Below are 54,695 nucleotides of genomic sequence, written 5' to 3'. Positions count from 1 at the left end.
CGCCGTGCTGATGCTGAAGCGGTCACGGACCCTCATACGTCCGGCTGGACCTCCTCGGGAACGCGGCTGGTTCCGGCCTGCCGGCGGACGTAGTACGCGAAAACCACGCCGGCACCGATACCGGCGATGGTCGATGCGACGAACTCCCACATCACCGCTTCCTCGATGACGTGCTCTGACACCGTCGGATCGAGAATGAAGGTGGTGCCGAGCAACTGGTCAGCCGCCCAGCGAACGACCGCCCAGACGCCGGCAGTGGCCATCGTGGTAATGGCGACGAAGACGACGGCGAATCGGGGCGTCATCCGGACGGGGGTAAAGAGCTGCAGTTCGACGGCGAGAATGAGCGCGATGGCGGCGACCGAGAGGTAGGTCGCGAGATTTCCGGTCATCGAGAGCGTCGCAAACAGGCGGCCAACGACGGGCGACGCCGCAAGCAAGAGGATTTCCCAGGGGAGCATGGCGTCCCGGTTGCGCAATAGCACCGGTGGAAACAGCGCCAGCGCCGCGACAGCGGCTGCAAATCCGGCCCACAACAGGTCGGCCTGAACAGCACTTGTCACCGACACAGCCGCGAGCATAGCGACGATGCACCACGCCGCGAGGGCGTTGACGCGCTTGTCCCGGAGCAACTGCGCTACGTCTCGGCTCATATTATCTGGTGAATCCCGACTCGAAAAACCCTATCGACCGATACCGGCGGCGTGGGCTGTTTAGATAGCCCCGTACGCCATGGCATACGCGAGCGCAGCGATGGTCACTGCCGCCAGCCCCGTCACGACTGTCTCCAGCCAGTCGACGCCGTCACTGAACGGCCGGGTCGGCGCGCCGACGACACCCAGTGCGAGGACGCTGAACACGAAGTGCGCCGACTGTTCGAGCGTCGGTGCAGGCATGAACAGAACGGCTGCTGCATACCCCAGTCCCAGCGCTGCTCGGGGGCGGACGAGCCCCGTTAGCGTGTACCCGCGGAGGTGGACGTAGGTCCACACCGCGAGCCAGACCGTCGCGAGCTCGATGGCGAACGCCGCCAGAAGGTGCGTGGTCGGGTCAGGGTGGAGAAGCACCCGCTCGGCGACGAGCGTCACGTCGAAGGGATAGAAGAACGGTGGCGGACCGCCGGTGAAGAGGTCGCCGAATGGGTGGCTAAGCAGTCCCAGTAGCGCCAGCCCGGTCACCGTCCGGGGGCTGATATCGCGGGACTGTGCGACTGTGGCGACACCAAGCACGGCCAGGACGAACACGACCGTCACGAGTCCTGCGATGGGACCGCTGACTACTCCCGTAAGCACGGTCAGTGCGACGCCGATGGACAGCGCGCCGATTCGGGCAGTCCGCGAGTTACTTGCCCAGAGGCCGGCCGCGATGGCGAGTGCGGCCCCCAACAGGAGTGAGTGTGTCGGTCCGCGGTGAACGACGTCCGCAACTTCCCAGAACCCATCTGCGGTCAGGCTCCCGGCAGCCCCGACGAGTAGCCCGAAGGGGGCATAGACGATGTCAACGTCAGGAGCTGCGGCGAACAAGCCGGCCACGACACCTAGCTGAACCGCTCGCTCGCGGGAGAGCCCGAACCACCACGCGGCGAGGGCTCCGAGGGCGAACGCGAGCAGCGCGTGCCCGACGAACATACCTCGAATATGATGCCGATAGGCTTAAACACCACGTGTGAACGGGTAGCGCGGTGCTTGGCCCGCTCAGGACTCGGATCCGACCTTCGTCCAGCGTTCTTCGATGGCCGCGTTGGCCCTGACGACGGTGTCATCGTCGACACGGAACCGCGTCTTCCGGAGTTCGATTGCGACTACCTCACCGGTGGTGTCGCCGGCTTTGACAGTATCGCCGGGATTGAAGTCGGGGTCACGGAGGAGGTAGACACCGGCAACGGCGTCCTTGATCATCTCCGAGAGCGCGTAGGAGACGCCGAGCGCGAGGAATCCAGTCGCCGTGCCCAGCGACGCGGCGATGGCGGTCAGGCCGACGATAGAGAGGAACGACAGCGCCACGCCGAACCACAGGAACACGAGTACGATCACCGACAGAAACTGCCGGTACACGGGCGATTCGCCGGGCAGCGATCGCTTCAGGACGGCCCGGGCGACGATCATGATCGCTTTGATGCCTACTGCAGCGATTGCGAGAAAGACGAACGCGGTTATGAGGCGTGGGAGTGCGTCGACGACGTTCGTAACTAGCTGTTCGAGCGTTCGGTTGATGACACCGACTTGCACGCCGGATGGTGAACGGAGAGGCCCCTAAGTGTTGGCGTCAGCCGACACGGCTGTGTCGCCGGGGTGACGGACCACTTCGTACTCGCCGTCCTCAGTAATCCCGATGACAGCCCAGTCATAGGATACGTCCTGCCGATTGAGGCGGCGGCTGAGGTGCGTCGCATCGTCGGTGCGTGTGACGAAACAACGCAAGTCGCCGCCCTCGGGTATCGGGTCCTGCGAGTCAAGCACTGAGACAGTGACGACGCGCCAGTCGCGTTCCGCTCGCAGTTCGGTGCCAGTGCGCGACACGGTGTATCCGAGGTCGTCGAATATCGACCGGGCCTGCTCGTCGAGTGATGTGGTAACGGCCCCCATCTGGGAGTCAGTACCACCGGCTCTCTGATAAACGTTCCCACTAACTACTTAGCTGATAGTTCTCGCGTGGACGAACGGATGAGAACGACACCGCTGGGCCGTCTAAACAGAGCGTTACTCGTGAGCGGCGTCCCACTCCTCGGCCTTGCGGAGGTTCGAGCAGTCGTTACAGCGGATGCGCCCCATCGAGTCCATCGCGTTGTTGAACGTCTCGCAGTTGCTACAGAAGTAGCCCCAGCGACGTTCGCGGTCGGCGTCGCGGTAGACGACGTAAAACGCGCCTTTCGTGCCGATGTCGCCGTCGCTCCGGTCGACGTACAGCGTCTCGCCGTCGGGTCCCTCAAGTGCGTCCATACGTAGTCATGACGGGCCAGTGGCTAAATCACTGCGGAAACCATTAGTCGCTGGTCCCCCTCCACTGTTGGTGTGAGTCCGCGGCTAATCCAGTACTCCGACGTGGAGAAAGCGTACGATACACCCGAGCGAATCGGGCGGTTTGCGGGGACAGTGGCCGCCGCTGACGGCCCGGATGCACTGGTGGTCGGCACCGGGGACAACACCGGGCCGGGGGTGCTGTCGCTAGTCACCGACGGCGAGCAGTCGCTGGACCTCTTCACTGCGGTGACGCCCGCGTTCGAGACGCTGGGCAACCACGATTTCGACCACGGACTCGACGCGACGCGGGACATCATCGCCAGGTCCCCACAGACGTGGCTGACCGCGAACGTCGAACAGGACGGCGAGCGGTTCGCCCGACGGCAGACCCGACCGTGGGCGAGTCGGACCGTCGACGGGACCCAGGTCGGCTTCGTCGGCGTCACTAGCCCGGATACGGCCTCGGCCAATCCGCAGGCGACCACGCTGACGTTCACCGACCCTGTCGAAGCCGTCAGCGAGGCGGCCACAGCGCTTCGGGACGACGGGGCAGAGGTTGTTGTCGTGCTCTCACATCTGGGTCGGACTGACGAGAAACTGGCCCGCGCCTGCGACGTGGACGTAATCCTCGGCGGGCACGTCCACGAGCGCCGTATCGACCGCGTCGCCGGGACGCTGCTCACCAGACCCGGAGCCAACGGCCGGGCCGTCGTCGAGGTCGACCTCACCGGGCCGGAACCGACTGCGCAGTTCCGTGAGACAGCCGACGGCCCTGTCGACGACCGGGTCAGGGCGGCCATCGAGGACCGACTCTCCGCGGCGGGACTGGACGAAGTCGTCGGTCGTGTCGACGACCCTCTCGACCGGCAGCAGGCGACGACCTATGGTGGCGAGTGCCGGCTCGGCAACCTCGTCGCTGACGCGTACCGGTGGGCGACGGGCGCAGACGTTGCCCTGCAGAACAGCGGCGGTCTCCGGAACGACACGGTACCGCTCGATGGGGAGCTGACGGTCGCCGATATGATTTCTGTCGTTCCGTTCGAGGAGCCACTGACCGTCGCCGAACTGACGGGTGCGGAACTCCGGACGGTGTGCCGACAGGGAAGCGGGCAGCAGGTCGCGTTCGGCGACCCGGACTGGTGGCACGCCCACTTCAGCGGCGTCGAACTGGTCTGGAACAACGACACACAGACCATCGAGCAGTTACGGGTCGATGGGCGACCGGTACGCGACACCGAGACGTACACGCTCGCGACGAGCAACTACCTCTACTACACCGAACTGGAGTTTCCGGTCCTCACCGAGTCTCACCGGGTCTGCGTCGCCGACGTACAGTACGAGGCGTTGGCCGACTACGTCCGCGAGACCGATATCGCCCCGACCGTGGACGGGCGACTCACCCGTCGCTAGCGATTTAAACCTCGGCACGGTACATCTCGCCGATGCCACAGGTCGTCGTCCCGGTCAGATACCCGCTTTCGGAAAACTCCCGAGCCACGCTCGCTGAGGCCATTCAGATCGCCGACGCGGAAGACGCGGACCTCACCGTCCTCCACGTAAATCTGTACCAAAACAGCCACCACGTCGACCGGACAGAGCTCAAACGTGCCGTCGAGCAGTCGTTCGGCCACGTCCCGCGGACGCGGTACGTCGTCCGGTCGGGGATGCTCGTCGAAGAGACGATTCTCGACGAGGTCGCCGCACAGGACGCTGATATCGTCGTCATCGGGAGCAAACAGGCGAGTCGCTGGCGACAGATGATTCGGCGACTGGTCGACGACCCTGATGTCGAACAGTTCCTCCGCGAGGAACTCGACTGCGAAATCGTCACCGTCGAACCGGATGCGCAGTCTAACCGTCACTCGTCGGCGAGGTCATCGGGATCCTGACGTGGCGGGACGGGTGAGTCGCCGGAGGCCGCGTGGGTCCGGCCAACGCCGTTCAGTCCGCTCAGTCCGTCATTGAGTGAGACGTTCATCTCCCCGCTGGTGTCGTCGAAGTACAGGTGTGAGTGGGGGTACGCAATCTCGACGTCTGCGTCCTCGAGCCGTCGCCAAACGTTCGTCTGGACTCTCGAGCGGGCAGCGAGCAGTTTGTACGGTTCGGTCACCCAGTACCGGAGTGTCAGCAACACGCCGTGATCGGCGAACTCGTTGATATACACCGTCGGCGAAGCGGGATACCGGGCTGCGCCGACGCGGATGTCCGGCCCGCCGGAGATGACGTTGTCCACTTCCCGGGCCGCCGCTTCGATGAGGGTCCGCGCGGCGGCGATGTCACTCTCGTACGTGACCAGTACGTCGAGCGACAGCCGGGTCCGTGAGTCCTCCGCCGAGTAGTTGACGACATCTCGCTGGCGAATCTCCCCGTTGGGGATGACGAGAAACGTATTGTCGAGGGTGAATATCTTTGTGTGTCTGAGCGTGATGTCCTCGACGAACCCCCGCTGGCCGGTGTCGACGAGTTCAATCATATCTCCGATCTCGAAGGGCTGGTCAGCCAGCAAGAAGACGCCGGAGATCAGGCCCCCGAGAATCGGGGCCAGTACGACACCAACCACGGCTGTGAACACAGTAACGGAAAGCGCGATGTCGCCCAGTTGCAAGCCGTAAATATTCAGGATAGTCAGCAACGCAAAGATGTACACACCGGCACGGATGCCGCGCAGCGCCGTTCGAGTGAGGCTCGGTCGTCGGAACTGCCGAGCGACGCGTCGGCCGAGAAGGCGGACGAGAATCCGGGAGACGATGATTGCTAGCGCAACGACAATCAGGGATTCCCCGATGTTCACCACCCACATCGGGATATCGAAGGGCAACAGCCCGCCGATGTCGGTAGCCACTTCGGTCGCAGTTTCGGTCGGTGTCGGAATGGGTGTCTGCAACGGCCAGACAGGGCCAAAACGCATGACATGGAATCGACCCTGCCACGAGAAAAGGATTCCCCTCCCGAACTACTTAGCCCTCTCACTCCGTCTGAAAAAATATGTCCTCCGACGACATTTCGGTGGTCCTCTCAGACGATCGGCCACCGGTCGATACGCTGGCGGTCGGCGTCTCTGAGTACGGCCTGGCCGGCCTCACGGCCGTCGATTATCTGGCCGACCAGGAGTCGATGCGCGAAATCGGCCATCTGCGGACGCCGGGGCCGCCGTTTATTACTCCCTTCGAGAATGGAACTCCGAGACATCACACGCGGCTGTACGTCGACGAACCGGCGTCGTTTGCCGTCTTGGTTGGCGAGCGCTTCGTGCCGCCGGCTCAGGCAGGGGTCGTCGCCGAGGCAATCGCGACCGCCGGGAGAGAACTGGACGTTTCGAACATTACGATGCTCACCGGCGTCCCCATCGCGCACGGCCCGGACGACCACGCCCCGTTCTACATCGCAACGCCAGCGTATCAGGAAGCGTATCTTGACGACACCGACATCAGGCCGATGGGGAACGGGTTCCTCGAAGGACTGAGTGCGGAGCTTGTCACTCGGGGTATCGATGAGTCGCTTCCGACAGGCGTGTTCACGACACCGACACATCCGCAAGCGCCCGATGCCGCAGCCGCGATCAGACTGCTCACTGCGCTGAAAGCGACCCATGCGATCCAGATCGACACCGGCCCGCTGGAGGCCTTCGCCGCAAACATCGAGGCCCACTATCAGGCGCTCGCAGAACGGATAGACGCTGCCGATACCGACCCATTCCCAGATGACCGAATGTACATGTAATTTCCAAAAATGGGGACACTCATCCACGTTTTCGGGGATTAAAACTATATCAATTCCACATTGTGCGTGAACAATCAAACATTCTGCCGACACATTTTTGACCCTACAGTGCGTTCTTTTCTTTGATGACCTCCACCGAAATCTACTCGACCAGCGCGGTCGACTCAGACCCACCACCACAGACGCGGTCCAAGACATCGCTGTTCTGCCCCGACTGCGGTCACGAGAGTGCAGTCACGGGCGACTGGACCACTGAAGCAACCGAGAACAGTTTACAGCTGCGGTGTCCCAACTGTGACACCGTCGTCCAACAGCGGTAAACTACATACTTACCTCTCGTCCTCTGTAGACGCGGAACTTTCAGGGTTTTCAGCAGGCGGCTTCACTTTGATGAACCCCACGGCGAGATACACCACTGAGGCGGTGGCCAGTATGAGCAAGAAACTCGCTTCTGAAGGACTCTGCAGACTCACACCAACAGTGGCAAGCGTTGCAACGAGTACGGCGGTACACCGGCGGATGGTTTGACGAAGGAGGGCGGTGTCGTCCATACCTGACTTCTTCACGGCCAGCAACAAGAATCTTCGAGCGCCGTTCCGTTACCGGGACCCGTCCTGCTGGCCAGTGATGCCGGAACGAACGTACAGCAGTCCGTCTCAGTACTCGTGGACTCCGTCGTCAGTGACAACCGTATCCAGAAGGTGCGTCGGCGTGGCGTCGTAGGCCGGGTTCGCGACTTCGAATCCGTCTGCCGGCTCCCGGAGGACCTCCGACGGTGAGCGAATCTCGTTTTCGAAGGCGAAAGCCCCGTCGACGTACTTCGCGGCGGCCCCGACGACCGTCACCGGAACGTCGTTGTCCGCCGCCGCCGTCGCGATCGGATACGTGCCGATGCGGTTGTACAGCGTGTCGTCGACGATGCAGTCCATCCCGACGAGCACGCGGTCGACCTCCGGCATGAAGTGGCCGGCGGCGCTGTCGACGATGAGCGTCACGTCGACCCCGTCCCTATCGGAGAGATGGCGCGTCATCTTTCGGCCGAGGAAGCGTGGTCGGGACTCCGTAACGTACACCTCGAAGCTGTGGCCGGCCTCGATGGCATCGTCGATGGCCGCAAGCACCGTCGAGGAGAAGTCATGTGTCAACAGCACGTCGTCGTCGGCGATCTCCGACACAGCGCGTGCAGCGGCGCGGTCTTTCGACGACTCGACCGAGTCGATAACGTCGTCGATAGCCTCGTTCGTCAGTTCCTTGGCGGCCGCCACATCGTCGGGCTCGGCGTCCGAAACGGTGTTCACGATCCGGTGCTGGGTCGTATGGAGGGAGGCGTGTGAGGGGTTCGCTCGCCGGAGGGCGCTGCTGTTCCGGTCGAGCGAACGGAGGTAATCCTCGACCGTCGGATACTCCCTGTCTGTCAGGTCCCGGAGCGCCTGGGCGGCTTTGACTGCGACCACGGAGGAACTGTGGGTCTGCATCTCCGAGATCTCCTCGACAGTCTCGTCTATCATACCGGTGGCTGTGAGTTGAACCGATATGTGTCTTCCCCTCGCCGTCGAACAGCATTTAACGCCGTCTCACATTAGGGCTGATAGACGGCTATGGGACGGTTCAGGACTGAGACGGTCGGGATGACAGAGGGCATCGGCGTCGCCGTACTCGTCGGGCTGACGCTACTCGTGACGGCTATCGTCGGGCTGAACGTGCTCGTCATCGAGGACGACGACGGCGGTGGTCCGCAGGCGAATTTCAGCTACGACTACGTCGAGGACAACGAACTGCTCATCGTCACACACGAGCGCGGCGACGAGTTCGAAGCCGGAAATGTCGAATTCGAAGGGCCGAGCAGAACTGTCACCTGGGCACAGGTGGCGAACCGCGAGCCTGACGCGATGATTGGGCCGGGCGACATCGCACAGCTGAGCAGCGGTAACGCCTACGAGCGGCGAGTGGGTGCCCGTGACACGATCACCATATACCACAACACGAGCGGGAACCGGACCCAACTGGACCAGTGGGACGGCGCGAACTGACCTGTAAGACTGCTCAGTCCGCCGAAGCGACCGTTTCACGGTCGCTCTGTGCCGGCCGACCAAACCAGTCGTCGAACGAGAGCGGTCCGGCACCCATCGTGAACACCGCCGAGGCCATTCCAAACAGCGTGATGTGCGCGAGCACCGGGTCGTCTGGGAGTCCGAACAGCGTCGTGGTAAACAGGACAAAGGAGACGGCTGCAGCCCCGCGAGTCATGAAGCCGAAGATCAACACCAGCCCGACCAGCATCTCGGTCAGGCCGGCCCCGAGCACCCACATCCCGGCGTCGACAGGGACGACGGCGGTGAGGTCATACTTTTCGACGACCAGCAGCGCCTGGCCGGGTTCGGCGAGTTTCTGGAACAGTCCGAGATAAATGAACGTCACGCCCATGCCGACACGGACGATAACTGGAACGTACTCACGGTACGATGCCGTCGTTGCGTCCAGAAAGCGCTTGAGATGATGCACCGGGTCGATACGGCCGTAGTAGGTCCCGTCGGTGCTGGCGACCTGCTGAAGCATATGGTCTGCGCTCGGGCGGCCACCGCCCAGAATCAACAGTGCCAGAAAGGCCGGGACGTACTCCATAGCGAGAACGGCGCCTGGATCGATGGTCAGTGCCCATCCGTAGGTCACCAGCCCAATCGTCGTGACGATACGGGTCGCAAGTCCGAACAGCAGCGTGAACCCCAGCCCGATAAACAGGGCACGGACGAGTGGGTTCGTGGTCGGGTCAAACGTCACTGTCGGGGCGAACAGGTATCCCTGAAATCCGGCACCGACGAGTGGTAGCCCCACGCTGAGCCGGAGCATCCACGGGACGAGGTCCGAGTAGCCGACGAGTACGTCCCGAAGGATGACGATGTCCGCAATCGTCGGCCGAACCCAAAGGTACGCGGCGAGGCCGCCAGTCACGGCCAGTCCCGAGATGCCGAAAACGGCCGCGTTCAACGGGTTCGACAGCACGGATATCGCAAACGCCACCGCGTCAAGGGCCTCGCCTGGCCCATCAGTCACGTAGTCGACGTGTGCCGCCGCGGGTCGCGAGAGGAGAGTGAGCGCGAGGACGGCGGTGCCGACAACAGTCGGTACGCGTGTGTTCATGCCTGAGAATTCGTGCGCTATCCACCTAACCCTGTTCGTCCAGTCCATGGAGTTGGACGTTTAGATACCCCTCTCTGTAGGCGGTGGAATTATATCCACGCCGCCACTACTTATATGGCAGTGAGCGTCAACATCGAGACACAGATCGTCGAACGCGGGGACGACGAACACGTCGACGCGGCGTGGCGGCTCAAGGAGGACATCCGCGAGTCCGACGGCGTCCTTCGACAGCGACGGGGGTTCTTTCGCGACGCCTACCGACGGTCGACCACCTATCTCTACATCGACCGCTCCGAGGACCGCCTCATCGGCTTCGCCGCGGTTCGACGCGACGGCTACATTCTCTTTCTCGCAGTCGACGACGAGTACAGGGGCCACGGCTTCGGCAAGCGGCTCGTCGCCCGCGTCGCCGAGGACTACGGCAGTGTGACCTGCCACGCCCGGGCGACGAATCGGGAGGCCATCGGCTTCTACAAACACATCGGCTTCGAGATTACGCGTCGCATCGACAACTACTACGAGGACGGCGGCGACGCCTACTACCTCAAGCTCGGCGAGGACTCGATTACGGACAAACTGTCGAAGTTCCTGCGCGGCTAAGCGAACGCTTTTCAAGGGACCTCCCCAACGAGGTAGCCGATGGAAGAGCGGACCCGCGCGTACCTCCGTGGCCGGTTCGGCGACCACTACCGACAGGCATCCGTAACGCCGCCACCGGCCGCGAACGAACGTGAATGGGGGTTCATCCCGTGGACCGAAGGCCCCGGCGAGACGATGGTCCGGCATCGCTCGCTGCTGGACCTCGGCGAAATCGAGGACTTCCTCGGTCGCCGGAAGCCCCGCCACGTCTACTTCTCCGCGGGCCGCTACGACGAACCGAGCGCCTCAACGATGTCGGACAAGGGCTGGCGCTCTTCTGACCTCGTGTTCGACCTCGACGCCGACCACCTGCCCTCCGTCGTGCTAGGCGAAGACAGCTATGCCGAGATGCTCGCCAAATGTAAGGACGCGCTGCTTCGGCTGCTCGACTTTCTGGAGGAGGATTTCGGCTTTGATGACCTGACGGTCGTCTTCTCCGGCGGTCGCGGCTACCACGTCCACGTCCGCGACGAGCGCATCCGCCATCTGGAGCGGGACGCGCGCCGGGAGATCGTCGACTACGTCCGCGGCATCGGGCTGGAGTTCGACGAACTCGTCGACGAGGAGTCCGTCGCCGGTACGGCCGGCCGGTCCAGTCCGGCACAGAAGCGGACGCTCTCGACGGAAGGCGGCTGGAGCGCCCGCGCCCACCGACACATGCTCGCTGTCGTCGATGACCTGCTCGCGATGGAGGAGGCCGACGCGCTCGACCGACTGCAGGAGTACGACGGCATCGGCGAGGGGAAGGCGACGGCGGCGCTGAACGCCGCTCGATCGAACTACGAACAACTGGAAGCCGGCAACATCGACGTACATCCGGCGTTCTACCAGCTGGCGAAGATTCTGCTCCACGAGGTCGTCGCGGCGGACAACGCACCGATAGACGAACCAGTGACGACGGACACGAACCGGCTCATCCGCCTGCCTGGCTCGCTCCACGGCGGCAGCGGGCTTGAAGTCCAGCGCATCGACCGCGAGGATATCGACGCGTTCGACCCGCTGGTCGACCCTGTGCCGGAGACGTTCCGGGGCCACGACATCACCGTTGAGGTGACCGACGGCGGCCTCGTCGAGCTAGATGGCGATAGCTTTACACTGGAGGCGGGTAATCAGACTGTACCAGAGCACGTGGGCGTGTTTCTCATGGCCCGCGGGCGTGCCGAGAAGGGGAAGGAATGAACGTAGACGAGCTCCAGTCCGTCCAATCGCGGGAACGCCAGACCGACCAGCTCCAGCAGCTGCGCGAGACGTTCTACGAGGACGCCGGGCAGTTCATCCAACAGCTCCGGTCGGAGCGCGACCGCGCGGCCGAGCGCGCCGAGGACCCGTTCGACTCGCCCGAGGTCAACCGGCTGACCGACGACATCAAGACCGCCGAGCAGACCGTGGAGGCTGTGTACGAGCGGCGCGTCGGAAAAATCGTCAAGATGGCATCGCTGGCTGCGGCGGATATGCCGACCGAGGACGACGGCCTCACACAGGAGGAACGGGACCTGTTCGAGACGATGGTCGAAGCCATCGAATCAAACCGGGGCCACGTCCTCGACGTGATTGCAGGGGAGGCCCCGACCGGCGCGGTCGGCGACGAGCCGAACTCGGGCGAGCGACAGGCCCCCGACCCGGACCCACGCCAGACGGCAAACGACGCGACAGCCGGTGAACCCGAGCCGGCATCGACGCCGGACTCGGGTGTCGACGCGGCTGACATGATGGGCAGCGGTGGGGACCAGTCACCGCCAGCGGCGGAGTCCGACGCGCCGACGCCGCCGCCGGAACTGGACACGGGCAGCACCCCCGCTGCCGGCGACCAGTCCGACCCGGCGAGTGTGCCGGCCGACGATAGCGTCCCGGCACCCCCGTCTGAAGGGGGTACCGACTCCCACCCCGAACCGGCGGTCCCGAGAGACAGCGGCCAGCAGTCACCGGCCGACCCCGATACGTCTGGGGCCGACGTGGACCGGCGGACGGTCCGCATCACCGACGACGTGGGCGAGATATTCGGCGTCGATCAGCGTGAGTACGACCTCTCGACGGACGACGTAGTGACGCTGCCGGCCGACAACGCCGACCCGCTGGTCGAACAGAACGCCGCCGAGCCGTTAGAATAAGCCAACGCGACAGGATCGACGGGCCGCTGTCGAAGAAGCCGCTGGATATTACCTTCCGCAGTAGCGGCAGTCTATTTATTTGCAGTTGTTCAGTTGATACGTATGGACACGCACGTTCGTATCGTCGTCGCCCTGGGCTTCGGCGTGGTGACGTTCGCCGTCACGACTGTCGTGGTGACCGCCGGCTTCGAACCGGGGATAGAGTTCTCGCTGCTCATCGGACTTCCCGTAGGCGTGTCGGCCGGTCTGACTGCGCTGTTTGCCAGTTACGTCCTGCTGTGGCACCGCGATCAGGCGGCCGCCGGTACGATTTCCGGGCGCGCTGCTCGCCTTCGGCTGGCCGCGCTGGCGGCCGTCGCGGATTTCTTCGTCGTCACCGCGGTCGGCGTCGCCCTCTACGCGCTTGCCGACGGAAGCATGGGCATTGGACTGCTGGTCGCGGGGCTCCCGGTGACGCTGCCGCTGGCCGCCGTCGTCGGGTATCTCGCCGCCGGTCGCAGGCGTCGCAAACAGGGTGGGCTCCGAACGCAGTAACACGCGCTGTCACGACCGCAGGACTGGTCTACGGCTCCGGTCTGGTCCCGAGCGTGAGTTCGACTGTCTCCTGCGCCCCGTCACGCTCAACCAGCACGTCGACCGTCTGGCCGGGGCTGGTCTCCAGCGCGAGGAAGCTTCCGAGTACCTGCCGCGTCGGCGTCGGGGTGTCGTCCATCTGCCTGACCACGTCACCGCCAGTTGGAATCGCTGTCCCCGAAATCATCGTTTCTCCGTCGCTGCCCTGTAGAACGCCCGCCGCTGGACCATCACCGACGACACGGGTGATGTACACCCCTGACCCGGGGTCCAGATTGTTCGCCTCAGCGACCCGCGGCGACACACTCTGGAGTCCAACGCCCATATAGGGGTGGTCGTAGTCGCCGGTCTGGATGAGTGACGGCACGACGCGCTGTGCGAGCGGGGCCGAGATGGCGAATGCGACGTTGTCGCCGCCGCCGGAGTTGATAACGCCGACTACCTCGCCGTCCAGCGTCACCAGTGGTCCGCCGCTGTTGCCCGGATTGACCGGCGCGTCGGTCTGGACCGCGTCTGCGATAGAGAAGTTGTTGGCGCTCTGGAGCGTGCGGTCGACGCCGCTGACGATGCCCGCGGACACCGAGCCGGACAGTCCGAAGGGATTCCCGATAGCGACGACCTCAGTCCCGACCGTGGGCTCGGCCTCAGCAAACGAAAGGGGCGTCACGTCTGGCGTCGCACCGATGCGAAGGACCGCCAGATCGCTGTACACGTCTGCACCGACCACGGAAGCGGAGCGCCAGCCGGTGTCCGCAAAGCGGATGTAGTATTCGTCTCCGCCCTCGACGACGTGTTCGTTCGTGACGATATGCTCGTCGTCGATGAGGAAGCCGCTCCCTTGCCCGCCACGGGAGTCTTCGGCGTACACTCTGATCGAGACGACGGCATCAGCCACCTCCCGGTACACGCCGGTGTAGACACTGTCGGACTGTGCGGCTGCGCCGGTTGACCCTGACTGAGCCCCGGTTTCACCACCGGAGTCGCTGCCGGTCCCGGGACTCTGACAGCCAGCCGTGGCCGCAACGGCTGTCCCGAGGGCCCCTAACATCGCCCGGCGAGTGAGAGACTGTTTCATACTGGAGCGTGGGTCTGGGCTGCGAAAAAGGCACGGTCAGGACTCGATGCCGTCACCGGGTCGTTTGATCGCCGTTCGCTGTGGTTTCGGCCCTGCTTCGAAAGCGGGCACAAACTACAATCGTCCCGATAGCATACGGGGGCGCATGGCAGAGGATTCATCGGGAACGAACACGCCGACACCGGGGTTCGTGTTGCCCGGACTGCGATGCGGTGTCGAGATGGCACTCGTCGGGACAATCGTGTTGCTGATCGGCCTCCCGACCGAGGAACCGATACGGCTGGGCGTTGTCTTCCTGTCCGCGCTACTGGCGATGACAGTGGTACTGTTCTGGGCGGTCGGCCGGCATATGCGACGCTGGATCCGGTACGCACAGGGCAAACCGACGCGGACGACACCGTTTGATTAAGGGTGGTGGCTGGCTCAGTCAGCCACACGGTCGATATCGGCCGATTTAATAACAAATCTGGATTTATTTATTAATCAATCCCACTCTGAGCGGTTATTTTAGCAGCCGAATTAATAAGAACGGGTAGCCTAGCACCGGTAATGACGGAGTCCGACAGCTGTTCGAACGATGATGGGTGTGGCAGTGCGAGTGACGACCCCCCTCCAGCAACGCACTCGCACGATGGGGCCCACGTCGCACAACTGTCCGTCCCAGAGATGGACTGTCCCTCCTGTGCGGGCAAGGTCGAGTCGAGCGTCCGCGAACTCTCTGGGATCAAGGCCGTCGACCCGCAGGTAGCGACGGGCCGACTCACCGTCGAATACGACGAAGCCGAGACGGACGTGGACGCGATAGCGGCGCGCGTCGACGCGGCGGGTTACACCGTCACAGACGACGGCGGCGAGACACTGCGGTTCAGCGTCCCGGAAATGGACTGTGCATCCTGTGCCGGGAAGGTCGAGAGTGCGCTCGGCGGGGTCGATGGCATCAGAAGCGCCGAAACACGCCCGACTACCGGAACAGTCGTTGTCACATACGACCGGAACGCGACGGCGGAGCAGGACATCGCGGCGGCTATCGAGAGCGCCGGGTACGAGGTCACGGAGACGACGGGCGAGGACGACACGGGGGCCGGACAACAGGACGAGAACGGCTCGATCTGGACCAGTTCGCGAGCGCTGAAGACGTGGGTCAGCGGCGTGTTCGTCGCGCTGGGCCTCGTATTCTTTTTCGAGTTCTTGCTGCCCGGTGCGAACGCGCAGGTGGGAAGCGTTCTCGGGTCGCCGCTGCACGTCGCCGATATCCTGTTTCTCATCGCTGTGGCCACCGGCGGTCAGGAAATCCTGCGTGGCGGCTACTTCTCCCTGAAAAACCGGAACCTGGACATCGACCTGCTGATGTCTATCGCCATTTTGGGCGCGCTCACCGCCAGTCTGGCCTTCGGCGAGGCGCTGTACTTTGAGGCCGCGACGCTGGCATTCCTGTTCAGCGTCGCGGAGTTGCTGGAACGCTACTCGATGGACCGCGCACGGAACTCGCTTGCGGAACTGATGGACCTCTCGCCCGACGAAGCGACGGTCAAGCGTGACGGGGCCGAACAGGTACTGCCTGTTGACGACGTGCAGGTCGGCGATGTCGTCGTCATCAGACCCGGCGAGAAGATCCCGATGGACGGCGAAGTTATCGACGGTACCAGCGCGGTGAATCAGGCCCCGATTACCGGCGAGAGCGTCCCGGTCGACAAGACCGAGGGTGACGAGGTGTACGCCGGAACGATCAACGAGGGCGGGTATCTGGAAGTGCAGGTCACGGCAGCGGCCAGCGACAACACCCTCTCGCGCATCGTCCAGATGGTCGAGGACGCCCAGTCGAACAAGACCGAGCGCGAGCAGTTCGTCGAGCGCTTCTCGGCGTACTACACGCCGGTCGTCGTCGCCTTCGCCGTCCTCGTGACGCTGGCGTCCCCTACTGTATTTGGGGTGGCATGGTCGACTGCTGTCGTACACGGGCTGACACTGCTTGTACTGGCCTGTCCCTGTGCGTTCGTCATCTCGACGCCCGTCTCGGTCGTCTCGGGAATCACCAGCGCAGCGAAGAACGGCGTGCTCATCAAGGGCGGGAACCACCTCGAAGCGATGGGTGCGGTCGACGTGGTCGCCTTCGACAAGACGGGCACGCTGACGAAAGGCGAACTGACCGTCACCGACGTGATCCCGCTCAACGGACACACCGAAGAAGAAGTACTGCGGTGCGCCCGCGGGCTCGAACAGCGGAGCGAACACCCCATCGGCGAGGCCATTGTCGCGGAGGCGGGCACCGCCGGCGTCGAAAGCGCCGAAATCGACGACTTCGAGAGCATCACCGGGAAGGGCGTCCGGGCAGACCTCGACGGGACGCCCCATTACGCCGGGAAGCCGGGGCTGTTCGAGGACCTCGGCTTCGACCTCTCGCACGTCCACGCAACCACCGACGGCGGCGTCGTCACGAAAACGGCCCAGCAACTCTGTGAGCGCCACAACTGCCTGGACCTGCTTGAGGACGCTGTTCCCGAGCTCCAGGCCGAAGGGAAGACGGTCGTCATCGTCGGGACAGAAGACGAGATAGAGGGCGTCATCGCCGTCGCCGACGAAGTGCGCCCGGAGGCGAAAGCCGCTATCTCCCGGCTCCGGAGCCTCGGCGTCGAGCGGACGGTGATGCTCACTGGCGACAACGAACGCACTGCGGGAGCCATCGCCCGAGAGGTCGGTGTCGACGACTACCAGGCCGAGCTTCTGCCCGACGAGAAAGTCGCCGCTATCGACGATCTCGTCGAAGAGTACGACGGCGTTGCTATGGTCGGTGACGGTATCAACGACGCCCCGGCGCTGGCGAGCGCGACTGTGGGCGTCGCGATGGGAGCCGCTGGCACGGATACGGCCCTCGAAACGGCCGACATCGCCCTGATGAGTGACGACCTCTCGAAGCTCCCGTACCTGTACGAACTGGCGAACGACGCGAACGGCGTCATCCGGCAGAACATCTGGGCCAGCCTAGCGGTCAAGGCCGGCCTCGCGCTCGCTGTTCCGTTCGGCGTCGTTCCCATCTGGGCTGCCGTGCTGGCCGGCGATGCCGGCATGACGACGGCCGTGACCGGGAACGCGATGCGGCTCTCACGGGTCCGGCCGGCCGACGAATAGTGTCGTCGGTGTACTATTAAGTAGACGCCGCGAGTAGCGTGTATCCGGTATGGAACTCACATGGTACGGCCATTCGACGTGGCACGTGACAGTCGACGACACCGAGTTGCTCATCGACCCGTTCTTTGATAACCCACACACAGATACCGACCCCGAGGAACTGGACCCGGACTACGTGTTGTTGACCCACGGCCACGCCGACCACATCGGCGACGTGGACCGCTACGAGGGCAGTGGACTCGTGGCCACGCCCGAAATCGTCGAGTACTGCGAGGACAACTTCGGCGAGTTCGACGCCGTCGGCGGCATGGGGATGAACCTCGGCGGCACCGTCGAGATCGGCGACGCTTTCGTCACGATGCACCGCGCTGACCACACGAACGGCATGGATACTAGCTACGGCACGAGCGGTGGGATGCCGGGCGGATTCATCATTTCAGACACGAAGCCGACGCAGGTCAGCGACGCGGAGTCGACGACGTTCTACCACGCCGGCGACACCGGCCTCATGACGGAGATGCGCGACGTCATCGGGCCGTTCCTCGAACCGGACGCCGCGGCGGTGCCAGTCGGCGACCACTTCACCATGGGGCCGATGCAGGCCGCCGTCGCCGTCGACTGGCTGGATGTCGACCACGCGTTCCCGATGCATTACGACACGTTCCCACCGATCGAAATCGACACGCAAGACTTCGTGAACGAGGTCAAAGGCACCGGAAGCGACGCCGAGGTCCACGTCCTCGACGGCGACGAGACCTTCGAGCTTTAATCGGGTCGTTCCACGTCGGTCACGGTAAACCGCGCGCCGCCGTCCTCGCTGTCATCGACGGACAGCGACCAGCCGTGTTCTTTTGCGATCCGGTTAGCGATGTAGAGTCCGAACCCGCTGTTTTGTTTCTCCGACGCGTACCCCGCTTCGAACACCCGCTCCGGTGGCGAAATATCGACGCCAGGGCCATCGTCCGCGACGAAAAAGCCCGACGAGGTGGCACCGACGCGAATCGCAACGTCGGGCCCGCCGTGCTCGACGGCGTTCGAGAGCAGGATCTCGAGAAACAGGCGCATCGACTCTGCGTCCGCCAGCAGTCGCCTGTCGGATGTCACTTCGAGCGATGCCGCTTCGAGCGATAGCGAACTCCACACGTCCCAGACGACCGTCGAGAGCCACTGTTGTTCGGGCTCGAACGCTGGGGAATCGCTCGACGCCAGCGAGACGACTTTATCGACGATACTGGAGAGCCGCTCGATGGACTGCTCCACAGCGCCAATATGTTCGTCGTCGGCTTCGATCTGCGAGAGATGACCGGTCGACACCTGAAGTTCGTTTCGGAGTTCGTGTGCGGCCAGCAGCGCCACCTTCCGGAGGCGTTCGTTCTGTTGTCTGAGGAGCCGTTCGCGCTCCTTCTGGTCGGTGATGTCCTGTGTCATACCGATGAGGCCGACTAGCTCGTCTGTCTCGTCGTACCAGGGGATCTTCGACGTTCGGAGGTGTTTTCCCATCGACGGCGAGAACTCGTGGACGTCGAGGATGTCGGTCCCGTCGTTGATGACCTGTAGGTCGTCACCGCGTGCTGCATCCAGATACGTCGCCCCGGCGGGGAGCCCGTCTTCGTCCCGACGGCCGAGCAGTTCCGGAGGTGCATACGACGAATCGTTGAGCAACAAATAGTGCCTGTCATCGTCTTTCACGTACAGGTGTTCGGAGTACCGTTCGAACATCGTGGCGAGAATCGTCTCCGGCCGGGATGCCGGTCGTGCGGCCATGGTCTCACGGTTTTCGAGTGCCGCACCGACCGCGGCTGCCAGTTCCGGCGACCCGAGATCGTCGTCAGCAACCGTCCGAATATGCTCTCCACGGTCCGCCTCACTGCCGTACATTATAACGGGGAGGTTCGGGTAGAGGCCGGTGGCCGCCTCTGCGATATGCCCGCCCGCCATGCCCCCACACGTCACCGGGACGACGAGGCAACCAACCGCGGTACGTAACAGTGTCGTATCGACGCATTCGGGCTTGGCTGTCTCGACTGTTGCGTCGATTGCTGCCTGTTCAAGTGCTGCCTGTAACTGCTCTCCGGCAGCAGTATCGACAGCGATGAGGAGGACGGTCGGCGGGGACATCAACACGCCCACGGTTTGTACTGTGATTGTAAATAGGTTTAGCAGTCATGATAAAGATAAAACAGGATACAACGGCGGGACGAGTCCCTACGACCAATACTGGCCAGCGCCGTCCGTAGTGGCCGATCGTTTTCTGTGGAGGCCCGCTAACTGGGCTGACTGGTCGCTATAGAGCACGCTCGTATCACGATGGCTGTCCCCAGATCAGGGAACTGTTCGGTGAGCGTCGATAGGAAGGGCCGTCGACAGGACAGTCAATAGCCATCATGATTCTCAGGTGAAAGGATTCACAACATCCGAGTATCCGGACGGCCTATGGTCAGGTGTGTCCGAAACGTACGTGTGTGCCCGATGCCAGGAGGCCGTCGAGCGGGACTTCGAGGTTCGGTCGATCATCAGGACCTGCAGCGAGTGCGGCGAGAACGGACGGTTCCTCCACAGGTCGCTGGTCGAGTCGCTCTCTGCAATCGCCGCTGAGAACCGGCCGGACGGCTGGGATCAGATGACACTGGACGAACGGTTCGAGGCGGCGCTCAAAGAGGGGCTCATCACGGTCACACGGACGTGAGTCCACGACTCACTCGACGATACTGTCGGGGCTAAACGGCCTGTCCTGTGATTTGAGGCTGTGACCGGTTCGACTCAGTCCCACTTCGCACCGGGGTTCGTCACCGCACCATTGGCCGCGGAGCCGAAGTCGCTGTGGTACTTCGCCAGCACGCCGCTGTCGTACGTCGGTTCTGGGTCGTAGTCTTCGAGGCGCTGCTCGATCTGCTTGTCGGTGAGGTCGACCGACAGTTCGTGGTCGTCGATGTCGATAGTGACGGTGTCGCCGTCCTCCAGCGCGGCGATTGGGCCGCCGACGAACGCCTCGGGTGCGACGTGACCGATAGAGAAGCCGCGGGTCGCGCCGGAGAAGCGGCCGTCGGTGAACAGCGCCACGTCCTCGGCGTGACCCTGGCCGGCGACGGCCGACGTCACGCCAAGCATCTCGCGCATGCCGGGGCCGCCCTGTGGCCCCTCGTTGCGGATACAGATCACGTCGCCGGACTCGACGTGACCCTCCTGGACGTACTCCATGGCTCCTTCTTCCTGCTCGAACACGCGGACCGGTCCCTCGTGGTGGAGGTGGTCCTCGCCGGTGATCTTGATGACCGCGCCGTCGGGCGCGAGGTTACCCGAGAGGATGCGGATCGCGCCGCGCTCGTGGATCGGGTCGTCGACAGTGTTGAGATAGTCCACACCGAGATCCTCGACCGTTGGCGGATCGATCTGTTCGAGTTCTTCGGCAATCGTGTTGCCCGTGACCGTGAGTGCGTCACCGTGGAGCAGGCCGGCGTCGTTCAGGGCCCGCAACACGACCGGGACACCACCGACCTCGTGGAGGTCGTTCATGACCCGCTCGCCGCCGGGCTGGAGGTCGGCGATCTTGGGTGTCCGGGCGCTGATCTCGTTGAACGTCTCGATGTCGAGGTCGATGCCGGCCTCCGCCGCGAGCGCGAGCAGGTGGAGGACGGCGTTGGTCGAGCCGCCGACCGCGACCTGCAGAGCGATGGCGTTCTCGAAGGACTCGCGGGTGAGGAAATCCGAGGGGCTACGGCGTTCCTGCACTACTTCGACGGCGAGTTCGCCGGCCCGGCGGGCTTCCTCGTAGCGAGATTCGTGTTCGGCCGGCGGCGAGGCCGATCCGAGCGGCGCGAACCCGAGCGCCTCGGAGATAGAGGCCATTGTGTTGGCGGTGAACATCCCACCACAGGAGCCCGCACCGGGGCAGGCGTGCCGTTCCATCTCGTCGAGTTCGCCCTCGCTCATCTCGCCGTCGGCGACCGCGCCGACGCCCTCGAAGACGTTCTGGATAGTGACCTCACGCCCGTCGTGTTCGCCGGGCATGATCGACCCGCCGTAGAGGAAGACGCTGGGCAGGTCCGTCCGGATGGCGGCCATCATCATCCCGGGCATGTTCTTGTCACAGCCGCCGATGGTGACGATGCCGTCCATGCGCTCGCCGAAGGTGACGAGTTCGACCGAGTCGGCGATTATCTCACGGGAGATGAGCGACGCCTTCATCCCCTCCGTCCCCATCGAGATCGCGTCTGAGATAGTGATGGTCCCGAACTCGATCGGCATCCCTTCGGTGTCGTCGATACCCTCGTAGGCGGCGTCGGCCACGTCGTCAAGGTGGACGTTACACGGCGTGATGTCGGCGGCGGGGTTCGCGACGCCGATCATCGGCGAGGACAGGTCCTCGTCGTCGTAGCCCATCGCGCGGAACATCGCGCGGTGAGGCGCTTTCTCGTACCCCTCCGTCACTTCAGTACTTCGGAGGTCCGGGTCTTTCTCCGGACGCTCTTGCCGTTCCTGCTTGCTCATATTTGAGCGATGCCGTGAGTAACCATAAATAACTTGTACTCGCGATAACGTCCCACACGGGAGCGCGGCGAAACCCACCGGTGACAGCAGGTTCTTTTCCGTCGGGGACCTCCGCCGCTGTATGCCGACGGTCACGACCGCCGCGCGACTCCACTTCGGGTTTCAGAACCTCTCGCTCGCCCACGAGCGCCTTTACGGGGGCGTCGGGCTTGCCCTCGACGAGCCGCGGCTGACCGTCGAGGCGACACGGGCCGACACGGTGCAGTGCGACGACCCGGCAACCGAACCGTACGTTCAGCGAGTCGTCGACGCGCTTGACGTGCCCGGCGCTTCCGTCTCCGTCGAAGAGCGGTTCCCCCGACACGTCGGCCTCGGGAGCGGCACACAGCTCTCACTGGCGACGCTCATCGCCGTCGTTCGAGCCTACGACCGGACCGCTGACGCACGGACCTACGCGCCGCAACTGGGACGGGGTGGCCGGAGCGGCGTCGGCGTCGCCGCGTTCGAGTCGGGCGGGTTCATCGTCGACGGCGGGCACCCGACCGAGCGGTTCACAGCCGAGCCACCGGCGGAGGGCGACTGGGATGTGCCGCCAGTGCTGGCCCATCACGACGTGCCCGCACACTGGCGTTTTGTCATCGTCGTCCCGGACACCGACCCCGGCCAGAGCGGGAGCGCGGAAGACCAGAGTATGCGGCAAGCCGTCGAGCGCGCCGACCCAGGCATTGCCGACGAGATTTCGACGTTACTGACTCGCCGGGTTCTTCCTGCGATTGCGACCAGAGACCACGACGACTTCGGACAGGCCGCGGCGCGGCTGGGCCGACTCAACGGTGCGTGGTATGCCGACGAACAGGGCGGGGTCTACCGCCCGCCCGCTGGCGAACTCGTCGACTCGCTGGCGAGCGCCCCAGTTATTTCAGGGGCCGGCCAGAGTTCTTGGGGGCCAACCGTCTGGGGACTGACGACAGCGGACTACGAATCGGAGGCCCGCGAAGCGGGCGTGCTGGCACTCGATGCGGCCGATGTCGACGGAACGGTCCGCGTCGTCGCGCCCCGGAATACTGGTGCGTCGCTGACTGAATAGGAGCCAAGCGGCGGGCCGTTCAGTACCAGTCGCCGGAACTAACGACGACTCTTGCAGCCGCCAGTGCGGTTATCCGTCTTGCCAGCAAACCTCCGTCGATGACTGCACTGTTCTCACCGCTAGAACTTCGCGAGACGACAGTCCCGAATCGCGTCATGGTTTCACCGATGTGCCAGTACTCCTGTGACGCCCGCGACGGCCTCGCCACCGACTGGCACCGCACCCACCTCGGCTCCCGTGCCGTCGGCGGTGCGGGACTGGTCATGACCGAAGCGACCGCCGTCGAAGCTCGCGGCCGTATCTCGCCGGAGGACCTGGGTATCTGGAGCGACGAGCACGCGGCGGCGCTGGAACCGATTACGGAGTTCATCAGCGAACAGGGCAGCGTGCCGGGCATTCAGCTGGCCCACGCGGGCCGGAAAGCCTCCATTGAACGACCGTGGGATGGGCACGGTCCGCTCCAGCCCGACGACGGGGGCTGGGAAGTCGTCGGCCCGAGTGACGACCCGTGGCCGTACGAAGACGCCGAGGCCCCACCGACGGCAACGCTTGACCAGGACGGTATCGAGGCTGTCATCGATTCGTTCCGCACCGCCGCCGAGCGTGCACTCGACGCCGGCTTCGAAGTCGCAGAGGTCCACACCGCTCATGGCTACCTCCTACATCAGTTCCTCTCCCCAGTAACGAACCACCGCGAGGACGACTACGGCGGTGACTTCGAGGGCCGCACGCGACTGACACGAGAGGTTACCGCCGCTGTCCGCGATGTCTGGCCCGACGACAAGCCGGTGTTCGTCCGTATCTCGGCGACTGACTGGCTCCCCGACCGCGACGCATGGACCGTCGAGGACTCCGTGCGCCTGTCGGACCGACTCGCCGACATCGGTGCGGACTTCATCGACGTGAGCGGCGGCGGCATCCACCCCGAATCCCGCCCCGACTACGCCGGCCCGAACTACCAGCTGCAGTACGCAGAGCGGATTCGAGAGGAAACCGAGTCGGACATCGCCGTCGGCGCTGTCGGCGGCATCACGACGCCCGAACAGGCCGAAGCCGTCATCGCTAACGACCGGGCCGACATGGCTATCGTCGGCCGCGAACACCTCCGGGACCCGTACTTTACGATGACTTCTGCGAAGGAACTCGACGCGACCGACGAAATCGAGGGGCCGCCACAGTACCGTCGCGCCTGGGGCTTCTGACTGCCCTACACCTTATCGAGGTCGAGGTCGACGGCGTACCAGTCGAGCACGAGCAAGAACACCGCGCCGACGGCACCAGCGGCGACGAACGCGATGAGCACGTCCGTCGAAAAACCCACTTTCTCCTGAACTTCCACGACGGGGGCGCGCAGCGCACCGACGACGAGCGCGACGAGGAAGGCCAGCGTCGCCCGGCGGTTATAATCGAGCGCTCGACGGACGACGCGCGCGATGGTGAACAGCCCGACGAGCCCGCCGACAATGAACGTCACGACCGGCACGGCGGTCGTGGTCACGTCTTCGGTTGGGCCGCCAGTAACGAGCGCGATGAGCGCATCGACGAACTCGCTGAGGGCCGTCGACATACGGGTGTACTGGCCGAGGATGATGAGCAACAGCGACCCCGAAATGCCGGGCAGAATCATCGCGCTGACGCCGACCATGCCGGCGAAAAAGACCAGCGCGAGACCGCCACTATCCGTGGCGGCTGTCGACACCCCGGACACGTAGAACGCGAGGAGAAAGCCGACGACGCCGGCCCCTATCTGGAACGGAGAGTCGACTGTGAGACTTCGCAGTAGCACTATCGCTGAGGCGGCGATGAGTCCGAAGAAGAACCCGAAGAGGAGGGCCGGCGTTTCCTGGCTGGCGATGTGGACGATGCGCGTTACGATGACGACGGCAGTGGCGACGCCGGCGACCAGCGCGAGGAGGAACCAGATATCTATTTCGAGAAGTTCGGAAAACGCGCAACGTACATCAACACCGCCGTCAACCGGAGCGAGCGCGCGAAAGAACCGAACTATCCGGCCCGGGGTGACGGCGGTAATCGCGGCGATAAGTCGCTCGTAGACGCCAGCGATAAGCGCGATCGTGCCCCCGGAAACACCGGGGACGCCGTCCGCACTGCCCATACAGAGGCCGATGAGAAACGTTCGAATCCACGCACGAAGCGGTGGCACCGAGCCCCGAATCGTCGACAGGTCGCTCGGGTCTCGGTCAGGATGGGTGGTCATCACTGAACGATTCCAGTATCACGCTGAAATCCCTTGTGGAGTTTCGTCCTGTCATGGAAGCATCACAACGGCGGAGTCGAGGCTGGACAGGCAGCCCGCAACAGTGTTAGCTCCGCTGGGATAGCGTGAGCACGCCGTTCCTGAGTGTCTTGGCTGCGTCGGCAGCCGGCAGGTCGATGTCGAACTCCGTTTGGAGGTGCGGGGCGTCGACGGCAACGATCGCTTCCGTTCCGATGACGTCGACTGTCACGTGGTCGTCGCTAACCTGCAGCGAGTCGAGATCGACGGCGACCGTCCAGCCGTCGTCGTGGTCGGTGTGCGAGACGTGTAGCGGCGACCGTTCAGTTTGTGCGTCCATTCGTCACCCATGCGTATGTGTTACACACATAAAGCTCCACGTTCGGCGCGTGCCAAAGATCGCGGTGCAAGACAATGCAAGCACTCTGTGCTTACAGGGTCGGGCCGAGATAGCCCCACGCCTGCAGTCTGTCCCCGTCGCCGTCGATCCACCGTTCGCCGATGTCGTCACGGTAGTAGCGGTTCGGGATGAGGATGTCATCAATGCGCTCGTACGCCTGCTCCCGCGCCCCCTGCATCGTCTCGCCCTTGCCCGTGACGACCAGCGGCATCCCGCTTTCGCCGGCGACCCGCCACTGCCCGTCGACCCGCTTTGCGTCCTCGATGTGGATGCCATCGCGACTATCCGATTCGAAGACAACCGCGGCGTTGCGGGAGTTCTCGTCGTAAGTCTCCTCGTCGTCGAACGGGAACGGCGGGAGGACGACCCGAACCGCGACCTGATACCCACGATGGACCGCCAGTTCGGGGTCGCGCCCATTTGCCAGGTCGAGGAAGAACTGGCCCGTCTCTGACTCGAACGACTCCTCTTGCAGCGTGATTGTGGGATACCCGAACCGCGGTGTAAATTCCAGCGGATAGATGCCATCCTCGTTGACGATGCAGTTGATGTCGATGCTGCCGACGTAGCCCTCGTCGGCGAGCCAGCCTTCCACCTTGCCGAGCGTCTCCGCGAACAGCTCGTTCCGGCCGGCCCAGAACATCGAAGTCCCCATCTCGCCGGTCGAGGGACCGATGTTGCCCGGGAACAGCTTCTTGTGCTCGAAGTTGAAGTTGATCGGTTCGACGAACGACTCGCCGTTGAAGAAGCCACAGACGGCGATTTCGACGCCCTCGACCTTTCGCTGCAGCTGGAACCCTTTCATCCGATGGCCCCACGCCTTCTTGTATGCCTTCAGCACGTCGACGATGTCGCTGCCGTCGTCCTCGTTGCCGACGTAGAGCAGTCGTTTGACGTTCTGGACTTCCCCCAGCGGTTTGATTACGTACGGAGCGGGATTTTCTTTGACGTGCTGGATGCCGGCGTCGAAGTCCTCAAAGACGTGATGCTCGATAGTGTTGACGCCGTGGTCTTTGAGGACCTCCATCGCGTAGCCGCGGTCCTCTTCGAGTGTGTCCGTGTTGGGTGTCCCGCCAACGACGGCGTGGCCTTCGGCCCGGAGTTCCTGTGCAATCTCGCCGGTGCCGATGTCGCTGCCGACCCAGATGTCGTCGAAGATGACGACATCGGCCCAGTCGAGGTCCCCCCGCCAGTCGTCGGTTTTGGGGATGAACCCGTCGGCGATCTCCTGATCGCTGTCGGCCTCGATGTAATAGCGAACGTCGTGTCCCTCCTCGGTGACCTGCCACGCAATGTCGCCGATGAGCGCTGCGTCCAGCGAACAGAAGAGGAAGTTTGCCATGGCACGTCTGCGAGTGGGCACGGGGTAAAAGTTGTCTGTCCTGGCGGCCGCAAGTCACTGCTATCGCGATGGCAGCGAACCGGCCAGTCATGCCCGGCTGCTCGATATCCACTAATATATTTAAATAAACCCACTTCCGTAAGCCGAACCGTTTTAGTCCCCATCTGTAAATTCCCACGTATGACACGCGACGAACTCGCGTCCGCGAGTGAACTGCTCGAATCGGCGGCCGAAGACACTGACAGCGACGAGGCACGGGAGCGCCTCGCCGAACTCGCTGACCAGCTCGACACCCTTGCGACCGCCGAACGCGGCCCGGACCACGGCCGACTCGCCCGTATCCAGTCGGCGCTCAACGACCTGAGTAGCGGTGACGCAGAAGACGTGGCTGGCGCCATCGCGGACGCCGACGACGCGATCAACGAGTACCGGTCCGACCTCGAAGGGGTCTGAAGCGGCACTCATGCGCCAACGCACGGCTGCTCGGTGACTTTCTGCGAGAAAAAGACGGCGTTCGGACCGATGGGCCGCTACGACTCGGTCACGGTTTCCTCGTCGACCGGTTTGATTCGGTGTGTCGCGTCGTTGTGATCTTCGGGGGCCCGCAGATGGTACGTGACTTCACGCGGCTCTGTATCGTCGACGTACGGTGTTTTCCCTTCACGCGTGATAGTGTCTGTTTCTCCCGGCTTCAGTTCCCCATCAAACCGACCGACGGGCGCGTAGGCGACGCGCGGGCCGGTTCGGTTGAGTGCAAGGACGTACCGACCCGCGGTGTCGCCCGTGTTCGTGATCGTTATTTCGAGCGTCGGCATGGCGGGCTCAGTAACGCGCTCCGGTCCGTCGAGAGTCACGTCGAATGACGGTAACGGCGCTTTGAGCCTGTTCTGAACTGCCTCCGGCGGCGTCCACTCCCCGCTCGGCCAGGACAGTCTGGCGTCGCTGGCTGATCCGGTTGCCGGGAGATCGAAGACCAGCGGTCCACCGGTCTCGGTGAACTGCTTGCCCCATTCACCGTCGCGATACAACCCGTTCCTCAACGTCTGTGGGCTGTACGTCGACCCGTCGAATCTGAGCGAGAACGCGGTGCGGTCTGTTCCCGAACCTTCGACAGCCGCTGTCAGCACGAGGAACTGCCCATTGGCTGACTGAACAGTGATCGAGTCGGTGCCGGGGACCACGGCGCCGGGCGTCACTGCGGCGTCCGTGACTGTCACCGCGGGCGGCGACCCAGTGTCGGCTTCGCTGACGCCTGGTGACGGCACTGGCGTCACTGTCCCGGTGTCCTCAGTCTCTCCCTGACAGCCTGCACCGGTGATAGCCAGTCCGCAGAGCGCCAGAACGCGGCGGCGGTACATGGCTCTGCGTTACCCTGCCCCGGATAAATACTTTCAGAAGGATCGGGTTCAGTTTTGACCGACCGTTTCCAGTTCGGCCCGGAATAGACCTGTCTCCGTGACCTGGGAAGTCTGTGTCGCTGCGAAGGCAGGTGGTGTCAGATTAAATAACATCTTAATTAATGTTTGTGACTAACCAAAAGCTTTTGACAATTCCGTTGGTTTCAGTCAAACGTATATCAGGTTGGGGGATTGGGTGGCGGTACCTTCCCTACGTGGTGATATCAATGAGTAAATCAACGAACGGCCGAACGGCCCCCAAATCGATGCGTCACAAGCAAATACTCGACGTAGCGGCCGAGAACCCAGAGGCGTCCATCGCAGAGCTTGCGGCCGAAGTACCGAGCGCGACAGCGGAACTGGTCGAGCGAGTTCTTGAGGAACACGGCGATCCGGCTGAGGCCGACGAGACCGAAACAGCCGACCAGTCACAGAGTGACCCGTCGACGGAGTCACAGTCGTATCCAGCCCCTGCGGATCTCTCGTCGACAGAACGTGAGACGATCCGCGCAATCCAGAAACACCCCACCGCGTCCCAACGAGACCTCGCGGAGAAGCTCGGCGTCACTGCCTCGACGGTGAGCAACCGCGTCAACGGGATCGACGGGTTCGACTGGGCGAACCGAGAAGCGTTCGCAAACGCCGTTTTCAGCGATGGAGAAGACGAATCTGCGACGATCTCGGACGAGGCAGAAACCCAGGCATCCGATACCCAATCGCCAGAGTCAACAGACAATCCCGACGAAGCCGACAGTCAAGCGTCAGGCCCTGATACTGCGCCCGCCGACGGCCACCGCTCACCAACGGCGGTCGAGACAGCGGCCGGCGAAGTGAACACCACGCTGACTACGTTCCAGTCGACTGTCGAAGACCTCTCCGCACAGCTGGCCGAACTCGAAGGGCAGGTCGAAACCGTCGCCGATGGCGGCGGCTCGCCACAGCCGTTTCAGGACCCGGAGCTTGTCCACAAAGTCGTCCACGCGTGTATGGACTCCGACAAAATATCTGAAGAGGAAGAACTCCGGATTCTGGATTCGCTGCTCTAGTTGTACTATCGCCAGCGGTGGCCGACTCTTAGTGCTTGAAAAGCCGTTTTTCCCGCAAATCATACCCCCACACTGTCTACATACCAAGCTCTCTACACACCGTCTGGGTAGGGAAAGTTGCGTTGAAACAGTACTGTTTTAATACTTACAGATCGGGAGTGGTCATATGGTTGACGGATTTGATAAAATAGGTGGTGAGTATCTACGTATCAAGCTGGCCCTTGTAGTATGGGCGTTTGTTACAATTTCTTCTTCACTAATAATTCAAAGGTTTACTGAGGGCCTATACGGATTAGCCATCCCTTTGATACTGGGCGTCCTATTCGCCCTCTTTGTATATCGCGGAATCTAACGCTCTAGAGTCTGGATTCACTAATAAGAAATATCTGAGGAGAGGTTCAGTTGTACTCTCGCCAGCGGTGGCCACAGTCCTGGCATTTGAAGAACCGCGTCGGCGGTTCGTCGGCTGACCCGGTCTGTTTGATCGTGTACCACGCTTTCCCGTGCCCGCATTCCTCACAGGTCACGTCGTCAGCCGTCGGCTTCCCCTCGAAGTTCGAGCCTTCTTCGGTCTCTATCAGTTCGTCGTCGCTCTGTTCGTCCGTGCTGACGAACGCCGCCGCGCGGTCCTCGTCTTTCGCGACCCGCGCGCCACAGGACTGACAGACCATCTCGTCACCATCGGCGTGCATCATCGAACCACAGTCGTCGCAGAACTGCATACACGCTCGTCGGACACCGAAACAAAAAGCCGTTACTGCTCGTCCTCGATTTCGTGTTGCTCGGCGACGACCGGACAGTCCAGCAGCCGGACCGTCTCCATGTCGAGGAACTCCATGATTTCGGTCCCCTCGTTCGTGCAGTGTGCGTTCGGCGGTGCCGAGAAGTGTTCGCACTGCTCGCAGTAGCGGTGCTTCGAGACCTCCGCGTAGCGGCTCTCGGGCGTGGCCTCGCTATTGTCACCCTCAGCGATTTCTGCCCACACCTTGTCCGCGTCGATGTGATCGACGTCGACCCGCTCGAACGCGCTCTCGCCACTCCCGAAGGGGTCCTCGCCGCGGTCGTCCATTCCCGAGAACGGGTCGTCCGGGTCGGGTGACGACCCAGAAAGGGGACTGTCCGATTCAGTCGCTGAATCCGAACGGAACTCTTCCGTGTCGACGGCCGAGAGCAGGTCGTCATCATCATCACCATCAGTTGCACTGGATCTCGTCTCGGACGCATCGTCGTCCGGTTCGTCGCTCGATTCGCTGCCCGGCCACCCGTCGTCGGGTGGCTGGCGTGGATCTGCCGAGTCGTTCGCGTCGCCAGACCCCGCATCGAGGCGCTCGAACGGGTCGCCCTCGCGGTCCTCACCTGTGTCGAGTTCGTTGAAGGGATCTCGTTCGTCGTCACTCATTGGTCTCGCCCGGTTCAAGCTGTGCTGCGGCCACCAGCCGCGCCTTCGAGCGGATAATGCCGCCTTCGGGCCGCACGTCCGACACTGTTGTGTTGCAGTGAGGACACTGGGGTTCGGTCAGTAGTCCGATATCGACCTGTTCGTCACAGTTCGAACATCGTGCCGTCGAGATGTTCTCCTGTGCCGCGGCGCGTTTCAGCCGGTCGACCGCTTTCTGGTTCTGGTCCCGGCCACCCTGGTCGTCGCGGAGGTCGCTGACGACCCAGGCGACGCGGGTGAGTTTGTCCTCGACATCGTCGAGACGGGCGTCGATGTCGGTGACTCGCTCGTCCTGTGTTTCGAGCGAGTCGGTCACCTCACCTCGAAGCGCGGTGAGTTCCGTCTCTATCTCTTCGATCTCTCGTGTGAGTGTCTCGATGCGGTCGAACTCCTCGTGGCTGTGGTCGGCTGGCGCTTTCGCGTCGGCCTCCCGTTTGACCTGCACGACGCGTTCGCGGACGTCGTCGATCTTCGTCTGAAAGTCCGCTTCGAGCGCGTCGAACCGATCGGCGAGCTGGCGTTCCACCGTGTCGACAATATCAGGGAGATGGGAACTGACAGCGCTCTCGGTCGCCGCTTCGACTGAGCCGTTCAGCTTCTCGTCCACGGTCGCAGCGACGACGGCATCCAGTTCGTCTGCCGACGGCTGGAGCAGGTCATCTATCTCGTCGTCCGAGTCAGCTGCCGTCATATATGCGGCCAACAGTTGCTCCATGACGGCGTCGCGAGGCACGCCGAGCGTCTCGGCCTGCTCGGTCAGCCACTCGTCTAGATCTGCAGATAGCTCGACGTACACTCCTCCGTCATCAGTCGACTCGGAGGACATTACGACACTCTTGACGAACAAGACTGATAAGGGTTTACCGCCGATTTCAGATACCGAGAGTGGAAGCGACCACTCAGCACCGTTCTCGTTGTTCTCTGTCGACAGCTACTGCCAGTTGTCCCGCCGACTATCGCTATCGAATCTTGCGAACGTCGCTGATATCGAAGCCGGCCTCGCCAAGTTCCGTCTCGAACTGGACGATGTCCTCGTCCTCAATCTGTGAGAGGACGCCGCGGAACTGTTGGACCACGAGGGTCCGGGCCCGGGTGGAACCGCCGGATTCCCACGCGAACTCCATTGTGCCGTGGGAGGCGTCGACGAGCTGTCCGTGTTGTACCGACGACAGCGTCTCTGGATTGACGTGTAAGAGGATGAGTCCACCCCACTGGTGGGCCGCCTTCTGGATCCCCTGAACGAGCGAGCTGATGTCCGACCAGCTGACTTCCTCGTCCGTCGCGCTGACGAGGTCCGACAGCGAGTCGATGACGACGAGGTTGCCTGCCGACACCTCGTTCAGGACCATGCCCAGCGTCCCGAGCAGGTCCTCCCGCTCGTGACGGGCTCGGAGGTCGGTGATCGACGCGGTTTCGCTGGCGTACCAGCCCCGTGGCACCGGACTGATGTGGAAGTACCGCTCCGAGAGGTCGTGGAACTCGACCGCCTCGCTCCCTTTGTCGACCACGTCGTCGTCCATCGCCAGCCGCATCTCGCTGACCAGTTGCGACTCGTTCGCGGTAAATGAGATGTAATGAACTTCTTCCGGGGCAACGGCGTCGGCCGAGAGGTCGCCGTAGTAGAGGTCGTGCAGCTCGCCGTCTACCTTCCCGAGCCCGTTGATGAGAGCGCTCGTATGCATGAACTCCCGGGAGCCAGCGCCGGCCTCGCCGGAGAGCAGGACGACGCTCCCGGCGGGCGCTCCACCGTTGATGATGGAGTCGAGCTGGCTGATTCCGAACGGGATTCGCTTCATACGTCCACCTACCTACGCGGTCGCTTAAACGCTTGGCCTGCCGCGGCGGACATGGTCAGTGTGGCGACAGCGCGTCCCGAGACAGTCACCGCCAGACGGCACGGCCGAGCCGGGTCTCCGAGAGGTCGAAATCGAAGCGGTCCGTCCAGAGGAGGCCGGCCCCCAGCAGCGCGGCCAGACCGACAGGCACCCAGTTCGCGTAAAAGAGGTTGATACCGCCCCACAGCAGGACGAAGCTCACCAGATCATCGAGCATGAACGGGCAGTCCCGGAGTCGCTGGCGGAGCCCTGCACGGTCGAACCCGAAGTCGAACAGCAGAACGGCGACCGAGCCCGACAGGAGCCAGCCGGCGTAGTTCTGCCACGGAACGCCGTAGAACTGGGGTACCTCGTAGATCCAGAAGCCGATAGCCACGGCACCCGGATCGAGCACGAGGTCGACGAGCATGACCGTCGCTAGCGTCGCCAGCAGTCGAACAGCGGTCGACGCCGCTTTGTTGCCGAGTAACAGCAGGACGAGCAGGTAGGCGTTCAGGACCAGCGGGAAGAAGAAGACTGGGAGCCCGAACGGCACCTCGCCCAGCAGCATCGGGCCGAGGTCGACACCGTAGCTAAATTCTCCGTAGGGCCAGCCGGTCCGGACGCCGACGAGTTCGATGCCGTAGGAGTAGAGCGTCAGCGCGACCAGCGCAAGCCCGGCACGGCGGTCTACGAGCGGGAAGACGCCGGCGGCCAGCGGAAGCCGCATCACGAACGTCCCGAACAGGACGAAGTAGGGGTTGAACGCGAGCGGATCGGGCAGGAGTCCTTCGGCGCTTGCAAGCAAGGTCACCGCGCCGACGAGCGGGAAGACGACAGCGATGGTAAACCGGTTCTCGGTGACGAACTGGTCGAACTGTGCGGTCGCGTCGGTCTTTGTCTCCGGGAGCGTCCAGCCCGCTATGGTCCGGTCTTCGCCGCTACCCATACAGCATCACCCACAGCGCGATGAGCGTGAACACCATGCCGACGATGGTGTTGATCGCCGGATACCACCAGTACGCCTCGTCGATATCGACGCCGACGCCGAGAATCCCAAAGACGAGGCCTGGGTAGACGAGCAGTAGCAGGCCGAACACCCAGTGCGTGAAGTTGAACGCGAACGCGGCCATGAGCCAGCACATCACGCAGTAGTAGTAGGTGTTCGACTCGCCTAGGAACGTCGCGGTTGTCTGAATGCCGGCCTCGCGGTCGGGTTCGATGTCGGGAATTGCCGAGAAGGTGTGCATCCCCATCGCCCAGAGCCACGCGCCAACCACCGCCGTTGCTGGCGGGGCCACCCCTTCGATAGCGGCGTAGCCGATGACACCGGGCAGAATGTACAGGCCGTTCGAGATGGAGTCGAGGAACGGCGTCGTCTTGAACCGCAGCGGCGGAGCCGAGTACTCGACGGAGAGCGCAATCCAGGCAATCAGGGCCACAACGCCGAGCGTCGGCAATCCGAGGATGAACAGTAACGCGAGCGCACCGCTGGCGACGACGATGGCTGTGACGGCATTATCCCCACGGTAGCTGACCTCCCGGCCGTCGTCTTTCTTGGGATTGTGTTCGTCGATGTCGGCGTCAAAGATGTCGTTGACGCCGTAGAGGAACACGTTCCCGGGAATTGTGAAGTACAGAAACAGCGCGATAGCCAGCGGCGAGAACAGCTCTCCCGGGCCGTCGGCTGCGTAGCTGACGCCGACGATGACCGGACCACCGAGGTAGAGCCAGAACCGTGGGCGGGAGAGCCGCAACAGGTAGCCCACGAGCGTCTCCTCCGGCGGGATAACGGCGGTGAGACGGTCGGTCGGGAGTTCTGGCATTACTCAGGCGGTGTCTTCGATGAGCGCCTCTGCGGTGTGTTCGCCGCTGATGAGACACATCGGCACGCCGATGCCGGGCGTCGTGAACGACCCCGTGAAGTAGAGCCCGTCGACGGCCGACGAGCGGTTGTTGGGCCGCAGCAGGGCTGTTTGGCGGAGTGTGTGCGCCAAACCGAGGGCGGTCCCCTCGGTGGCGTTGTACCGCTCGCCGAAGTCGGAGACAGCGAACTGCTTCTCGTAGACGATGCGGTCGCGCAGGTCCACGCCGGTGTTGTCGGCGATGTCGGCGAGAACCTTCTCGCGGTACTCTTCGCGGATCTCGTCGCCGTCGTGCAGGCCCGGCGCGATAGGGACCAGCACGAACAGGTTCGAGTGCCCATCGGGGGCGACGGTGTCGTCGGTCTTCGAGGGGACACAGAGGTAGTACGCCGGGTCGTCGGGCCACGCCGGCTCCTCGAAGATGTCGTCGAAGTGGGGGTCCCAGTCCGTCGGCAGGACGAGCGTGTGGTGTTCCAGCGGCTCTACGTCGCCCTCGACGCCCATGTACATGAGGAAGGCGGACGGCGCGTACGTTTTGTCGTCCCAGTAGTCGTCGTCGTACTGGCGCTCGTGGTCCGGCAGGAGTTCCCGCTCGGCGTGGCCGTAGTCGGCGTTGACGACCACTTCGTCAGGGTGGGTCGTGTCACCGTGGACCGTCTCGACGAGGAACCCTTCCTTCCGCCGGGAAATTTCCGCGACCTCGGCGTCGGTCTCGTAGGTGACGCCCAGTTCCTCGCCGAGTTCGACGAGGCCGTCGACGACCGCGCCGACGCCACCGTCGGGGTAGTAGACACCGAGGTTGAAGTCGACGTGACTCATCATGTTGTACAGCGCTGGCGTCGTCCGGGGCGAACCGCCGAGGAAGACGAGCGTGTACTGCATGATCTGCTGGAGCTTCGGGTGCTCGAAGTAGTCCTCGACGTGGCTCTGCATCGTGCCGATGAGCTGGAGGCCGACCGGGGCGGCGGTCATCACGTCGAGGTCGACCCAGTCGCGAAGCTTCGAGCGGTCCTCGTAGACGAACTTGTTCATCGCCGTCTCGTAGTGACGTTCGCTGGTCGACAGATACTCATCGAACGCCTCACCCGCGCCGGGCTCGTACTCCTCGAACTTCTCGCGCATCTCGTCGTTGTTGCCGGTCACGTCGATCTGGTCGCCGTCCTTGAAGAAGATGCGGTAGTGCGGGTCGAGCCGCTGGAGGTCGTAGTAGTCGCGTGGCTCTTTCCCGAAGTACGCGAAGAAGCGCTCGAACACGTCGGGCATCAGATACCACGACGGACCCATGTCGAACCGGAAGCCATCCACTTCTAGCCGGGACGCACGGCCCCCGAGCTGCTCGTTTTTCTCCAGTAGCGAGACGTTCGCACCTGCATCCGCAAGGTAGCACGCAGCGGAGAGCCCACCGATACCGCCACCGACAACGGTCACGTCTTCACCGGACAAGTCACTCATTACTAGTATTGAGGGGCTGGAACGTCAATAAATGAGCGGCCAAACTGCATCGGTATGGCACTCGTGGCCATATGTCGGGACACCGAGTGGCTCAGTGGGAGACGTATATGGGCATGGGGAACAGACTGACACGTATGGAACCTGACCTTGCAGCACTGGACGCATATCTCGATGACGCCGGCGTCGATGGTTACCTCCTTGACGCGGATTCCGAGGTGTCAGACCAGTACTATCTCTCTGGTTTCGACGCCCCGGACCCGTTCATCACGCTATACGATGGTGACACGCATCTCCTCTTCCCACGGAGTCTCGAGTTCGGCCGAGCTAAGCGCGAGTCGCGGGCCGAGACTGTCGAACGATACGTCGACTTCGACCATCAGCGGAAAGTCGAGGAGTACGGCCCTGACGAGGCCGTTTCACACGTTCTCGCGGACTTCCTCGCGGCCTACGACGTCGAGAGCGTGGCCGTGCCGCCGCGGTTCCCGCTCCGGACCGCAGACAGCCTGCGGGCACGCGGCGTTGACGTGACGGCGGACACCGACGGCATCGTCACGGAAATCCGGGCAACGAAAACCGAGACAGAAGTCGACCACATCCGGACGGCGCAGCGGGCCAACGAAGCGGCGATGGCGGCAGCCGAATCGCTGCTCGAAGCGTCGGATATCGCCGAAGACGACACGCTCGAAGTCGACGGCGAGACGCTGACGAGCGAGCGAGTGAAAGAGGAGATAGAGGTGACGCTGCTCCGGCACGGCTGCTCGCTGGACGAGACTATCGTCGCCTGCGGGGCGGACGCTGCGGACCCTCACGACTCTGGGAGCGGGCCGCTCGTCGCCCACGAGCCGATTATCATCGACATCTTCCCGCAGGACAAGGCGACGAAGTACCACGCCGACATGACGCGGACGTTCGTGAAAGGCGAACCAAGCGAGACGGTGCGTGAGTGGTACGACCTCACTGAGCGTGCGATGGAAGCCGCGTTCGACGCACTGGAACCCGGCGCGACCGGCGCGGACGTACACGACGCCGTCTGTGATGTGTACGAGGACGCCGGGGAACCGACGCTGCGTGACGACGACCGAACTGAGACGGGGTTCATCCACAGCACTGGCCACGGCGTCGGGCTGGATGTCCACGAACTCCCACAGCTGTCACCGAACGGCGGCGAACTCGAACCGGGGCACATCGTCACTATCGAGCCCGGCCTCTACGACCCTGCTGTCGGCGGGGTCAGAATCGAGGACATCGCCGTCGTCACCGCTGACGGCTACGAGAACCTGACCGAGTACGAGATCCAGTTCGTCGTCTGAGCTAGCCGAAGAGGCCCGAAAGTCGTAGTAGAAGTCTCATTTTGGCCATCGGTTCCAGATGTGCATTCCTAATCAACGTACTTGTTACCATGCCCCAGTATTTTCCGCGCCACCATCATGAACATTTATTATTGATGGGTCGAAAGGTGGTGATACCTAATGCTTGTATCCGACGTACGCCCCGCACGCCGACCCGACACCGAACCGCCCACGAACCACAGACGACGGCCGACACGACCCCCAGGATGACAACACGAATCACGACCCCCCGAAACGACGACTCGTACCCGACAACCACGCTGCCCTTCGACGTCGCGGATGACCAGTCCCGGTCCCGCCGTGCGCCGAAGATGTTCTCGCCGACCAATCACGCCACGATGGGCCAGTTCGACACTGAGGCCACGGACCCGCGCTGAACTGGGACACAACGCATATCCCGACGGCACGCCTCCACTTCGATATGTCCGATTACACCACAGTATCGATTCCGAAGGACCTCGCGGAGCGCGTCGAAGAGACGATCGAAGGGACGAGTTTCTCCAGTACCTCCGACCTCGTTCGGTTCCTACTCCGGAGTATCGTCGTCGAACACCAGCGTGAAGGAGAACTGACTGAAGCGCAGTTCCAGGATATTACCGATCAGTTGCGGGACCTGGGCTATCTGGAGTAGTCGGGTCGGTACTGCGGATACTTCTCGGGCGGCTCGATATCGAGAACTGTGATCTCCTGCGCCTGTCCGGCTCTATCAAAGGCTCCGAAGGCGTCGAGATCCCACGGCGGGATGCCGACGAAGACCACCTCGTGCAGGTCATCAGTCTTGCTGACTCCCATGTATCCGTCGGGATGAGAGACGAACCGACCCTGCGTCTGGCCGGCCGGCGTCCCCAGATCGACGCCAAACACTGCATTTACTGAGGCCCCCGCTGACGGGAGATAAAAATCAGTGAATACCGGCGTCTCGTCCGGTAGATCCGCATCAGGAAGCTCCTCTGCAGGCGTGACGGCCAGCGAAATCGTCACGTCATCAGGTTCGGCCTCGCTGGCGAGCCGTAACAGCGTTTCGACGAGTCCGCGTGTGACGTAGACCACGCCATACCTTCGCACGGCCCGGGTAAAACGGCGTCGTTTGACCCGATTTAGCCGAGCACGAGCGACTTGAGGTTCTTCGCGTACAGCCCCGGTGTCCGGCCGCGGGACCCGCGAAGTGCGTAGGCGATGGCCTCGGCAGCGTCTTCCATCACGCCCTCGCCGTGTCCGACTAAGACTCGCTCGGGATCGAGGCGGCTGAGCTTCTTGGGCGGGAACAGACGCAACATCGGATGGACGCCGAGGCGTTCGTCGCCGGCGAGGAAGTAGTCCGCCGCCCCGACCGCCTCGGGGACGACGAGCGTGTCGTCTTCGTCGCCATACAGCGCGGCTTCTTGCCAGAATCCGTTGTTGATAATCTTGTGAACGCCGTAGTCCGTGCCCGGCAGTTGTTGGTGCATGCGTTCGACCGGTGCATCGATATCTTCTTCGACACCTGACATCCAGTCGGGGATATACACCGACGCATCGTGTCGGTTCGCAACGGCGGCGCTGTCGCGTTTGTGCCGATCCAGCAGGATGATGACACCGGCGACCTCGCCGAACTCGGCGAACAGGTCGTCGATACCGTCGACGTCTATCGGGTCGACGACGAACACGCCGGCCTCCGTTTTGAGGACGTGGCTCGCCCGGACCATCATTTCGTCGGGGTACGGAATGTAGCTCACGCCGCGCTCCCAGCGATTCGTCTCCAGCCACTCTGTCGCTTCGTCCTGACCTTTCATTGGCATACGCTTCCGTACGAGCCTGACGGGAATAAATGGTCGAGAACGGGAAACACGCGTGCTGGGGTTGTTTCGCCCTCGAAACGGCGTCCACAGCGGCTTTGTCGGTGGCGGTCGAAGCGCCGATATGCTCTCATCGCCCGCGTGGCTCACGCTAGAAGTGAAGTATCCCGACCGTGCGACGGCGTTCTACGAGGCCTTTCTGGAACTCGACGTACTTTCAGAGGGGACAGACGAGGCTGTGCTCGCGGCCGGCGACACCGAGATCAGACTCCGCGCGCCGGGGGCGGTTCCGCGCGGTGGGCTCCACACGCACTATGCGCTCACGATTCCCGAGCGGGAGTACGACGACTGGTACGACCGACTGGACGAGCGCTTCGACTTGGTCGAACACTCTTTCGGGGACGCGCGCTCGCTGTATTTCTACGATCCGCAGGGTAACTGCGTGGAACTCGGTGAGCGGGCGGTCGACGGCACTGGCGTCACGAGCCTGTTCGAACTTGTCCTCGAAGTCGAGGACCTCTCCTCGGCAGTGGAGTTCTACACTACCCTGGGGTTCGAACTAGTTGACGACGGCCGCGACGAAGGCCGCGTTCGGCTTTCGACCGGCGACCTCGACCTGGAACTCTGGTCACCACGGCTTGGCATCGCCGACGCCCGCGGCGGCGTCCACGTCGACTTCGGCGTCGTCACCGACGACCCGAAATCGACGGCCAGGGAGGTCGCTGACGACGCCCTCTCGGTCACCTCCGTCGACGAGGGCGTGCGAATCCGGGATCCGGACGGCCACTACCTGACGCTGGTTTCTGCGTAAGCGGCCACCGTTCTCCGTGCCACCCGGAGCGGATATAATGACCTCCCCCTGTACTAGTAGCCGTATAGGCCCCTCATAGGTAGGTTCTTTTCGTATCGAGGGCCACGTTCGAGTCGAGGATGTCCCCGACTGACTCCCGGACCAAGCACGATGTCCCTGCGAAGGCGACGCTGTTCTGTCCGGACTGTGGGCACCAGAGCAGGTACGACGGTGACTGGGCCGTGGTCGAACGGCGCGGTAGCACGCACTACCGCTGCCCGGGGTGCCACGCACCGATTACGACCCGACCGAACCACACTAGCCGCGGAACGTCTCGGTTCTTCGACGCCTACTGGCAAGCGTGGAACCACGGCATTCGCGCATGGAACGGACTGGTGCACCGACTTCTCTCTCCGTGAGCGGTCGCGCTAGCCTTCCCAACGGCTGAAACTGCTACGCCTGCGGTTTCGACGACTAGAGAAACACATCGCCCACTACAGGATCGCTCGGTGAATACACCTGTTTTACTGGTCAATCCAGCCGCTCAGAGTCGATGCTGACACCCGGCGGTGTCACAATCAGGAACCCGCGGAAGTGCATCAGCTCGCCGCCAGCCTCCCGGACCGGTCGGGCGAACCCGGCGGCGAGTTCGTTCAGGTCACCCTCGACATTGAGGACCAATACCGACCCGTTTTCGATGGTATCGATCCACTGGTCGGGCGACTCCGACCCGTCAAGCACGCCGAGCACGACGCGATTGCTGCCGGCCCCATCACGGTCCTCATCCATCTGGTCCTCCACGGCCTGTAGGTCCAGCCCCTCGAAATCACTCATAGCCACACACATGGGCGGATAGAGCAAAAATCCTCCCCACCTGTCTGACGCGCGGCAGTCGCACTGTCTGCGGTTGTTTCCGTGTGCCATGTGCACGTGCCACCGTCTTATGAACAAGTATAAATACTGGAAGCATCCAGTTACGGGTGCTTATGTCCAACAACGAGGGCACGTCGGAATCTCCGGCGGATCGAGTTCTTCCAGGGCACACTGGATTCCACGTCTGAGATTACAGACGCACGGATTTTCGACACCACGCTGCGCGATGGTGAGCAGTCACCACGTACGTCGTTCAATTACGAGGACAAACGCGAGATAGCCGCGCTGCTCGACGAGATGGGCACCCACGTCATCGAAGCCGGGTTCCCCGTCAACTCCGACGCGGAGTTCGAGGCAGTGCGCGACATCGCCGAGTCCACGCGAGTGACGACCTGCGGACTGGCGCGTGTGGTCGAGAAAGACATCGAGGCGGCCTTGGATTCTGGTGTGGATATGGTCCACACCTTCGTCTCGACGTCGGACGTACAGTTGCAGGATTCCATGCACGCGACCCGTCAGGAGGCACTCGACACTGCCGTCGACTGTGTCGAGATGATCAAAGATGCGGGCGTCGAATGCATGTTCTCGCCGATGGACGCCACGAGGACTGACGAGGACTTCCTCGTCGAAGTCATCGAGGCCACGTCCGCGGCGGGGGCGGACTGGATCAACATTCCGGACACGTGTGGGGTCGCCACGCCGCGGCGGTTCTATGACCTCATTGAGATCGTCGACGACTGCACCGACGCCTATATCGACGTGCATACGCACGACGACTTCGGCCTGGCGTCGGCCAACGCCATCTCCGGCTTCGAGGCCGGAGCCAGCCAGGCGCAGGTGTCGGTCAACGGCATCGGCGAACGCGCCGGCAACGCGGCCTACGAAGAGGTCGTGATGGCGCTGGAGTCGCTCTACGACGTCGACACCGGAATCGACACCACCCGCATCACGGAGCTATCGCGGATCGTCGAGGAGAAGTCCAACATCGGGGTGCCGGCGAACAAGCCCGTCGTCGGGCGCAACGCCTTCTCCCACGAGAGCGGTATCCACGCCGCCGGCGTCATCGAGAACTCCGACACGTTCGAGCCGGGCGTCATGACTCCCGAGATGGTCGGGGCCACGCGCGAGCTCGTGCTCGGCAAGCACACCGGCGCTCATTCGGTCCGGGAACGGCTCGTCGACGCCGGATACGATCCGAGCGAGGCGGAGGTCCGCGAAGTGACTCGCCGCGTCAAGGAGTACGGCGCGGAGGAGCAAGTCACCATGTCGGTGCTTGAACGGTTCGCCGAGGAAATCGGCGTGACCGAGGAGAGCGAGGAGGTCCGGGCGTAGGCCAATGACCTCGCTTCCGGCCGTCACTACGAGTGAGCAGCCACCGGTGAGTACCTGGTTTCGAACGGCTGCCCGCCAACAACTATCACAGAACGTTTATTATTCGGGACGAACTGCATTCGGATGTGATGACCGCGGCTGCTGGGCGTCAGGTTCGAACCTCCGCCAGCACCGCGACCGCTATTCTCGGCGTGCGTATTGTAGGGGCACTATAGCCCCTCTCTTTACCTTTTCACCCCCGGCCGAATCGATTCGCCATACCACCACAGAGTCATCAGTCATGCACGCAGCACACACATCACCGCGGTATCGACCCCGAACACGAACAGATGGAGGGATGACACGATGAGCGAACGCGCATCCGTCCCCAAGGAAGAAGAAGCGGAGCCAGAAACCGAACAGGAGCCGGTCACAACGGGCGCGCAGTCGGTCATCCGCGCGCTTGAAAACGCCGGGACCGACTACGTCTTCGGCGTTCAGGGCGGCGCGATCATGCCCGTCTACGACGCGCTGTACGACTCCGACATCAACCACGTCACGATGGCCCACGAACAGGGGGCCTCACACGCGGCGGACGCGTACGGCGTCGTCACCGGCGACCCCGGCGTCTGTTTCGCCACGTCCGGCCCCGGCGCGACGAACCTCGTGACCGGCATTGCCGACGCCAACATGGATTCGGACCCGGTCATCGCGTTGACCGGGCAGGTCCCGACGGAGTTCGTCGGCAACGACGCGTTCCAGGAGACGGACACGGTCGGCATCACCCAGCCGATCACGAAGGAAAGCTACTTCGCCGCCGACTCAGACACCGTTGGCGACAACGTCAGCGAAGCGTTCGCGCTCGCTGACGCCGGCCGGCAGGGACCGACGCTGGTCGACCTGCCGAAGGACGTGACGCAGGGCGACACCGAGGTCGAACCCGGCGCTCCCGAGACGCCGGAGACCTACGACGTGCCTGAGGAAGCAGACGACGAAAACGTTCAGGAAGCCGCAGAGGCCCTGGCCGAAGCCGACCGCCCGGTCATCCTCTCGGGCGGCGGCGTCATCAAGGCAGACGCCTCAAACGCGCTCCGGGAGTTCGCAAAAGAGTACGAGATCCCGGTCATCACGACGATGCCCGGCATTGGGAGCTTCCCCGAAGACCACGAACTCTCGCTTGAGTGGGCCGGGATGCACGGCACCGGCTACGCCAACATGGCGATCAGCAACACCGACTGCATGCTGGCTATCGGGACGCGCTTCGACGACCGCCTGACCGGCGGCGTCGACTCCTTTGCCCCCGACGCGGAGGTCATCCACGTCGACATCGACCCCGCCGAAATCAGCAAGAACGTCTACGCTGATTACCCGCTCATCGGAGACGCCCGGAACGTGCTCCGGCAGCTGTTCGACGCGATGCCGCGCGCGCCGGACGCCGACGAGTGGCGCGACCAGTGCCAGACCTGGAAAGACGAGTACCCGATGGACTACGACACGCCCGACGACGAGCCGCTGAAGCCGCAGTGCGTCGTCGAGCAGTTCTCGGAGATGACGCCGGACGACACTATCGTCTGTACCGGCGTCGGCCAACACCAGATGTGGGCCTCCCAGTTCTGGGAGTACACCGAGCCCCGGACGTGGGTGTCGTCCCACGGTCTCGGGACGATGGGATACGGCGTGCCAGCCGCCATCGGTGCCAAACTCGCCGCGCCGGATCAGGAAGTTGTCTGCTTCGACGGTGACGGCTCGTTCCTGATGACTGTTCAGGGCCTGTCGGTCGCGGTGCGCGAGCAACTCGATATCACCTACGTCGTCCTGAACAACGAGGCGGTCGGGATGGTCCGCCAGTGGCAGGACGGCTTCTACGAGGGCCGCCGGATGGCCTCCGAGTACCCATGGATCCCGCAGTTCGACAAGCTCGCTGAGGCCTTCGGCGCACGCGGGTTCACGCTCGAATCCTACGACAATGTCGAGGAGACGATACAGGAAGCACGCGAGTACGACGGCCCGAGCGTCATCGACGCCCACATCGACCCCGGGGAGAACGTCTTCCCGATGGTCCCCAGCGGCGGTGACAACGGCCAGTTCGCGCTCAACGAAGACCATCTGGACATGATCTAACAATGACTGGAGGAATGCCAGGCCCCGCGCCGGACGAACGGATGCGCCCGAAGGGCCGACGTAACACGCAGGGAATCCGCGTCGACCCCGAGGCCGAAGTGACACACGAACCGCGACAGGCGGTGCTGTCCGCACTGGTCAAACATCGACCGGGCGTGCTTTCGGAGGTGTCGGCGCTGTTCAGCCGACGGCAATTCAACATCGAAAGCCTGACCGTCGGGCCGACAGTCGACGACGACACAGCCCGGATGACGATCCTCATCGAGGAGCCGGAACCGGGGATCGACCAGGCGAAAAAGCAACTTCGGAAGCTCGTGCCCGTCGTCTCGGTCAGGGAACTCGAAGGCGAGGCCGTCCGTCGGGAGCTCGCGCTGGTGAAAGTCAGCGGCGAGAAGCCCGACGACGTCAACGCTGTTGCTGATATGTACGACGGGCAGGCCGTCGACGCATCGACCGATTCGGTCACCGTCGAAATCACGGGTAGCAAGCAGAAGATCGACGCCGCCATCGAGGCGTTCAAGCAGTTCGATGTGCAGGAAATCGTGCGAACCGGGGCCGCCGCACTGGAACGCGGCCCGAAAACACTAGAGAAAGATGTCTGACNCGCCATCAGAGATGTGTATAAGAGACAGGTGCGAACCGGGGCCGCCGCACTGGAACGCGGCCCGAAAACACTAGAGAAAGATGTCTGACGAACTTACCACAACAGTCTATTACGACGAGGACGCTGACGTATCGACTATCGACGACGAGACCGTAGCCGTACTGGGCTACGGGTCGCAGGGCCACGCCCACGCGCTGAATCTTCATGAGTCCGGCGTCGACGTAATCGTCGGCCTCCGCGAGGACTCTTCGTCGTGGGCCGACGCCGAGGACGCGGGTCTCCGTGTCGAGACGCCAGACGTGGCCGCCGGCGAGGCGGACCGCGTCGTGATGCTCGTCCCTGACACGATTCAGCCGGCCGTCTACGAGGCCATCGAGGACGAACTGGACGCCGGCGACACGCTCCAGTTCGCCCACGGCTTCAACATCCATTACGGCCAGATCGAGCCGCCGGAAGACATCGACGTGACGATGGTCGCGCCGAAGTCGCCCGGCCACCTCGTGCGCCGGACCTACGAACGCGGCGAGGGGACGCCGGGTCTCATCGCAGTGTATCAGGACGCGACCGGCAACGCCAAGCAGGAGTCGCTGGCCTACGCGAAGGGCATCGGCTGCACCCGAGCCGGCGTCATCGAGACCTCCTTCCAGGAAGAGGTCGAGACGGACCTCTTCGGCGAGCAGGCCGTCCTCTGTGGCGGCGTCACCGAGATGGTCAAGGCCGGCTTCGAGACGCTGGTCGACGCCGGCTACGCGCCGGAGATGGCCTACTTCGAGTGTCTGAACGAACTCAAGCTGATTGTCGACCTGATGTACGAGGGCGGCCACATGGGGATGTGGAACTCCGTCTCCGACACCGCCGAGTACGGCGGCCTGACCCGCGGCGAAGAGGTCATCGACCGCGAGGGCATGGAGAAGATCCTCGAAGAGGTCCAGAACGGCGAGTTCGCTCGCGAGTGGATCAACGAGAATCAGGCCAACCGACCCGCCTACAAGCAGTATCGCGACGCCGAACAGAACCACCAGATCGAAGCCGTCGGCGAGAACCTGCGCGAACTGTTCGCGTGGGGTGAGGACGCCGACGCAGAGAAGACAGAAGCTCCAGCAGATGACTAACGAACGCACGAATCCAACGGACGGCGAACAGAACGACTCACGCACAACGATGGGGAGCATCGAGCACACGCACCCCGAAACGAACGGAACCTTCGGCGCGGTGTTTCGCCGCGGCCCGGTTGTGGCCGCCGACGGTGGCGAACGCGACGCGGAGGAGGAGACCGACGAGACGATGGAAGACATCGATCACGAAGCACCCGATGAGGGTGTCACTCGCGCGTACGAGCGTGGAACGGAAGGACGGGACGAGACAGTATGAGTTCGGGAACGCTGTACGACAAGGTATGGGACCAGCACAAAGTCACGACCCTGCCGAACGGTCAGGACCAGCTGTTCGTCGGGCTGCACCTCATTCACGAGGTCACCAGCCCGCAGGCCTTCGGCATGCTCAAAGAGCGTGGCCTTGAGGTCGCACGCCCCGACCTGACCCACGCGACGGTCGACCACATCGTGCCGACCGCCAATCAGGACCGGCCCTACAGCGACGACGCGGCCGAGACGATGATGGCGGAACTCGAAGAGAATGTTCGCGACGCCGGCATCCAGTTCTCGGACCCGACGACGGGCGATCAGGGCATCGTCCACGTCATCGGCCCGGAGCAGGGCATCACCCAGCCCGGCAAGACCATCGTCTGTGGCGACAGCCACACCTCGACCCACGGCGCGTTCGGCGCGCTCGCGTTCGGTATCGGGACGAGCCAGATCCGCGACGTGCTGGCCACCCAGACAATCGCGATGGAGAAACAGAAGGTCCGCAAGATCGAAGTCACGGGTGAACTCGACGAGGGCGTCGAGGCCAAGGACATCATCCTCGAAATCATCCGCCGGCTCGGGACCGAGGGCGGCGTCGGCTACGTCTACGAGTACGCCGGCGAGACCATCGAGAACCTCGACATGGAAGGCCGAATGTCCATCTGTAACATGTCCATCGAGGGCGGCGCTCGCGCGGGTTATGTCAACCCCGACGAGACCACCTACGAGTGGCTCGAACAGACGGACTACTTCCAGGAACACCCCGAGAAATTCGAGGAACTCAAGCCGTACTGGGAGTCGATCCGCTCGGACGACGACGCCGAGTACGACGACGTCGTCGAAATCGACGCCAGCGAACTGGACCCCGTCGTCACGTGGGGGACCACGCCCGGCCAGGGCATCGGCATCGACGACCCGATTCCGGAGCCCGAGGACCTGGCCGACGACAAGGTCGACACCGCCCGCCGCGCTCAGGACCACATGCGCGTCGAGCCCGGCGAGACGATGGAAGGGTACGACATCGACGTGGCCTTCCTTGGATCCTGTACCAACGCTCGACTGCCCGACCTCCGCCGCGCGGCCCGCATCGTCAAGGGCCGGCAGGTCGCCGACGACGTACGGGCGTTCGTCGTCCCCGGCAGCCAGCGCGTCCAGCGCGCTGCCGAGGAGGAGGGCCTGAAGGACATCTTCGAGGAAGCCGGCTTCGAATGGCGTAACGCCGGCTGTTCGATGTGTCTGGGCATGAACGAGGACCAGCTGGAGGGCGACGAGGCCTGTGCCTCCTCCTCCAACCGGAACTTCGTCGGCCGACAGGGCAGCAAGGACGGCCGGACCGTCCTGATGAATCCCCGGATGGTGGCCGCCGCGGCGATCACCGGCGAAGTGTCTGACGTACGCGACCTGAAGGAGGTGACCCTGGCATGAGCGACGCCACGGAGGACATCCCCGAAGTCGACTACGTCGAAGGGTCTGGTATCCCGATCCGCGGGAACGACATCGACACGGACCAGATCATCCCCGCGCGGTTCATGAAGGTCGTCACCTTCGATGGACTGGGCGAGTTCGCGTTCTTCGACCTGCGGTTCGACGACGAGGACAACGAGAAGGACCATCCGTTCAACGAAGAGCGGTTCCAGGACTCGAATGTGATGGTGGTCAACAACAACTTCGGCTGTGGCTCCTCCCGCGAACACGCGCCACAGGCCCTGATGCGCTGGGGCATCGACGCTATCATCGGCGAGGGCTTCGCCGAGATTTTCGCTGGGAACTGTCTGGCGCTTGGTATCCCGACGGTTACCGCCGACCACGAGACGATCAACGCGCTCCAGCAGTGGGTCGATGACAACCCCGACGGCAAGATTGAGGTCGACGTGCGGGCGGAGACAGTCACCTACGGCGATAACGAGATCAACGTCAGCGTCGACCGCGCCCAGCGCGAGGCCCTCGTCGAGGGCAACTGGGACACGACGGCGCTGATGAAGGCCAACCAGAACGCTATCGAGGAGACGGCCTCGGAGTTGCCGTACCTCGATCAGACGCGGTCGGATATCGAAGCGGACGATTAACTACGAGAACCGCTCTGCGTGTTCTCTGCGTAAGCGTCCGGTTCGCAGAAGCGGACGATTGACGCGAGGTCACTTTGTGACCTCGGTTTGTGCGAACGGCACAGCCGTGAGCACGAGCGGACCGCTTGTTGTTGCAGTTTAACAGCAGCCATGAATCTACGTAGTTCAGTCCTGAAAGCCATCGAAGCATCCACACGTTAGACCGTTCCACCGAACCGCTCGTTAGCGATTCTGGTTTATCTCTGGACTAGCAAAACATAATACTCATTCGACACTATCGCGTAATGTGTCTAATACTGGCGTTATCGGTAACATTGTCGACTGTTGGACAATTGCAGGGGTAATTATCCTCTCGGCACTCATCGTAGAAGTTCTTGAGCCACCATCAGGTAATACTAGTTGGCTGTTAATCGCTATCTTCTCATCTCAGGTTACACATATAGTATACTACAAGTATCAGCAGGTCGACGTTCAATAGCTTGCTCCTTCTCAATACGTCTCCGTATATCTACTTCTGTACGGGATATGTTTATTTAAGTGAGTGGCGTCCAATATTGAGAGCGAGTAATCAGTCGTCGGTTCGTGGAGAGCTACGGTTAGTCTCGGCGAGCGGTCGCATGCCGAGATAGATTTGCTTCAATGGCATCTGCAAACGCAGTGACGGCATTGTTGCCGGCATCAAGACTCAGGTACGGCTCGATGAGTTCGAGTTCCATCAGCAGGAATTCGCTCCCTCGTTCGACACCATCCACCCGGGCGTACGGGAAATTAATTGGGCTAATTCCTAGTTCCTTTCCTGCAGCTTCAAGGACGGCTGCGGCCTGCTCCACTATCTCACGGGGTGGCTCGTACGGTTCTGAGCTTCCGCCGTAATTGGGGTGAGCGCGGAAATCGTCTGCAGCTGGAAGCTGTCTAGTGGCATGGCTGAAACTACCTTCGAAGAAGACCAGTGACCGCTCGCCGTTGTCGATTTCGGGGGCGAACTGCTGAACGAGAACGTCGCTACTTGAAACCAGGTCCTCGAATCGCTGCTGGTGGTCTCGAGCTTCGTCGAGAGAGGTCCTCCAGATACGGGCCGATCTGGTGCCGACAGCGGGTTTTACCGCAACCTCTTGCCAGCCGTTGTCTTCTAGCACCGTCCTGAGATCGATTTCGGTGGACCGTTCAATCCACGTCGTCGGGAGAATCGAGACACCTCTTTGTTCGAGATCGCGGAGATAGAACTTGTGGTGGTTCCATCTGATTGTGTTGGCTGAGTTCAACAGTACGACATCCGCGTTCTCGATACGATCCAGCCAGTTCTGGAAGGCATCCAGTTGAGTGTGGTACTCCCAGCAGGAGCGGACGAGCACTGCATCGAAGCTGTCCCACTCTACCGTCGAGTCCGTCCAGAGAACTGGCTCCGTCAAGAGGCCGCGATTGCGTAACTCCGTTTGTAATGCTTGCCCATCCTCGGTCAAGTCGGGGGTTGTCTCACCGGTGACGATACCAATTCTGGCAGAGGACTGATCAGTCATTGGCGAATAATAAACAATGAAAAAGACTAACGCTCTTTGGTAGGAGATTGTTAGCACTGTTCTGTTGAATAGCGGTGTTAGTCGAGGTGGTTGGAATTTGAATCGGCTTGTTAGTAGCTGGCGCTGGTGGTCTCAAGACTGGGGTGGTTCCACGGTAGCTCAGAGGTCGCTATTCAACAGAGCAATCCTATTAGGGATGTAAAAAGCAATACGAGAGCCGGTTGCGTTCTTCCTGCATGGACCAGATCCGCGAGATACACATCGCGCCGCTGGGGCACGAGCGTGACCGGATCGCCGAACCGATTCACCAGCACAACGCCGACGACGTGTACCTCCTCACAGCGACGACGGAGCCGTCACGGTTGACGCCGTACCAGCAGGCACTCGTCGAGGAACTGGACGCTAACGGCGTCAGCGTCGAGCTACATCGATCGGATTTACACGACCTCTACGACGTGCTGGCCGAGGTTACGACGCTGACCGCCGATCATCCGGAAGACATCGTGCGCGTTAACGTCTCTAGCGGGCCGAAGGTGGCAGCTATCGGGAGCGCTATCGCGTGTATGGCGACGGCAGCAACGGCGTACTACGTCCATCCCGAGGAACACGTCCCATCTGTCTCTGCGGAGCCACTCACCCGCGGGATGGAGCGTGCGGAGGTCCTCCCTTCCTACCCTATCGAGGCGATATCCCGCGACCAAGTCGCGGTGCTGGACTATCTCAAGCGGACGAACACGGATACCTATACCGCGAAGAAGTCGGACCTCATCGGGTTCGCCGAGGACGCTGGTCTTTCGTTTATCGACGACGCCGACCCGGCAAACGAGAAGGCGAAGTTCGCGCTGTTGAACGCCAACATCGTCGACCCGCTGGTCGAAGACGGCTACATCGATGTCAAGGATGTCGGTCGGACGAAACAGATCGAACTGACTGAAACCGGCGAGAACGTCCTCCACGCCTTCCGACATAAGCTCTGAAACGGGTGTCGGCCTCGCTGTCACTACTTCGGCGGCGGCAATACTCGATGGACAGATAGTATAAATAGTAAAATTACCATCTGTAGTATCTATAGTATTGATAGTATTGAGGTAGTAAATACATATGAACCACCACAATACTCGGGTGCGCACGGTCCCCGGCGACGCGCTGTTCCCGTCGCTTCGGCCCTCCACCAGTTCGATGCGCTCGCTGGGGAGCCGTGCCACCGCGCTGCCATCCCTGTCTCGACCCGGAGCCGTCCTCCGGCTCGCCGGGTCGGGACGGTCCACCGCTGACGCACTGTACGAGCATGGCGCTGCCTTGGACCCGGGTCGGCTCCAGCAATAACCGCTTGCCGGACCCCGATACCTCCCGAGTAGCCTATGGAACCAGCGAACCGAACCACTTTCACCAGCCGGCTACGTGCCTCCCGCTATGACACACGAGATAGCCGTTATTCCCGGCGATGGAATCGGACAGGAGGTCACACCCGCCGCGGTCGAGGTACTTGAGGCCATCGACGCTGTCGACTTCGACTTCGTCGAGGGTGCGGCCGGCGACGCGGTGAAGGCGGAAACCGGCGAAGCGCTCCCGGAGGAGACACGCGAACTGGCGGCTGACGCCGATGCGACGCTGTTCGGCGCAGCCGGCGAGACAGCGGCCGACGTTATCCTGCCCCTTCGGCAGGTCGTCGGCTCCTTCGCCAACGTCCGCCCGGCCCGCTCGTATCCGGGACTCGACGCCGTCCAGCCCGACACGGACATCGTTTTCATCCGGGAGAACACCGAAGGTGTCTACAAGGGAATCGAGAGCGAGATTTCTGAGGGCGTCACCACTTGCACGCGGGTCATCACCGAAGACGCATCCGAGAAGATCGCCGAATACGGGTTCAGCTACGCGAAGCAGAACGGCTATGACGACGTGACGATTGCGCATAAGGCCAACGTCATGCGCACCACTGACGGGCTGTTCCTCGATGCAGCGTCGGCGGTCGGCGAGGACCGGGATGCGTCCTACGACACGGCGCTCATGGACGCGCTCGCGATGCATTTGGTCATGAACCCACAGGACTACGGCGTCGTTATCTGTCCGAACCTCGCCGGCGATATGCTATCGGACCTCGCCGCGGGCCTCGTTGGCGGTCTCGGCCTGTTGCCGTCGGCCAACATCGGCGAGGAGAACGCGCTGTTCGAGCCGGTCCACGGCTCCGCACCGGATATCGCCGGTGAGGGAATCGCCAACCCCTCGGCAATGATACTCTCCGCAGCGATGTTGCTCGACCACCTCGGCTACGACGAACAGGGCGATACAGTTCGGACGGCTGTCGAGTCCGTACTCGATTCCGGGCCTCGGACGCCGGACCTGGGCGGCGACGCATCCACTGAGGACGTGACCGCCGCGGTTATCGAGGAACTGTAGACCGTTTTCTCGTGTTCTATCTGGGCAGAAACAAGCACGGCCCGATAGAAAGAGGTAAAACCGAAGCGAAACAATCACAGCCGAGAGAATGCTCCCGGCCGAGCGAAAGCGCACTATCGTCCAGTTGGTGACAGAGCGAGACGGCTGTTCAGTGTCGGAGCTGGCCGCGGAACTCGAGTTCTCGAAGGCGACGATACGCCGTGACCTCCGAGACTTGGAGTCGCAAGGCCGCATCAAGCGGTCCCACGGCGGTGCAGTACCGGCGTCCTCCGCCGGGACAGAACGACCGTACGGCCAGCGCGAGGTTGACCACTACGCGGAGAAACAGGCCATCGGCGAGCGGGCTGCACAGGAAGTCCGTGAGGGCCATGTGGTCTGCTTCGATGCGGGCTCGACGACGATGGAAGTCGCTCGCGCGATTCCGGACACGGACTACGTCGCGGCAACGAATATGCCGGAACTCGCCACTGAAGTGGCCGAGCGAGACGTCGATGCGAAGCTCACCGGTGGGAGTCTCCGACCGCGGACCCGAGCGCTTGTCGGCCCGATGGCCGAGAGAGCCATCGGACGAATGAACTTCGATCTGCTGTTTCTGGGGACGAACGCCCTCGACAGTGCCGCCGGGCTGTCGACGCCAAATGAAGACGAGGCGGCCGTCAAGGAAATGATGGTCGAGCGCGCCCGCCGAGTCGTGCTGGTCGCCGACGCGTCGAAGTTCGGCGACCGGAGTTTCGTCAGCTTTGCCGATCTGGAGCAGGTCGACCTGCTGGTCACTGACGCCAGCCCGTCAGGGGCGCTCGCTACGGCACTCGCGGACGCCGACGTGACCGTCGAGGAGGTCAGCACATGATCGTCACCGTCACCTACAACCCCGCGGTCGACCAGACGATCCAGTTCGACGAGCAGATGGCTCCCGATCGTGTGATGCGGGCCGACGAGGCACAGTTCGACGCTGGCGGGAAAGGCATCAACGCCGCGCAGTTGCTCACGGCCATGGACCGCCCCTGCGTCGCGACGGGCCTGTTGGGTGGGTTCACCGGCTCGTTCATCAGAGAGACGCTGCAGGACGACGGCGTCGAGACGGCCTTCGTCGACGTGGACGGAACGACCCGGCTCAACACCACCGCTATCGCAGCCGCGGAGGAATACAAGCTGAACCAGGCCGGACCAGCGGTCGGCGAGTCGGTCGTCGACTCACTGCTCGAACAGGTGCGAGCGCAGTCTCCCGACCGCGTACTCGTCGGTGGGAGCCTACCGCCGGGGCTGACCCCTGATGCCATCGACCGCATCGCGACCGGTGGCGACTGGGAGACGATCGTCGACACCGGCGGCGATGTCCTTCGGGAACTCGATGCCCAGTACGGCCTCTGTAAGCCGAACCGCGCCGAACTCGGCGATGCGACCGGGGCCGATGTCTCAACTGTTGAGGGGTGTGCGGACGCGGCCGACGCGTTCCGTGATCGTGGTTTCGACCGCGTACTGGCCTCCCTCGGCGCGGACGGCGCGGTCCTCGCCGGCGACGCGGGCCAACTATACGCCGAAGCGCTCGACATCGACGTCGTCGACACCGTCGGGGCCGGCGACGCGCTCCTCTCGGGCGTCCTGAGCGCCTGGGAGGCCGGCGCGGACGACGAGACGGCGCTCCGGACCGGCGTGACCGTCTCCGCACAGGTCGTCCAGCGGGCCGGCACGGCCGTTCCAGACCTAGATGACATCGACTCGCTCCGTGATGGCGTGACGGTGCGGCGGCTGTAGCGGGCAAAAAGAGTCGTAGAAAGCGGAGACAGCAACTCAGAACTTTTCTAGGTAGTCGTCGACAAACGCGCGCACGTCGGCCAGCGACGGCTGGTCCGCGGTCCGAACGAAGTAGCCGGCAACGGCGTTGCCGACGACCACGGCGGCGGCGGGAGGGAGGCCGGCGATGCGAGCCAGCCCCAGTCCGGCGTTGAAGTGGTCGCCGGAACTGGTCGTCAGTTCCGGGTCCGAGACTGCGGGGACAGCCACGCTGTCGGTGCCGTCCGCAGTGACGACGACCGAACGCTCGACGCCGTGACCGACGAACCAGGTCGGTTCCAGCGCCGCGAACACCGCTTCAGCGTCGTCGGCAAACGAGCGCTCTCCGTCGCCGGCGTAAGCGTCCGCGAGAACGCCCGTCTCGGCGCGGTTCGCGGTGACCATCACATCCGTCACCTCGTCCAGCCGGCCGATAGCCTTCCGACCGGCGCGCAGGCGGTTGGCGTCGAGCTTTCGCACGTCGCCGGGATCGACCAGCACGGTCCCGGGCGGGTCGTCGATGTCGCCCCACAGGTCACGGAGGCCGTCGAATATGGTCGGCAGATCCGGCGTCTCTGACCAGTAACCGGTTCCTAACAGGCGTGCACCGTCGAGCTTTTCGGCCAGTCGGTCGTGGCCGAAAGTCGCGTCGAGTTCGGCCCAGTCGAGCGCCATCGTGTCGCCGATTTCCGTGAGCATGAGCTTCCCGTCGTCAAACTCGACGGCGTCGGTGACACCGGGTTCGCCCAGCGAGTGGAGTTCGTAGTCGCCGAACTCCGTCTCGAAGGCGTCGTGGACCGGGTCGCCGTACATCCCGACCATCACGGGGTCGAACGACCAGCCGCCGAAGG

At 63.1% G+C, this 54,695-nt stretch carries 64 protein-coding genes (2 of these 64 only partly in view); 35 read left to right on the top strand and 29 right to left on the bottom strand.

Annotated features, from left to right (window positions below):
- The 6 genes from C443_RS07580 to C443_RS07555 all read right to left on the bottom strand — a co-directional run.
- Positions 1-36: the 5' portion of a hypothetical protein gene (locus C443_RS07580; RefSeq protein WP_005535272.1), read on the bottom strand. The gene continues 624 nt to the left of window position 1, outside the view; only the first 36 of its 660 coding nucleotides appear in the window; it begins with the start codon at positions 34-36; its stop codon lies beyond the left edge, outside the window.
- Positions 33-653: a hypothetical protein gene (locus C443_RS07575; RefSeq protein ID WP_005535270.1), complete on the bottom strand. Its 621-nt coding sequence runs from the start codon at positions 651-653 to the stop codon at positions 33-35. Before C443_RS07575 ends, C443_RS07580 begins: the two co-directional genes overlap by 4 nt.
- A gap of 60 nt (positions 654-713) precedes the next feature.
- Positions 714-1,628 carry a metal-dependent hydrolase gene (locus C443_RS07570; protein ID WP_005535268.1) on the bottom strand — a complete coding sequence of 305 codons (915 nt, stop codon included), beginning with the start codon at positions 1,626-1,628 and terminating at the stop codon, positions 714-716.
- A 66-nt stretch (positions 1,629-1,694) separates the two neighbouring features.
- Positions 1,695-2,228, bottom strand: coding sequence for a mechanosensitive ion channel domain-containing protein (locus C443_RS07565; RefSeq protein WP_005535266.1), 534 nt, complete (start codon positions 2,226-2,228; stop codon positions 1,695-1,697).
- 24 nt (positions 2,229-2,252) lie between these two features.
- Complete coding sequence (locus C443_RS07560) at positions 2,253-2,585, bottom strand: DUF7116 family protein (RefSeq protein ID WP_005535264.1); 333 nt, start codon at positions 2,583-2,585, stop codon at positions 2,253-2,255.
- A gap of 114 nt (positions 2,586-2,699) precedes the next feature.
- Entirely contained in the window at positions 2,700-2,939 is a 240-nt protein-coding gene (locus C443_RS07555) for a DUF5816 domain-containing protein (RefSeq protein WP_005535262.1), read from the bottom strand.
- 72 nt (positions 2,940-3,011) lie between these two features.
- On the opposite strand from C443_RS07555, the gene C443_RS07550 reads away from it, so the two are divergent.
- Together C443_RS07550 and C443_RS07545 are read left to right on the top strand one after the other, a co-directional pair.
- Positions 3,012-4,370 (top strand): bifunctional metallophosphatase/5'-nucleotidase, encoded by a 1,359-nt coding sequence (locus C443_RS07550; RefSeq protein ID WP_005535259.1) that lies wholly within the window; start codon positions 3,012-3,014, stop codon positions 4,368-4,370.
- A gap of 32 nt (positions 4,371-4,402) precedes the next feature.
- A complete protein-coding gene (locus tag C443_RS07545) occupies positions 4,403-4,849 on the top strand; it encodes a universal stress protein (protein WP_005535257.1) in 447 nt (148 codons plus the stop codon).
- Here C443_RS07545 and C443_RS07540 read toward each other — a convergent pair.
- On the bottom strand, positions 4,819-5,868 hold the full coding sequence (locus C443_RS07540; protein WP_049943958.1) for a mechanosensitive ion channel family protein: 1,050 nt from the start codon (positions 5,866-5,868) through the stop codon (positions 4,819-4,821). The genes C443_RS07545 and C443_RS07540 overlap by 31 nt on opposite strands.
- A gap of 77 nt (positions 5,869-5,945) precedes the next feature.
- On the opposite strand from C443_RS07540, the gene C443_RS07535 reads away from it, so the two are divergent.
- Positions 5,946-6,680 (top strand): proteasome assembly chaperone family protein, encoded by a 735-nt coding sequence (locus tag C443_RS07535; protein ID WP_005535252.1) that lies wholly within the window; start codon positions 5,946-5,948, stop codon positions 6,678-6,680.
- A gap of 125 nt (positions 6,681-6,805) precedes the next feature.
- Entirely contained in the window at positions 6,806-7,000 is a 195-nt protein-coding gene (locus tag C443_RS07530; protein WP_005535251.1) for a hypothetical protein, read from the top strand.
- 9 nt (positions 7,001-7,009) lie between these two features.
- On the opposite strand, the gene C443_RS07525 is transcribed toward C443_RS07530, so the two are convergent.
- A complete protein-coding gene (locus C443_RS07525; protein ID WP_005535249.1) occupies positions 7,010-7,231 on the bottom strand; it encodes a hypothetical protein in 222 nt (73 codons plus the stop codon).
- Between the two features lie 105 nt (positions 7,232-7,336).
- Positions 7,337-8,188 (bottom strand): translation initiation factor eIF-2B, encoded by an 852-nt coding sequence (locus C443_RS07520; protein WP_005535247.1) that lies wholly within the window; start codon positions 8,186-8,188, stop codon positions 7,337-7,339.
- 90 nt (positions 8,189-8,278) lie between these two features.
- On the opposite strand from C443_RS07520, the gene C443_RS07515 reads away from it, so the two are divergent.
- On the top strand, positions 8,279-8,710 hold the full coding sequence (locus tag C443_RS07515; protein ID WP_005535246.1) for a type IV pilin: 432 nt from the start codon (positions 8,279-8,281) through the stop codon (positions 8,708-8,710).
- 13 nt (positions 8,711-8,723) lie between these two features.
- On the opposite strand, the gene C443_RS07510 is transcribed toward C443_RS07515, so the two are convergent.
- Entirely contained in the window at positions 8,724-9,818 is a 1,095-nt protein-coding gene (locus tag C443_RS07510) for a DoxX family protein (protein ID WP_005535244.1), read from the bottom strand.
- Between the two features lie 120 nt (positions 9,819-9,938).
- On the opposite strand from C443_RS07510, the gene C443_RS07505 reads away from it, so the two are divergent.
- The 4 genes from C443_RS07505 (at position 9,939) to C443_RS07490 (ending at position 13,099) form a co-directional block, all read left to right on the top strand.
- Positions 9,939-10,418, top strand: coding sequence for a GNAT family N-acetyltransferase (locus C443_RS07505; protein WP_005535241.1), 480 nt, complete (start codon positions 9,939-9,941; stop codon positions 10,416-10,418).
- Between the two features lie 39 nt (positions 10,419-10,457).
- A complete protein-coding gene (priS, locus tag C443_RS07500; protein ID WP_005535240.1) occupies positions 10,458-11,636 on the top strand; it encodes a DNA primase small subunit PriS in 1,179 nt (392 codons plus the stop codon).
- Positions 11,633-12,565, top strand: a complete 933-nt coding sequence (locus C443_RS07495) for a hypothetical protein (RefSeq protein WP_005535239.1) — start codon at positions 11,633-11,635, stop codon at positions 12,563-12,565. Before priS ends, C443_RS07495 begins: the two co-directional genes overlap by 4 nt.
- Positions 12,566-12,667: 102 nt before the next feature.
- A complete protein-coding gene (locus tag C443_RS07490; protein WP_005535238.1) occupies positions 12,668-13,099 on the top strand; it encodes a hypothetical protein in 432 nt (143 codons plus the stop codon).
- A gap of 28 nt (positions 13,100-13,127) precedes the next feature.
- Here the strand turns inward: C443_RS07490 and C443_RS07485 are convergent, their stop codons facing one another.
- Complete coding sequence (locus tag C443_RS07485) at positions 13,128-14,213, bottom strand: S1C family serine protease (protein WP_049943957.1); 1,086 nt, start codon at positions 14,211-14,213, stop codon at positions 13,128-13,130.
- Between the two features lie 145 nt (positions 14,214-14,358).
- Here C443_RS07485 and C443_RS07480 point away from each other — a divergent pair, with 145 nt between their 5' ends.
- The 3 genes from C443_RS07480 to C443_RS07470 all read left to right on the top strand — a co-directional run bounded on the left by C443_RS07480 (position 14,359) and on the right by C443_RS07470 (position 18,108).
- Positions 14,359-14,622: a hypothetical protein gene (locus C443_RS07480; RefSeq protein WP_005535236.1), complete on the top strand. Its 264-nt coding sequence runs from the start codon at positions 14,359-14,361 to the stop codon at positions 14,620-14,622.
- 140 nt (positions 14,623-14,762) lie between these two features.
- The gene (locus C443_RS07475; RefSeq protein WP_005535235.1) at positions 14,763-17,339 is read left to right on the top strand and encodes a heavy metal translocating P-type ATPase; all 2,577 of its coding nucleotides are present in this window, start codon (positions 14,763-14,765) and stop codon (positions 17,337-17,339) included.
- A gap of 49 nt (positions 17,340-17,388) precedes the next feature.
- Positions 17,389-18,108, top strand: a complete 720-nt coding sequence (locus C443_RS07470; RefSeq protein WP_005535234.1) for a metal-dependent hydrolase — start codon at positions 17,389-17,391, stop codon at positions 18,106-18,108.
- Here C443_RS07470 and C443_RS07465 read toward each other — a convergent pair.
- A complete protein-coding gene (locus tag C443_RS07465; protein WP_005535233.1) occupies positions 18,105-19,457 on the bottom strand; it encodes an ATP-binding protein in 1,353 nt (450 codons plus the stop codon). The two genes, C443_RS07470 and C443_RS07465, sit on opposite strands and share 4 nt — an antisense overlap.
- A 325-nt stretch (positions 19,458-19,782) precedes the next feature.
- Between C443_RS07465 and C443_RS07460 the strand changes: the two genes are divergently transcribed.
- A complete protein-coding gene (locus C443_RS07460) occupies positions 19,783-20,025 on the top strand; it encodes a hypothetical protein (protein ID WP_005535231.1) in 243 nt (80 codons plus the stop codon).
- A 74-nt stretch (positions 20,026-20,099) separates the two neighbouring features.
- Here the strand turns inward: C443_RS07460 and ilvD are convergent, their stop codons facing one another.
- On the bottom strand, positions 20,100-21,827 hold the full coding sequence (gene ilvD, locus C443_RS07455; protein WP_005535229.1) for a dihydroxy-acid dehydratase: 1,728 nt from the start codon (positions 21,825-21,827) through the stop codon (positions 20,100-20,102).
- Between the two features lie 121 nt (positions 21,828-21,948).
- Here ilvD and C443_RS07450 point away from each other — a divergent pair, with 121 nt between their 5' ends.
- Together C443_RS07450 and C443_RS07445 are read left to right on the top strand one after the other, a co-directional pair.
- Positions 21,949-22,914, top strand: a complete 966-nt coding sequence (locus C443_RS07450) for a beta-ribofuranosylaminobenzene 5'-phosphate synthase family protein (protein WP_005535226.1) — start codon at positions 21,949-21,951, stop codon at positions 22,912-22,914.
- A gap of 98 nt (positions 22,915-23,012) precedes the next feature.
- Positions 23,013-24,116, top strand: a complete 1,104-nt coding sequence (locus C443_RS07445) for an NADH:flavin oxidoreductase/NADH oxidase (protein ID WP_005535224.1) — start codon at positions 23,013-23,015, stop codon at positions 24,114-24,116.
- 5 nt (positions 24,117-24,121) lie between these two features.
- Here the strand turns inward: C443_RS07445 and C443_RS07440 are convergent, their stop codons facing one another.
- The 3 genes from C443_RS07440 to C443_RS07430 form a co-directional block, all read right to left on the bottom strand.
- Positions 24,122-25,132, bottom strand: a complete 1,011-nt coding sequence (locus tag C443_RS07440; RefSeq protein ID WP_005535222.1) for a DUF368 domain-containing protein — start codon at positions 25,130-25,132, stop codon at positions 24,122-24,124.
- 106 nt (positions 25,133-25,238) lie between these two features.
- Positions 25,239-25,490: a DUF7127 family protein gene (locus C443_RS07435; protein WP_004593300.1), complete on the bottom strand. Its 252-nt coding sequence runs from the start codon at positions 25,488-25,490 to the stop codon at positions 25,239-25,241.
- A 91-nt stretch (positions 25,491-25,581) separates the two neighbouring features.
- On the bottom strand, positions 25,582-26,892 hold the full coding sequence (locus tag C443_RS07430) for a phosphoribosylamine--glycine ligase (protein WP_005535218.1): 1,311 nt from the start codon (positions 26,890-26,892) through the stop codon (positions 25,582-25,584).
- A 180-nt stretch (positions 26,893-27,072) separates the two neighbouring features.
- On the opposite strand from C443_RS07430, the gene C443_RS07425 reads away from it, so the two are divergent.
- A complete protein-coding gene (locus C443_RS07425) occupies positions 27,073-27,345 on the top strand; it encodes a DUF7553 family protein (RefSeq protein WP_005535216.1) in 273 nt (90 codons plus the stop codon).
- 77 nt (positions 27,346-27,422) lie between these two features.
- Here C443_RS07425 and C443_RS07420 read toward each other — a convergent pair whose 3' ends face one another.
- On the bottom strand, positions 27,423-28,250 hold the full coding sequence (locus C443_RS07420; RefSeq protein WP_005535214.1) for a hypothetical protein: 828 nt from the start codon (positions 28,248-28,250) through the stop codon (positions 27,423-27,425).
- 305 nt (positions 28,251-28,555) lie between these two features.
- Between C443_RS07420 and C443_RS07415 the strand changes: the two genes are divergently transcribed.
- Both C443_RS07415 and C443_RS07410 read left to right on the top strand, forming a co-directional pair.
- On the top strand, positions 28,556-29,335 hold the full coding sequence (locus tag C443_RS07415) for a winged helix-turn-helix domain-containing protein (RefSeq protein ID WP_005535212.1): 780 nt from the start codon (positions 28,556-28,558) through the stop codon (positions 29,333-29,335).
- A gap of 166 nt (positions 29,336-29,501) precedes the next feature.
- The gene (locus C443_RS07410) at positions 29,502-29,687 is read left to right on the top strand and encodes a hypothetical protein (RefSeq protein WP_049943956.1); all 186 of its coding nucleotides are present in this window, start codon (positions 29,502-29,504) and stop codon (positions 29,685-29,687) included.
- A gap of 46 nt (positions 29,688-29,733) precedes the next feature.
- On the opposite strand, the gene C443_RS07405 is transcribed toward C443_RS07410, so the two are convergent.
- The 7 genes from C443_RS07405 to crtD all read right to left on the bottom strand — a co-directional run bounded on the left by C443_RS07405 (position 29,734) and on the right by crtD (position 35,904).
- Positions 29,734-30,057 carry a transcription factor S gene (locus C443_RS07405; RefSeq protein ID WP_005535209.1) on the bottom strand — a complete coding sequence of 108 codons (324 nt, stop codon included), beginning with the start codon at positions 30,055-30,057 and terminating at the stop codon, positions 29,734-29,736.
- 32 nt (positions 30,058-30,089) lie between these two features.
- A complete protein-coding gene (locus C443_RS07400; protein WP_005535208.1) occupies positions 30,090-30,734 on the bottom strand; it encodes a hypothetical protein in 645 nt (214 codons plus the stop codon).
- Entirely contained in the window at positions 30,727-31,599 is an 873-nt protein-coding gene (locus C443_RS07395; protein ID WP_005535207.1) for a hypothetical protein, read from the bottom strand. The genes C443_RS07400 and C443_RS07395 overlap by 8 nt, the downstream gene beginning before the upstream one ends.
- 133 nt (positions 31,600-31,732) lie before the next feature.
- Positions 31,733-32,569 (bottom strand): RAD55 family ATPase, encoded by an 837-nt coding sequence (locus tag C443_RS07390; RefSeq protein WP_005535206.1) that lies wholly within the window; start codon positions 32,567-32,569, stop codon positions 31,733-31,735.
- Positions 32,570-32,654: 85 nt separating this feature from the next.
- Positions 32,655-33,536, bottom strand: a complete 882-nt coding sequence (gene cruF, locus C443_RS07385) for a bisanhydrobacterioruberin hydratase (protein ID WP_005535205.1) — start codon at positions 33,534-33,536, stop codon at positions 32,655-32,657.
- Positions 33,529-34,413 carry a prenyltransferase gene (locus C443_RS07380; RefSeq protein ID WP_005535204.1) on the bottom strand — a complete coding sequence of 295 codons (885 nt, stop codon included), beginning with the start codon at positions 34,411-34,413 and terminating at the stop codon, positions 33,529-33,531. Before C443_RS07380 ends, cruF begins: the two co-directional genes overlap by 8 nt.
- Positions 34,414-34,416: 3 nt before the next feature.
- Positions 34,417-35,904 carry a carotenoid 3,4-desaturase gene (gene crtD / locus C443_RS07375; RefSeq protein WP_005535202.1) on the bottom strand — a complete coding sequence of 496 codons (1,488 nt, stop codon included), beginning with the start codon at positions 35,902-35,904 and terminating at the stop codon, positions 34,417-34,419.
- Positions 35,905-36,038: 134 nt separating this feature from the next.
- Between crtD and C443_RS07370 the strand changes: the two genes are divergently transcribed.
- From C443_RS07370 to C443_RS07365, 3 genes are all read left to right on the top strand, one after another.
- Positions 36,039-37,214, top strand: coding sequence for a M24 family metallopeptidase (locus C443_RS07370; protein ID WP_005535199.1), 1,176 nt, complete (start codon positions 36,039-36,041; stop codon positions 37,212-37,214).
- Positions 37,215-37,459: 245 nt separating this feature from the next.
- Positions 37,460-37,630: a hypothetical protein gene (locus C443_RS21645; protein ID WP_005535198.1), complete on the top strand. Its 171-nt coding sequence runs from the start codon at positions 37,460-37,462 to the stop codon at positions 37,628-37,630.
- 44 nt (positions 37,631-37,674) lie between these two features.
- Complete coding sequence (locus tag C443_RS07365) at positions 37,675-37,884, top strand: ribbon-helix-helix domain-containing protein (RefSeq protein WP_004515598.1); 210 nt, start codon at positions 37,675-37,677, stop codon at positions 37,882-37,884.
- Here the strand turns inward: C443_RS07365 and C443_RS07360 are convergent.
- Both C443_RS07360 and C443_RS07355 read right to left on the bottom strand, forming a co-directional pair.
- Complete coding sequence (locus C443_RS07360) at positions 37,872-38,303, bottom strand: hypothetical protein (RefSeq protein WP_005535196.1); 432 nt, start codon at positions 38,301-38,303, stop codon at positions 37,872-37,874. The two genes, C443_RS07365 and C443_RS07360, sit on opposite strands and share 13 nt — an antisense overlap.
- Positions 38,304-38,350: 47 nt before the next feature.
- Positions 38,351-39,031, bottom strand: a complete 681-nt coding sequence (locus C443_RS07355) for a hypothetical protein (RefSeq protein WP_005535194.1) — start codon at positions 39,029-39,031, stop codon at positions 38,351-38,353.
- A gap of 121 nt (positions 39,032-39,152) precedes the next feature.
- Between C443_RS07355 and C443_RS07350 the strand changes: the two genes are divergently transcribed.
- Positions 39,153-39,839, top strand: coding sequence for a VOC family protein (locus C443_RS07350; protein WP_005535192.1), 687 nt, complete (start codon positions 39,153-39,155; stop codon positions 39,837-39,839).
- Between the two features lie 119 nt (positions 39,840-39,958).
- Complete coding sequence (locus tag C443_RS20765) at positions 39,959-40,237, top strand: hypothetical protein (protein ID WP_005535190.1); 279 nt, start codon at positions 39,959-39,961, stop codon at positions 40,235-40,237.
- A 112-nt stretch (positions 40,238-40,349) separates the two neighbouring features.
- Here C443_RS20765 and C443_RS07345 read toward each other — a convergent pair whose 3' ends face one another.
- Complete coding sequence (locus tag C443_RS07345) at positions 40,350-40,652, bottom strand: DUF5779 family protein (RefSeq protein ID WP_005535188.1); 303 nt, start codon at positions 40,650-40,652, stop codon at positions 40,350-40,352.
- A 126-nt stretch (positions 40,653-40,778) separates the two neighbouring features.
- Between C443_RS07345 and C443_RS07340 the strand changes: the two genes are divergently transcribed.
- The 7 genes from C443_RS07340 to leuD all read left to right on the top strand — a co-directional run bounded on the left by C443_RS07340 (position 40,779) and on the right by leuD (position 48,157).
- Positions 40,779-42,023: a LeuA family protein gene (locus C443_RS07340; RefSeq protein ID WP_080505461.1), complete on the top strand. Its 1,245-nt coding sequence runs from the start codon at positions 40,779-40,781 to the stop codon at positions 42,021-42,023.
- Between the two features lie 345 nt (positions 42,024-42,368).
- Positions 42,369-44,123, top strand: a complete 1,755-nt coding sequence (gene ilvB, locus C443_RS07335; RefSeq protein ID WP_005535184.1) for a biosynthetic-type acetolactate synthase large subunit — start codon at positions 42,369-42,371, stop codon at positions 44,121-44,123.
- Positions 44,124-44,137: 14 nt separating this feature from the next.
- Positions 44,138-44,725 carry an acetolactate synthase small subunit gene (ilvN, locus tag C443_RS07330; RefSeq protein ID WP_005535182.1) on the top strand — a complete coding sequence of 196 codons (588 nt, stop codon included), beginning with the start codon at positions 44,138-44,140 and terminating at the stop codon, positions 44,723-44,725.
- Between the two features lie 82 nt (positions 44,726-44,807).
- A complete protein-coding gene (ilvC, locus tag C443_RS07325) occupies positions 44,808-45,839 on the top strand; it encodes a ketol-acid reductoisomerase (protein WP_005535180.1) in 1,032 nt (343 codons plus the stop codon).
- Positions 45,832-46,098 carry a hypothetical protein gene (locus C443_RS07320; RefSeq protein WP_005535178.1) on the top strand — a complete coding sequence of 89 codons (267 nt, stop codon included), beginning with the start codon at positions 45,832-45,834 and terminating at the stop codon, positions 46,096-46,098. The genes ilvC and C443_RS07320 overlap by 8 nt, the downstream gene beginning before the upstream one ends.
- Positions 46,095-47,516 carry a 3-isopropylmalate dehydratase large subunit gene (gene leuC / locus C443_RS07315; RefSeq protein ID WP_005535176.1) on the top strand — a complete coding sequence of 474 codons (1,422 nt, stop codon included), beginning with the start codon at positions 46,095-46,097 and terminating at the stop codon, positions 47,514-47,516. The genes C443_RS07320 and leuC overlap by 4 nt, the downstream gene beginning before the upstream one ends.
- On the top strand, positions 47,513-48,157 hold the full coding sequence (gene leuD, locus C443_RS07310) for a 3-isopropylmalate dehydratase small subunit (RefSeq protein ID WP_005535174.1): 645 nt from the start codon (positions 47,513-47,515) through the stop codon (positions 48,155-48,157). Before leuC ends, leuD begins: the two co-directional genes overlap by 4 nt.
- A 596-nt stretch (positions 48,158-48,753) precedes the next feature.
- On the opposite strand, the gene C443_RS07305 is transcribed toward leuD, so the two are convergent.
- Positions 48,754-49,674, bottom strand: a complete 921-nt coding sequence (locus C443_RS07305) for an ATP-grasp domain-containing protein (RefSeq protein ID WP_005535173.1) — start codon at positions 49,672-49,674, stop codon at positions 48,754-48,756.
- 236 nt (positions 49,675-49,910) lie between these two features.
- Here C443_RS07305 and C443_RS07300 point away from each other — a divergent pair, with 236 nt between their 5' ends.
- The 5 genes from C443_RS07300 to pfkB all read left to right on the top strand — a co-directional run bounded on the left by C443_RS07300 (position 49,911) and on the right by pfkB (position 53,826).
- On the top strand, positions 49,911-50,651 hold the full coding sequence (locus C443_RS07300) for an HFX_2341 family transcriptional regulator domain-containing protein (RefSeq protein ID WP_005535172.1): 741 nt from the start codon (positions 49,911-49,913) through the stop codon (positions 50,649-50,651).
- A gap of 124 nt (positions 50,652-50,775) precedes the next feature.
- Positions 50,776-51,000 carry a hypothetical protein gene (locus C443_RS21180; RefSeq protein WP_152423027.1) on the top strand — a complete coding sequence of 75 codons (225 nt, stop codon included), beginning with the start codon at positions 50,776-50,778 and terminating at the stop codon, positions 50,998-51,000.
- An 87-nt stretch (positions 51,001-51,087) separates the two neighbouring features.
- Positions 51,088-52,071 (top strand): isocitrate/isopropylmalate dehydrogenase family protein, encoded by a 984-nt coding sequence (locus C443_RS07295; RefSeq protein ID WP_005535171.1) that lies wholly within the window; start codon positions 51,088-51,090, stop codon positions 52,069-52,071.
- 88 nt (positions 52,072-52,159) lie between these two features.
- Positions 52,160-52,921 carry an HTH-type transcriptional regulator GlpR gene (glpR, locus tag C443_RS07290; protein WP_005535170.1) on the top strand — a complete coding sequence of 254 codons (762 nt, stop codon included), beginning with the start codon at positions 52,160-52,162 and terminating at the stop codon, positions 52,919-52,921.
- Positions 52,918-53,826 carry a 1-phosphofructokinase gene (gene pfkB, locus C443_RS07285; protein WP_005535169.1) on the top strand — a complete coding sequence of 303 codons (909 nt, stop codon included), beginning with the start codon at positions 52,918-52,920 and terminating at the stop codon, positions 53,824-53,826. The genes glpR and pfkB overlap by 4 nt, the downstream gene beginning before the upstream one ends.
- Before the next feature lie 36 nt (positions 53,827-53,862).
- Here the strand turns inward: pfkB and C443_RS07280 are convergent, their stop codons facing one another.
- Positions 53,863-54,695, bottom strand: partial view of a hypothetical protein gene (locus tag C443_RS07280; RefSeq protein ID WP_005535168.1) — the 3' portion only. The gene runs 295 nt beyond the window's last position; only the last 833 of its 1,128 coding nucleotides appear in the window; the start codon falls outside the window, past its right edge; the stop codon is at positions 53,863-53,865.

It is taken from the genome of Haloarcula argentinensis DSM 12282, assembly GCA_000336895.1.
In the GTDB taxonomy this organism is placed as follows: domain Archaea; phylum Halobacteriota; class Halobacteria; order Halobacteriales; family Haloarculaceae; genus Haloarcula; species Haloarcula argentinensis.
Note: the sequence above shows the minus strand (reverse complement) of the source record. Positions and strands in the feature narration are given on the sequence as shown.

Bases quoted from the DNA above. Each gene is read 5' to 3' on its own strand.
- C443_RS07470 (WP_005535234.1), top strand. From the start codon at position 17,389: ATGGAACTCACATGGTACGGCCATTCGACGTGGCACGTGACAGTCGAC.
- C443_RS07415 (WP_005535212.1), top strand. From the start codon at position 28,556: ATGCGTCACAAGCAAATACTCGACGTAGCGGCCGAGAACCCAGAGGCG.
- C443_RS07485 (WP_049943957.1), bottom strand. From the start codon at position 14,213: ATGAAACAGTCTCTCACTCGCCGGGCGATGTTAGGGGCCCTCGGGACA.
- C443_RS07430 (WP_005535218.1), bottom strand. From the start codon at position 26,892: ATGGCAAACTTCCTCTTCTGTTCGCTGGACGCAGCGCTCATCGGCGAC.
- C443_RS07445 (WP_005535224.1), top strand. From the start codon at position 23,013: ATGACTGCACTGTTCTCACCGCTAGAACTTCGCGAGACGACAGTCCCG.
- C443_RS07355 (WP_005535194.1), bottom strand. From the start codon at position 39,031: ATGCCAATGAAAGGTCAGGACGAAGCGACAGAGTGGCTGGAGACGAAT.
- C443_RS07520 (WP_005535247.1), bottom strand. From the start codon at position 8,188: ATGATAGACGAGACTGTCGAGGAGATCTCGGAGATGCAGACCCACAGT.
- C443_RS07540 (WP_049943958.1), bottom strand. From the start codon at position 5,868: ATGCGTTTTGGCCCTGTCTGGCCGTTGCAGACACCCATTCCGACACCG.
- C443_RS07475 (WP_005535235.1), top strand. From the start codon at position 14,763: ATGACGGAGTCCGACAGCTGTTCGAACGATGATGGGTGTGGCAGTGCG.
- C443_RS07575 (WP_005535270.1), bottom strand. From the start codon at position 653: ATGAGCCGAGACGTAGCGCAGTTGCTCCGGGACAAGCGCGTCAACGCC.
- C443_RS07305 (WP_005535173.1), bottom strand. From the start codon at position 49,674: ATGACTGATCAGTCCTCTGCCAGAATTGGTATCGTCACCGGTGAGACA.
- ilvD (WP_005535229.1), bottom strand. From the start codon at position 21,827: ATGAGCAAGCAGGAACGGCAAGAGCGTCCGGAGAAAGACCCGGACCTC.
- C443_RS07440 (WP_005535222.1), bottom strand. From the start codon at position 25,132: ATGACCACCCATCCTGACCGAGACCCGAGCGACCTGTCGACGATTCGG.
- C443_RS07420 (WP_005535214.1), bottom strand. From the start codon at position 28,250: ATGTACCGCCGCCGCGTTCTGGCGCTCTGCGGACTGGCTATCACCGGT.
- C443_RS07535 (WP_005535252.1), top strand. From the start codon at position 5,946: ATGTCCTCCGACGACATTTCGGTGGTCCTCTCAGACGATCGGCCACCG.
- cruF (WP_005535205.1), bottom strand. From the start codon at position 33,536: ATGGGTAGCGGCGAAGACCGGACCATAGCGGGCTGGACGCTCCCGGAG.
- C443_RS07560 (WP_005535264.1), bottom strand. From the start codon at position 2,585: ATGGGGGCCGTTACCACATCACTCGACGAGCAGGCCCGGTCGATATTC.
- C443_RS07410 (WP_049943956.1), top strand. From the start codon at position 29,502: ATGGTTGACGGATTTGATAAAATAGGTGGTGAGTATCTACGTATCAAG.
- C443_RS07300 (WP_005535172.1), top strand. From the start codon at position 49,911: ATGGACCAGATCCGCGAGATACACATCGCGCCGCTGGGGCACGAGCGT.
- C443_RS07395 (WP_005535207.1), bottom strand. From the start codon at position 31,599: ATGTCCTCCGAGTCGACTGATGACGGAGGAGTGTACGTCGAGCTATCT.
- C443_RS07345 (WP_005535188.1), bottom strand. From the start codon at position 40,652: ATGAGTGATTTCGAGGGGCTGGACCTACAGGCCGTGGAGGACCAGATG.
- C443_RS07390 (WP_005535206.1), bottom strand. From the start codon at position 32,569: ATGAAGCGAATCCCGTTCGGAATCAGCCAGCTCGACTCCATCATCAAC.
- C443_RS07425 (WP_005535216.1), top strand. From the start codon at position 27,073: ATGACACGCGACGAACTCGCGTCCGCGAGTGAACTGCTCGAATCGGCG.
- leuC (WP_005535176.1), top strand. From the start codon at position 46,095: ATGAGTTCGGGAACGCTGTACGACAAGGTATGGGACCAGCACAAAGTC.
- C443_RS07295 (WP_005535171.1), top strand. From the start codon at position 51,088: ATGACACACGAGATAGCCGTTATTCCCGGCGATGGAATCGGACAGGAG.
- C443_RS07545 (WP_005535257.1), top strand. From the start codon at position 4,403: ATGCCACAGGTCGTCGTCCCGGTCAGATACCCGCTTTCGGAAAACTCC.
- C443_RS07555 (WP_005535262.1), bottom strand. From the start codon at position 2,939: ATGGACGCACTTGAGGGACCCGACGGCGAGACGCTGTACGTCGACCGG.
- C443_RS07400 (WP_005535208.1), bottom strand. From the start codon at position 30,734: ATGAGTGACGACGAACGAGATCCCTTCAACGAACTCGACACAGGTGAG.
- C443_RS21180 (WP_152423027.1), top strand. From the start codon at position 50,776: ATGAACCACCACAATACTCGGGTGCGCACGGTCCCCGGCGACGCGCTG.
- C443_RS07370 (WP_005535199.1), top strand. From the start codon at position 36,039: ATGGAACCTGACCTTGCAGCACTGGACGCATATCTCGATGACGCCGGC.
- C443_RS07510 (WP_005535244.1), bottom strand. From the start codon at position 9,818: ATGAACACACGCGTACCGACTGTTGTCGGCACCGCCGTCCTCGCGCTC.
- C443_RS07570 (WP_005535268.1), bottom strand. From the start codon at position 1,628: ATGTTCGTCGGGCACGCGCTGCTCGCGTTCGCCCTCGGAGCCCTCGCC.
- pfkB (WP_005535169.1), top strand. From the start codon at position 52,918: ATGATCGTCACCGTCACCTACAACCCCGCGGTCGACCAGACGATCCAG.
- ilvB (WP_005535184.1), top strand. From the start codon at position 42,369: ATGAGCGAACGCGCATCCGTCCCCAAGGAAGAAGAAGCGGAGCCAGAA.
- C443_RS07490 (WP_005535238.1), top strand. From the start codon at position 12,668: ATGGACACGCACGTTCGTATCGTCGTCGCCCTGGGCTTCGGCGTGGTG.
- ilvC (WP_005535180.1), top strand. From the start codon at position 44,808: ATGTCTGACGAACTTACCACAACAGTCTATTACGACGAGGACGCTGAC.
- leuD (WP_005535174.1), top strand. From the start codon at position 47,513: ATGAGCGACGCCACGGAGGACATCCCCGAAGTCGACTACGTCGAAGGG.
- C443_RS07450 (WP_005535226.1), top strand. From the start codon at position 21,949: ATGCCGACGGTCACGACCGCCGCGCGACTCCACTTCGGGTTTCAGAAC.
- C443_RS07380 (WP_005535204.1), bottom strand. From the start codon at position 34,413: ATGCCAGAACTCCCGACCGACCGTCTCACCGCCGTTATCCCGCCGGAG.
- C443_RS07365 (WP_004515598.1), top strand. From the start codon at position 37,675: ATGTCCGATTACACCACAGTATCGATTCCGAAGGACCTCGCGGAGCGC.
- C443_RS07525 (WP_005535249.1), bottom strand. From the start codon at position 7,231: ATGGACGACACCGCCCTCCTTCGTCAAACCATCCGCCGGTGTACCGCC.
- priS (WP_005535240.1), top strand. From the start codon at position 10,458: ATGGAAGAGCGGACCCGCGCGTACCTCCGTGGCCGGTTCGGCGACCAC.
- C443_RS07320 (WP_005535178.1), top strand. From the start codon at position 45,832: ATGACTAACGAACGCACGAATCCAACGGACGGCGAACAGAACGACTCA.
- C443_RS07350 (WP_005535192.1), top strand. From the start codon at position 39,153: ATGCTCTCATCGCCCGCGTGGCTCACGCTAGAAGTGAAGTATCCCGAC.
- ilvN (WP_005535182.1), top strand. From the start codon at position 44,138: ATGCCAGGCCCCGCGCCGGACGAACGGATGCGCCCGAAGGGCCGACGT.
- glpR (WP_005535170.1), top strand. From the start codon at position 52,160: ATGCTCCCGGCCGAGCGAAAGCGCACTATCGTCCAGTTGGTGACAGAG.
- C443_RS07435 (WP_004593300.1), bottom strand. From the start codon at position 25,490: ATGGACGCACAAACTGAACGGTCGCCGCTACACGTCTCGCACACCGAC.
- C443_RS07405 (WP_005535209.1), bottom strand. From the start codon at position 30,057: ATGCAGTTCTGCGACGACTGTGGTTCGATGATGCACGCCGATGGTGAC.
- C443_RS07515 (WP_005535246.1), top strand. From the start codon at position 8,279: ATGGGACGGTTCAGGACTGAGACGGTCGGGATGACAGAGGGCATCGGC.
- C443_RS07480 (WP_005535236.1), top strand. From the start codon at position 14,359: ATGGCAGAGGATTCATCGGGAACGAACACGCCGACACCGGGGTTCGTG.
- C443_RS21645 (WP_005535198.1), top strand. From the start codon at position 37,460: ATGACAACACGAATCACGACCCCCCGAAACGACGACTCGTACCCGACA.
- C443_RS07465 (WP_005535233.1), bottom strand. From the start codon at position 19,457: ATGTCCCCGCCGACCGTCCTCCTCATCGCTGTCGATACTGCTGCCGGA.
- C443_RS20765 (WP_005535190.1), top strand. From the start codon at position 39,959: ATGTCCCCGACTGACTCCCGGACCAAGCACGATGTCCCTGCGAAGGCG.
- C443_RS07495 (WP_005535239.1), top strand. From the start codon at position 11,633: ATGAACGTAGACGAGCTCCAGTCCGTCCAATCGCGGGAACGCCAGACC.
- C443_RS07530 (WP_005535251.1), top strand. From the start codon at position 6,806: ATGACCTCCACCGAAATCTACTCGACCAGCGCGGTCGACTCAGACCCA.
- crtD (WP_005535202.1), bottom strand. From the start codon at position 35,904: ATGAGTGACTTGTCCGGTGAAGACGTGACCGTTGTCGGTGGCGGTATC.